Source organism: Pseudomonas sp. (genome assembly GCF_051660785.1).
Taxonomy (GTDB): Bacteria; Pseudomonadota; Gammaproteobacteria; order Pseudomonadales; family Pseudomonadaceae; genus Aquipseudomonas.
Genome location: NZ_JBOFQE010000073.1, coordinates 56,312 through 112,235, shown reverse-complemented (window position 1 = coordinate 112,235; position 55,924 = coordinate 56,312). Strand labels below are relative to the sequence as shown.

53 protein-coding genes, 4 tRNA genes and 1 pseudogene (2 of these 58 cut by a window edge) are annotated in these 55,924 nt (G+C 59.4%); 27 read left to right on the top strand and 31 right to left on the bottom strand.

All coding sequences use genetic code 11. The annotated features are described in order from the left end of the window. The 6 genes and pseudogenes from cobC to ACRC4F_RS19225 form a co-directional block, all read left to right on the top strand. Nucleotides 1-421, top strand: partial view of an alpha-ribazole phosphatase family protein gene (gene cobC, locus ACRC4F_RS19250; protein WP_438660762.1) — the 3' portion only. 155 nt of this gene lie to the left of the window's left edge; 421 of the gene's 576 nt are visible here — the last part of the coding sequence; the start codon falls outside the window, past its left edge; the stop codon is at nt 419-421. A gap of 2 nt (nt 422-423) precedes the next feature. Continuing rightward, nucleotides 424-1,155, top strand: a complete 732-nt coding sequence (locus ACRC4F_RS19245) for an adenosylcobinamide-GDP ribazoletransferase (protein ID WP_438660761.1) — start codon at nt 424-426, stop codon at nt 1,153-1,155. A 175-nt stretch (nt 1,156-1,330) separates the two neighbouring features. Continuing rightward, complete coding sequence (locus ACRC4F_RS19240) at nt 1,331-1,735, top strand: MarR family winged helix-turn-helix transcriptional regulator (protein ID WP_438660760.1); 405 nt, start codon at nt 1,331-1,333, stop codon at nt 1,733-1,735. A 52-nt stretch (nt 1,736-1,787) separates the two neighbouring features. Next, nucleotides 1,788-2,996, top strand: coding sequence for an MFS transporter (locus ACRC4F_RS19235; RefSeq protein WP_438660759.1), 1,209 nt, complete (start codon nt 1,788-1,790; stop codon nt 2,994-2,996). Next, the gene (locus ACRC4F_RS19230) at nt 2,993-3,115 is read left to right on the top strand and encodes a hypothetical protein (RefSeq protein WP_438660758.1); all 123 of its coding nucleotides are present in this window, start codon (nt 2,993-2,995) and stop codon (nt 3,113-3,115) included. Before ACRC4F_RS19235 ends, ACRC4F_RS19230 begins: the two co-directional genes overlap by 4 nt. Before the next feature lie 55 nt (nt 3,116-3,170). Further along, nucleotides 3,171-3,720, top strand: a pseudogene (locus tag ACRC4F_RS19225) (glutathione peroxidase). An 89-nt stretch (nt 3,721-3,809) separates the two neighbouring features. On the opposite strand, the gene ACRC4F_RS19220 reads toward ACRC4F_RS19225, so the two are convergent. The 3 genes from ACRC4F_RS19220 to ACRC4F_RS19210 form a co-directional block, all read right to left on the bottom strand. Further along, complete coding sequence (locus ACRC4F_RS19220) at nt 3,810-5,081, bottom strand: OmpP1/FadL family transporter (RefSeq protein WP_438660757.1); 1,272 nt, start codon at nt 5,079-5,081, stop codon at nt 3,810-3,812. 146 nt (nt 5,082-5,227) lie between these two features. Beyond that, nucleotides 5,228-5,710 (bottom strand): hypothetical protein, encoded by a 483-nt coding sequence (locus ACRC4F_RS19215; protein WP_438660756.1) that lies wholly within the window; start codon nt 5,708-5,710, stop codon nt 5,228-5,230. Nucleotides 5,711-5,987: 277 nt separating this feature from the next. Further along, complete coding sequence (locus ACRC4F_RS19210) at nt 5,988-6,212, bottom strand: hypothetical protein (protein ID WP_008031832.1); 225 nt, start codon at nt 6,210-6,212, stop codon at nt 5,988-5,990. Nucleotides 6,213-7,153: 941 nt separating this feature from the next. Here ACRC4F_RS19210 and ACRC4F_RS19205 point away from each other — a divergent pair. Both ACRC4F_RS19205 and rmuC read left to right on the top strand, forming a co-directional pair. Beyond that, complete coding sequence (locus tag ACRC4F_RS19205) at nt 7,154-7,477, top strand: sel1 repeat family protein (protein WP_438660755.1); 324 nt, start codon at nt 7,154-7,156, stop codon at nt 7,475-7,477. A gap of 175 nt (nt 7,478-7,652) precedes the next feature. Next, on the top strand, nt 7,653-9,017 hold the full coding sequence (gene rmuC / locus ACRC4F_RS19200; protein ID WP_438660795.1) for a DNA recombination protein RmuC: 1,365 nt from the start codon (nt 7,653-7,655) through the stop codon (nt 9,015-9,017). Between the two features lie 177 nt (nt 9,018-9,194). On the opposite strand, the gene ACRC4F_RS19195 is transcribed toward rmuC, so the two are convergent. Both ACRC4F_RS19195 and ACRC4F_RS19190 read right to left on the bottom strand, forming a co-directional pair. Then, nucleotides 9,195-12,665: a hybrid sensor histidine kinase/response regulator gene (locus ACRC4F_RS19195; RefSeq protein ID WP_438660754.1), complete on the bottom strand. Its 3,471-nt coding sequence runs from the start codon at nt 12,663-12,665 to the stop codon at nt 9,195-9,197. Between the two features lie 233 nt (nt 12,666-12,898). After that, nucleotides 12,899-13,438, bottom strand: a complete 540-nt coding sequence (locus tag ACRC4F_RS19190; protein WP_438660753.1) for a TetR/AcrR family transcriptional regulator — start codon at nt 13,436-13,438, stop codon at nt 12,899-12,901. Nucleotides 13,439-13,529: 91 nt separating this feature from the next. Between ACRC4F_RS19190 and ACRC4F_RS19185 the strand changes: the two genes are divergently transcribed. From ACRC4F_RS19185 to ACRC4F_RS19170, 4 genes are all read left to right on the top strand, one after another. Next, complete coding sequence (locus ACRC4F_RS19185; RefSeq protein WP_438660752.1) at nt 13,530-14,723, top strand: MFS transporter; 1,194 nt, start codon at nt 13,530-13,532, stop codon at nt 14,721-14,723. Between the two features lie 43 nt (nt 14,724-14,766). Further along, nucleotides 14,767-15,078 (top strand): cupin, encoded by a 312-nt coding sequence (locus ACRC4F_RS19180; RefSeq protein WP_438660751.1) that lies wholly within the window; start codon nt 14,767-14,769, stop codon nt 15,076-15,078. A 105-nt stretch (nt 15,079-15,183) separates the two neighbouring features. Beyond that, entirely contained in the window at nt 15,184-16,335 is a 1,152-nt protein-coding gene (locus ACRC4F_RS19175) for a TDT family transporter (protein ID WP_438660750.1), read from the top strand. A gap of 99 nt (nt 16,336-16,434) precedes the next feature. After that, nucleotides 16,435-18,309 (top strand): MFS transporter, encoded by a 1,875-nt coding sequence (locus tag ACRC4F_RS19170; RefSeq protein ID WP_438660749.1) that lies wholly within the window; start codon nt 16,435-16,437, stop codon nt 18,307-18,309. A gap of 120 nt (nt 18,310-18,429) precedes the next feature. On the opposite strand, the gene sugE is transcribed toward ACRC4F_RS19170, so the two are convergent. From sugE to rdgC, 3 genes are all read right to left on the bottom strand, one after another. Beyond that, nucleotides 18,430-18,744 (bottom strand): quaternary ammonium compound efflux SMR transporter SugE, encoded by a 315-nt coding sequence (gene sugE, locus ACRC4F_RS19165; protein WP_010456757.1) that lies wholly within the window; start codon nt 18,742-18,744, stop codon nt 18,430-18,432. Nucleotides 18,745-18,863: 119 nt separating this feature from the next. Next, the gene (locus ACRC4F_RS19160) at nt 18,864-19,829 is read right to left on the bottom strand and encodes a bile acid:sodium symporter family protein (RefSeq protein WP_438660748.1); all 966 of its coding nucleotides are present in this window, start codon (nt 19,827-19,829) and stop codon (nt 18,864-18,866) included. A 143-nt stretch (nt 19,830-19,972) separates the two neighbouring features. Then, on the bottom strand, nt 19,973-20,893 hold the full coding sequence (gene rdgC, locus ACRC4F_RS19155) for a recombination-associated protein RdgC (RefSeq protein ID WP_438660747.1): 921 nt from the start codon (nt 20,891-20,893) through the stop codon (nt 19,973-19,975). Nucleotides 20,894-21,053: 160 nt separating this feature from the next. Between rdgC and ACRC4F_RS19150 the strand changes: the two genes are divergently transcribed. From ACRC4F_RS19150 to ACRC4F_RS19130, 5 genes are all read left to right on the top strand, one after another. Then, a tRNA-Val gene (locus ACRC4F_RS19150) sits at nt 21,054-21,129 on the top strand. 18 nt (nt 21,130-21,147) lie between these two features. Continuing rightward, nucleotides 21,148-21,224, top strand: a tRNA-Asp gene (locus ACRC4F_RS19145). Nucleotides 21,225-21,423: 199 nt separating this feature from the next. After that, a tRNA-Val gene (locus tag ACRC4F_RS19140) sits at nt 21,424-21,499 on the top strand. A gap of 19 nt (nt 21,500-21,518) precedes the next feature. Next, nucleotides 21,519-21,595: transfer RNA gene (locus tag ACRC4F_RS19135), tRNA-Asp, on the top strand. A gap of 212 nt (nt 21,596-21,807) precedes the next feature. Next, entirely contained in the window at nt 21,808-23,190 is a 1,383-nt protein-coding gene (locus ACRC4F_RS19130) for a hypothetical protein (RefSeq protein ID WP_438660746.1), read from the top strand. Between the two features lie 3 nt (nt 23,191-23,193). On the opposite strand, the gene ACRC4F_RS19125 is transcribed toward ACRC4F_RS19130, so the two are convergent. Continuing rightward, the gene (locus ACRC4F_RS19125) at nt 23,194-24,324 is read right to left on the bottom strand and encodes a catalase family protein (protein ID WP_438660745.1); all 1,131 of its coding nucleotides are present in this window, start codon (nt 24,322-24,324) and stop codon (nt 23,194-23,196) included. Then, on the bottom strand, nt 24,321-26,132 hold the full coding sequence (locus ACRC4F_RS19120) for a di-heme-cytochrome C peroxidase (protein ID WP_438660744.1): 1,812 nt from the start codon (nt 26,130-26,132) through the stop codon (nt 24,321-24,323). The genes ACRC4F_RS19125 and ACRC4F_RS19120 overlap by 4 nt, the downstream gene beginning before the upstream one ends. Before the next feature lie 268 nt (nt 26,133-26,400). On the opposite strand from ACRC4F_RS19120, the gene ACRC4F_RS19115 reads away from it, so the two are divergent. The 6 genes from ACRC4F_RS19115 to ACRC4F_RS19090 all read left to right on the top strand — a co-directional run bounded on the left by ACRC4F_RS19115 (nt 26,401) and on the right by ACRC4F_RS19090 (nt 29,917). Beyond that, nucleotides 26,401-27,114: an FKBP-type peptidyl-prolyl cis-trans isomerase gene (locus ACRC4F_RS19115; RefSeq protein ID WP_438660743.1), complete on the top strand. Its 714-nt coding sequence runs from the start codon at nt 26,401-26,403 to the stop codon at nt 27,112-27,114. Between the two features lie 293 nt (nt 27,115-27,407). Continuing rightward, complete coding sequence (locus ACRC4F_RS19110) at nt 27,408-27,863, top strand: YkvA family protein (RefSeq protein ID WP_438660742.1); 456 nt, start codon at nt 27,408-27,410, stop codon at nt 27,861-27,863. Nucleotides 27,864-27,977: 114 nt separating this feature from the next. Continuing rightward, nucleotides 27,978-28,319, top strand: a complete 342-nt coding sequence (locus ACRC4F_RS19105) for a helix-turn-helix domain-containing protein (RefSeq protein WP_438660741.1) — start codon at nt 27,978-27,980, stop codon at nt 28,317-28,319. Then, nucleotides 28,316-28,687 carry a hypothetical protein gene (locus tag ACRC4F_RS19100; protein ID WP_003223109.1) on the top strand — a complete coding sequence of 124 codons (372 nt, stop codon included), beginning with the start codon at nt 28,316-28,318 and terminating at the stop codon, nt 28,685-28,687. Before ACRC4F_RS19105 ends, ACRC4F_RS19100 begins: the two co-directional genes overlap by 4 nt. Continuing rightward, complete coding sequence (locus tag ACRC4F_RS19095; RefSeq protein ID WP_438660740.1) at nt 28,688-29,095, top strand: sel1 repeat family protein; 408 nt, start codon at nt 28,688-28,690, stop codon at nt 29,093-29,095. It begins immediately after the preceding gene. A gap of 495 nt (nt 29,096-29,590) precedes the next feature. Further along, the gene (locus ACRC4F_RS19090; RefSeq protein WP_438660739.1) at nt 29,591-29,917 is read left to right on the top strand and encodes a hypothetical protein; all 327 of its coding nucleotides are present in this window, start codon (nt 29,591-29,593) and stop codon (nt 29,915-29,917) included. A gap of 138 nt (nt 29,918-30,055) precedes the next feature. Here the strand turns inward: ACRC4F_RS19090 and ACRC4F_RS19085 are convergent, their stop codons facing one another. Both ACRC4F_RS19085 and ACRC4F_RS19080 read right to left on the bottom strand, forming a co-directional pair. After that, on the bottom strand, nt 30,056-31,846 hold the full coding sequence (locus ACRC4F_RS19085) for a bifunctional diguanylate cyclase/phosphodiesterase (RefSeq protein ID WP_438660738.1): 1,791 nt from the start codon (nt 31,844-31,846) through the stop codon (nt 30,056-30,058). A gap of 147 nt (nt 31,847-31,993) precedes the next feature. Beyond that, on the bottom strand, nt 31,994-34,075 hold the full coding sequence (locus ACRC4F_RS19080; RefSeq protein WP_438660737.1) for a carboxy terminal-processing peptidase: 2,082 nt from the start codon (nt 34,073-34,075) through the stop codon (nt 31,994-31,996). Between the two features lie 139 nt (nt 34,076-34,214). On the opposite strand from ACRC4F_RS19080, the gene ACRC4F_RS19075 reads away from it, so the two are divergent. Continuing rightward, nucleotides 34,215-35,177 (top strand): zinc-binding dehydrogenase, encoded by a 963-nt coding sequence (locus ACRC4F_RS19075; RefSeq protein WP_438660736.1) that lies wholly within the window; start codon nt 34,215-34,217, stop codon nt 35,175-35,177. A gap of 119 nt (nt 35,178-35,296) precedes the next feature. Here ACRC4F_RS19075 and ACRC4F_RS19070 read toward each other — a convergent pair whose 3' ends face one another. The 6 genes from ACRC4F_RS19070 to ACRC4F_RS19045 all read right to left on the bottom strand — a co-directional run bounded on the left by ACRC4F_RS19070 (nt 35,297) and on the right by ACRC4F_RS19045 (nt 40,649). Then, nucleotides 35,297-35,950, bottom strand: a complete 654-nt coding sequence (locus ACRC4F_RS19070; RefSeq protein ID WP_438660735.1) for an HAD family hydrolase — start codon at nt 35,948-35,950, stop codon at nt 35,297-35,299. A gap of 34 nt (nt 35,951-35,984) precedes the next feature. Beyond that, complete coding sequence (locus ACRC4F_RS19065) at nt 35,985-36,974, bottom strand: ABC transporter ATP-binding protein (RefSeq protein WP_438660734.1); 990 nt, start codon at nt 36,972-36,974, stop codon at nt 35,985-35,987. Then, nucleotides 36,971-37,771 carry an ABC transporter permease gene (locus ACRC4F_RS19060; RefSeq protein ID WP_438660733.1) on the bottom strand — a complete coding sequence of 267 codons (801 nt, stop codon included), beginning with the start codon at nt 37,769-37,771 and terminating at the stop codon, nt 36,971-36,973. The genes ACRC4F_RS19065 and ACRC4F_RS19060 overlap by 4 nt, the downstream gene beginning before the upstream one ends. Further along, nucleotides 37,758-38,594, bottom strand: a complete 837-nt coding sequence (locus ACRC4F_RS19055) for an ABC transporter permease (protein WP_154501365.1) — start codon at nt 38,592-38,594, stop codon at nt 37,758-37,760. The genes ACRC4F_RS19060 and ACRC4F_RS19055 overlap by 14 nt, the downstream gene beginning before the upstream one ends. A gap of 5 nt (nt 38,595-38,599) precedes the next feature. Then, a complete protein-coding gene (locus tag ACRC4F_RS19050; RefSeq protein ID WP_438660732.1) occupies nt 38,600-39,406 on the bottom strand; it encodes an alkaline phosphatase family protein in 807 nt (268 codons plus the stop codon). A gap of 178 nt (nt 39,407-39,584) precedes the next feature. Beyond that, nucleotides 39,585-40,649, bottom strand: a complete 1,065-nt coding sequence (locus tag ACRC4F_RS19045; protein ID WP_438660731.1) for an ABC transporter substrate-binding protein — start codon at nt 40,647-40,649, stop codon at nt 39,585-39,587. A 349-nt stretch (nt 40,650-40,998) separates the two neighbouring features. On the opposite strand from ACRC4F_RS19045, the gene ACRC4F_RS19040 reads away from it, so the two are divergent. Beyond that, nucleotides 40,999-41,712: a UTRA domain-containing protein gene (locus ACRC4F_RS19040; protein WP_010456716.1), complete on the top strand. Its 714-nt coding sequence runs from the start codon at nt 40,999-41,001 to the stop codon at nt 41,710-41,712. Nucleotides 41,713-41,824: 112 nt separating this feature from the next. Here ACRC4F_RS19040 and ACRC4F_RS19035 read toward each other — a convergent pair whose 3' ends face one another. The 8 genes from ACRC4F_RS19035 to minC all read right to left on the bottom strand — a co-directional run bounded on the left by ACRC4F_RS19035 (nt 41,825) and on the right by minC (nt 49,779). After that, complete coding sequence (locus ACRC4F_RS19035; protein ID WP_438660730.1) at nt 41,825-43,993, bottom strand: mechanosensitive ion channel family protein; 2,169 nt, start codon at nt 43,991-43,993, stop codon at nt 41,825-41,827. 77 nt (nt 43,994-44,070) lie between these two features. Next, nucleotides 44,071-44,247: a hypothetical protein gene (locus ACRC4F_RS19030; protein WP_178082289.1), complete on the bottom strand. Its 177-nt coding sequence runs from the start codon at nt 44,245-44,247 to the stop codon at nt 44,071-44,073. Nucleotides 44,248-44,538: 291 nt separating this feature from the next. Next, entirely contained in the window at nt 44,539-45,828 is a 1,290-nt protein-coding gene (locus ACRC4F_RS19025) for a M18 family aminopeptidase (protein WP_438660729.1), read from the bottom strand. A gap of 76 nt (nt 45,829-45,904) precedes the next feature. Next, the gene (locus ACRC4F_RS19020; RefSeq protein ID WP_438660728.1) at nt 45,905-47,011 is read right to left on the bottom strand and encodes a hypothetical protein; all 1,107 of its coding nucleotides are present in this window, start codon (nt 47,009-47,011) and stop codon (nt 45,905-45,907) included. Between the two features lie 46 nt (nt 47,012-47,057). Further along, complete coding sequence (locus ACRC4F_RS19015) at nt 47,058-47,693, bottom strand: RluA family pseudouridine synthase (RefSeq protein WP_030131660.1); 636 nt, start codon at nt 47,691-47,693, stop codon at nt 47,058-47,060. A 90-nt stretch (nt 47,694-47,783) separates the two neighbouring features. After that, nucleotides 47,784-48,038 (bottom strand): cell division topological specificity factor MinE, encoded by a 255-nt coding sequence (minE, locus tag ACRC4F_RS19010; protein WP_007898843.1) that lies wholly within the window; start codon nt 48,036-48,038, stop codon nt 47,784-47,786. Continuing rightward, nucleotides 48,038-48,850, bottom strand: a complete 813-nt coding sequence (gene minD, locus ACRC4F_RS19005; RefSeq protein WP_438660727.1) for a septum site-determining protein MinD — start codon at nt 48,848-48,850, stop codon at nt 48,038-48,040. The genes minE and minD overlap by 1 nt, the downstream gene beginning before the upstream one ends. Before the next feature lie 191 nt (nt 48,851-49,041). Further along, nucleotides 49,042-49,779 (bottom strand): septum site-determining protein MinC, encoded by a 738-nt coding sequence (gene minC, locus ACRC4F_RS19000; protein WP_438660726.1) that lies wholly within the window; start codon nt 49,777-49,779, stop codon nt 49,042-49,044. Between the two features lie 118 nt (nt 49,780-49,897). On the opposite strand from minC, the gene ACRC4F_RS18995 reads away from it, so the two are divergent. Continuing rightward, nucleotides 49,898-50,830, top strand: a complete 933-nt coding sequence (locus ACRC4F_RS18995) for a lipid A biosynthesis lauroyl acyltransferase (RefSeq protein ID WP_438660725.1) — start codon at nt 49,898-49,900, stop codon at nt 50,828-50,830. Nucleotides 50,831-50,865: 35 nt separating this feature from the next. Next, nucleotides 50,866-52,038: a patatin-like phospholipase family protein gene (locus ACRC4F_RS18990; protein ID WP_438660724.1), complete on the top strand. Its 1,173-nt coding sequence runs from the start codon at nt 50,866-50,868 to the stop codon at nt 52,036-52,038. Between the two features lie 116 nt (nt 52,039-52,154). On the opposite strand, the gene ACRC4F_RS18985 is transcribed toward ACRC4F_RS18990, so the two are convergent. The 5 genes from ACRC4F_RS18985 to ACRC4F_RS18965 form a co-directional block, all read right to left on the bottom strand. Beyond that, entirely contained in the window at nt 52,155-52,940 is a 786-nt protein-coding gene (locus ACRC4F_RS18985; protein WP_438660723.1) for an outer membrane protein OmpK, read from the bottom strand. Then, nucleotides 52,937-53,314 carry a hypothetical protein gene (locus ACRC4F_RS18980; protein ID WP_438660722.1) on the bottom strand — a complete coding sequence of 126 codons (378 nt, stop codon included), beginning with the start codon at nt 53,312-53,314 and terminating at the stop codon, nt 52,937-52,939. Before ACRC4F_RS18980 ends, ACRC4F_RS18985 begins: the two co-directional genes overlap by 4 nt. A gap of 1 nt (nt 53,315) precedes the next feature. Beyond that, on the bottom strand, nt 53,316-54,101 hold the full coding sequence (locus tag ACRC4F_RS18975; protein WP_438660721.1) for an outer membrane protein OmpK: 786 nt from the start codon (nt 54,099-54,101) through the stop codon (nt 53,316-53,318). 156 nt (nt 54,102-54,257) lie between these two features. Next, nucleotides 54,258-55,616, bottom strand: coding sequence for a nucleobase:cation symporter-2 family protein (locus ACRC4F_RS18970; protein WP_438660720.1), 1,359 nt, complete (start codon nt 55,614-55,616; stop codon nt 54,258-54,260). A 161-nt stretch (nt 55,617-55,777) separates the two neighbouring features. Next, nucleotides 55,778-55,924, bottom strand: partial view of a urate hydroxylase PuuD gene (locus tag ACRC4F_RS18965; RefSeq protein ID WP_438660719.1) — the 3' end only. Its footprint extends 1,146 nt past the window's final position; only the last 147 of its 1,293 coding nucleotides appear in the window; its start codon lies beyond the right edge, outside the window; its stop codon occupies nt 55,778-55,780.

The window sequence follows — 55,924 nt, the reverse complement described above, 5'->3', positions numbered from 1 at the left end:
GCTGCAACGTTGTGCGCGGTTTGCCGATGAGCTGGGTGCGCAGTTGGGGCTGCCCGTGCACCTCGACAAAGATCTGCAAGAACTGCACTTCGGCGCCTGGGAAGGGCAGAGCGCGGCAGCGCTGATGGAAACTGATGCTGAAGGATTGGGCCTGTTCTGGGCCGATCCCTATTCGTTTACGCCACCTGAGGGTGAGCCGGTCGGGGATTTTTCGACGCGGGTGCTGGCGGCGGTGGAGCGTCTGCACGCGACGTATGCGGGCGAACGGATTTTGCTGATCAGCCATGGCGGCGTCATGCGTTTGTTGCTGGCTCAGGCACGGGGGTTGCCGCGAGAGCAGTTGCTGAATGTCGAAGTCGGCCATGGGGTGCTGTTTTCGATGAGCGTCGAGTCAGGCGTCATTCTCAAGGAAGCGATCTGATCATGTTGCCGTTCTGGATCGCCCTGCAATTTCTCAGCAGTTTGCCGATTCGTTTGCCTGGCATGCCGGCACCCCAGGAGCTGGGTCGGTCGCTGCTGTTTTATCCGCTGGTCGGGCTGCTGTTCGGCGCGCTTTTATGGGCGCTGAACTGGCTACTGCTCGGCACGCCGCTGCTGCTTCACGCTGCGCTATTGCTGACCGTTTGGGTACTGCTCAGCGGCGCGCTGCACCTGGACGGCCTGGCCGATAGCGCCGATGCGTGGCTCGGTGGTTTCGGCGACCGCGAACGCACGCTGACCATCATGAAAGACCCGCGCAGCGGGCCGATTGCGGTGGTGACGCTGGTGCTGGTGTTGCTGCTCAAATTCGCCGCGTTGCTGGCATTGATCGAGCAGCAGCACAGCGTGTTGCTGATCATCGTTCCGCTGATTGGCCGCAGCGCGCTGCTGGGATTGTTCCTGACCACGCCGTATGTGCGTGCCGGTGGTTTGGGGCAGGCGTTGGCCGATCATTTGCCGCGCGCTGCGGGCAAGCAGGTGTTGGCGGTCAGTGCGTTAGCATCTGTGCTGATCGCAGGGTTCAGCGGCGTTTGGGCGCTTGTGCTGGCGGCGGTGATGTTCGTTTGGTTGCGGCAGGTGATGCTGCGGCGATTGGGCGGAACGACGGGGGATACGGCCGGGGCGATGCTGGAGTTGATGGAGATGGCGGTGCTGGCAGGATTGGCGTTGGCCTGATGGTTTGTGGGCAGGATGTGCCGTCCTCATCGCGAGCAGGCTCGCTCCCACAATGGAATGCGGTCAACTGTGGGAGCGAGCCTGCTCGCGATTGCGGTCTGCCAGACACTTCGATATCCCTGAATGAACCCATCTGTAACTTGATTTAACACACTCGCGGGTATATACACGCACCATGCTCGACTCTCAATGTTTATGCATCAACCTGCGTCGCGCCGCCCGTGGCGTCAGCAGGCATTACGACGGCGCACTCGATGGCTTCGGGATCAACGTTGCCCAGTATTCTTTGCTGTGCAATCTGCAGCGCCTGAATGAACCGAGTATTTCCACCCTGGCCGAAGCCATGGGCCTGGACCGCAGCACCTTGGGGCGCAATCTTCGGGTGCTGGAAGGTGAGGGCCTGGTGATGCTGGTCGAGGGCGAGGACATGCGTAATCGCATCGTCCGGCTGACCGAGGCGGGCGCAGAGCGCCTGGCAGCGGCCTTGCCTGCGTGGGAAGCGGCGCAGCAGCGCCTGGTCGACCGTCTGGGTGCCGAAAAACGCGAAACCTTGTTGCGACTGCTGGACGAACTGGCGTAATGCCGGTTTTTCCGATCTTAAGCGGGTATATACCCGCTACCGGAGAATAAGAATGACCTCGATGTGGCGTACGTGTGGTTGGGTGTTGGTGGGGAGTGCGCTGATCCTGGCATTGTCGTTGGGCGTGCGACACGGCTTCGGCCTGTTTCTGGCACCCATGAGTGCCGAGTTCGGTTGGGGGCGTGAGACGTTTGCTTTTGCAATCGCTTTGCAGAACCTGATCTGGGGCCTGGCGCAGCCCTTCACCGGCGCCCTGGCTGACCGCTTTGGTGCGGCGAAAGTGGTGCTGATTGGCGGTGTGCTGTACGCGTTGGGCCTGGTGTTCATGGGCTTGTCCGACTCGGCCGTGACCTTGTCCCTGAGTGCCGGCCTGCTGATCGGCATCGGCCTCTCGGGCACGTCGTTCTCGGTGATCCTCGGCGTGGTCGGTCGTGCCGTGCCGCCGGAGAAACGCAGCATGGGCATGGGCATCGCCAGCGCTGCAGGTTCGTTTGGTCAATTCGCCATGTTGCCCGGTACGCTGGGGTTGATCGGCTGGCTGGGCTGGTCCGCGGCATTGCTGGTGCTGGGCCTGCTGGTGGCGCTGATCATTCCGCTGGTGAGCATGCTCAAGGACAAACCGCTGCCAGTCCTCGGTCATGAACAAACCCTCTCCGAAGCGCTGCGCGAAGCCTGCTCCCATTCGGGGTTCTGGCTGTTGGCCTTCGGCTTTTTTGTTTGCGGTTTCCAGGTGGTATTCATCGGTGTGCACTTGCCGGCGTATCTGGTGGATCAGCACCTTCCGGCTACGGTGGGCACCACGGTGCTGGCGCTGATCGGGCTGTTCAATATCTTCGGCACGTACACCGCGGGATGGCTCGGCGGTCGTATGTCCAAACCGCGCTTGCTCACCGGTTTATACCTGCTGCGGGCGGTGGTGATTGCGTGGTTTCTATGGGCGCCGGTCACCACGACCACCGCTTACGTGTTCGGCATGGCCATGGGTTTCCTTTGGCTGTCGACCGTGCCGTTGACCAACGGCACGGTAGCGACCTTGTTCGGTGTGCGAAATCTGTCCATGCTCGGTGGGATTGTTTTCCTCTTCCACCAGCTCGGTTCGTTCCTCGGCGGCTGGTTGGGTGGCGTGGTGTATGACCGAACCGGGAGCTATGACTTGATCTGGCAAGTGGCGATTCTCTTGAGCCTGTTGGCCGCCGCCCTGAACTGGCCGGTGCGTGAGCAGCCGGTTGCGCGCCTGCAAACCCGGATGAGTGCGATATGAACAGCCTCTTGCCGCGGATAGCAATCGCCGCTGTCGGCGCCTTGCTGCTGGCCCTGGCTTGGTGGGGTTGGCATCAGGGCGGACTGGCATTGATGCAGTTGGGCATGGGCGCTTGCTAGGAACCGGCGTGGGCGAGTAACTTCGTTTGTGACCATTGAACAAGGATGCACCGACATGCTGATGCGCTGGATTGCAGTCCCCGCGTTGCTGATGGCGTTTACCGGATTGGCACAAGCGGCCGAATGCCCTGAACTGTTGCAGGGCTCGTTGCCCAAGTTGCGCGCTAAGGAATCTATCGACCTGTGCCAACGGTTTGAGGGTAAACCGCTGGTGGTGGTCAATACCGCAAGCTTCTGCGGCTTTGCCCCGCAGTTCAAAAGCCTTGAGGCGCTGAATCAGCGTTACAAGGATCAGGGGCTGGAGGTAATCGGCGTTCCGTCCAATGACTTCAAGCAAGAGTCCAAGGACGGCGCTGAGACCGCCAAGGTCTGCTACGTGAACTACGGCGTGACGTTCACCATGACCGAGCCGCAGAAAGTCCGCGGCGACGACGCGACGCACCTGTTCAAGGTCCTGGCCAAACTCCAGTGCGCCGAAGTGGAATTTCTATAAATACGTGGTTGATCGCAAGGGCAAGGTGATTGCCAATTTCTCGAGCCTGACCAAGCCCGACGATCCTGATTTCATCGCGGCGGTGGAAAAGGCCCTGGCTTCGCAACCCTGATCGACGCCCATTAAAAAGCCCCGCCTCTGTACAAGAGAGCGGGGCTTTTTTGATTCAGGTGGCGAGTGGTTCAGGCTCGCTGTGAATCATCAGAAGCGGTAGGTCGCACCTACACCGAAACCGTTAGCATAGTTTTCATACTTGGCGTTGTAGTTCTGGCCACGGTTGTTGCTGTTGTCGACTTTGACCGACTCTTCACGCAGGTACGAGTACGCGACGTCGATGGTCAGGTCGTCGGTCGGGCTCCAGCCAGCGCCCAGGCTGAAAATCTTGCGATCGCCAGTCGGAATGCGCGGGGAGCGGTCGGTGTTGTTGGTCGGTGCCTGGTCGACGGACAGACCGGTACGCAATACCCACTGCTTGTTCAGCTGGTAGGACGCGCCAATGGCGTGAGCCCAGGTGTCGTGCCAGTTCTGTTCTTCGGTGATGGTGCCGAACTGACTGTTCAGGATCGCCGGAACTCCTTTGTTATCGACAGTAATTTCTTTCAGGCGGCTCCAGCGAGTCCAGGTGCTGCCTGCGTAGAGGGTCCACTTGTCGTCCAGCTGGTGAGTGACCGAGAAGTCCACCGATTCAGGGGTGGTCAGGTCCAGCGACGCGTCGTACTTCTGGCTTGGATTCTGACCCACAGCCCCGAGCACGTTGTAGTTGACCTTGGTGTTACCCTCGAGCTTGTACTTCACTTTCGAGTGGTAGGTCAGGCCGACGCGAGTGCTGTCGGTGGCTTGAACCAGCAAACCGATGTTGTAGCCCAGTGCGGTGTCGTCACCTTCGATCTTGACCTTGCCGTCTGGCGCGGCCTGGGTAATCGACAGGTTCGATTCCAGGGTGCCGTCGATGCGGTTGATGGTCGGGCCGAAACCGATGGACACCTTGTCGTTGAAGGCGTAGCTGACAGTCGGTTGCAGGGTGACGATCTTGACTTCGCTCTTGCTGCCAAAGTAACGGCCGGCAAAGCCGTTCTCGTAGTCGGTCACCAGGCCGAATGGAGCGTAGACGCCGAAACCGACTGCCCAGTGGTCATCGATTGGCTTGACGTAGTAACCCATCGGCACGCCCATGAAAGGGACCATGTCACCTTTGTTGCTACCGCCATTCGGGCTGGAGCTGGCGTCACTGATGTCAGTGTGCGCGTCGATGAATGCAACACCGCCGGTCACTTGTTCGCGCTTGAGGCGAGACATGCCTGCAGGGTTGCCAGCAATGGTGGATGCGTCGTCGGCAGAGGAAGATCGCCCGGCAAAACCTGTTCCCATCCCGCTGATGCTTTGTTCGTTGAGGGCAAAGCCACTTGCGAAGATCTGGGTGGATGCCATGGCAACGGCGAGGCTAATGGTGGTTTTGAGCATTACTTTTTTCATTATTAGAACTCCTGGTGATCACCGGGGCGAAAATTACCAACATTTTCGTCCCAGCGCTATAGGCTGTATGGCTTGAGTTAGAGCGGTTTTGTAGGACAATCCGACCAGAATCGCGACCCAATGCAGGATCTTTGGAAACCGGTGGGTCAGCAGGCGACCTGATTCAGGGGTGAAACACAGGATTGCCAAGCGTCGGTGAAGTCGCGCAGGCGTCCTTGAGGTTGAAAAGTCTGGCGCCAGATTCGGGCCATTCCCAACAAGTCATCCGCGGCGGGGAGGGGGGTGTTCTGTTCTTCCACCAGCAGCCAGGCGATGGCAGTGGCGTAACGCAGGTTGACGGTCAATTCCAGGTGCGGCCCGCTGAGAAAGGCGTGCTGGCTGGCCAGGCCGCGCACGAGGCTTGCGCGTTCCGGGTCCAGTGCCAGGTAGTGATCCCAGAGTGCCTGGTGGCGGGGTTCGGCGATTCGGTACAGGCCGTGTCCACGGCGGTCATGCAGGGCGGAACCAAGGGCTGACTGGCTGGCGGCAATGCCCAGCAGCAGGGATTCGGCAGTTGCGCTATGGCGTCCCAGGTAAATCAATGTCGGACGGATCACATAACGGCACAGTTCGCTGGCAGCGATACCCATAAAGCCCTCGAAACATTAAATGGGCGGCGATGCCTGAAGGTAGCGTTGGCAGCGGGTGAATCGAATCAGGCTCGCCGGAAGCGGATCAAGCCGCTTGAGTTGAAGTGTAGTGTCATATTCGCGCCGTAAAGGACTGTTTTTAAAATATTTCTGGCTTCCTGTTATAACCGTTATATCGGTTAGTGCTTAGCCGCAGGGGTTGCGATGGCAAATCGCGGGCAATAAAAAGCCCCGCTTTTCGAGCAGGGCTTTTGAGGTTTTCAGCCTTTCTGGCGTATCAGGCAACCAGTGCCTGACGGGTACGCTCGATCACGGCCTGCAGCGGCTCAGCGCTGGAGTATTGATCGGGGTAAAGGCGTTCGCTGTGACGAGCGATGCCGTGTTCGTTAACCAGAGTGAAACTGAAGCAGCCTTTGCGAGCGGCCATGATCAGGCAGTTCATTGGTGCAAAAGCGTTGGTTAGGGTGCGAATGGCATCCTGGGTGTGGATTTGAGTAGTCATTGAATGGGTGTTCCTACAAGCGACACGGATAAGAGCCGTGCAAAATTAAAACGTTCCAGTGACGACGACCACCATTGGTCGAACGAAGAACCCGACTGGAACAAAGCAGCCAGTTTGAAGCGCTGATAATTGGCGCGCTTGGGCTGGCAGGTAGGTACTTAGGAGTGCAGGCAACACATCAAGGGCAAAGGTTCTGGGCCCGGGGTGAAGATCCTGATCAATTTGCAGGCTGGTTCGGTCAGAGTAAGTGAGCTTCGCAACACCCTTTGCATTCGATTCAAAGGCTGTGTTGGCGCAAGGTTTACCTGGAAACCATCGAGGTGGTCGATCCCGCTTGTTCGGTAGAGGCTTCCTTTGGGAAGGCTGACCGGGAGGATTTGTTCGACCAGAATTGACTTTCAGCTTGGTACTAACGCCGCGGATACTAACGGAACAAGCTAGCGAAGGGAAGAGTGGAAGCAAAATAAATCCCGTGCCTCGCTATTGCGCTCCGTATTGGGCCATTTTCCGACCACTGGTCAGCGAACCGGCATGAGCCTGGAACAAGGGTTCGCCGGGGTTATCCCCAGAAACGTCCGACAAAACGATACGAAAAAGCGCGTAGATATAACTGCCAAGAAGGTACTTGTGCACATAAGTTGCGCAGTCTGTAACCGGACTGTCATCCACGCGCCGACCACAGTGGGTGCCTGTAATGAAAATTTAAGTCAATGAAAAACATCGCTTTTTTTTACTGGTGAAAAAATCGTCAGTTTGACTGCGAGCCCCATTCCACAGGGCTTTGCGCGAGTTCAAGGGCGGTTGTCCACTGAGTTATCCACAGCTTCTGTGGATTGTCCCGAGCGCTTGCTCTAGGACGGGCGTGCCGGGATTTTTTAGGCTTTACCTGTAAGAAAAAAAGAGTAGAGTGGCGCGCCTTCCGAACTGCCCCACAGTGCTTTATGAAGTTTCGCTCCGTATCAGTTGCTGCCACCTCCACACCTCCCGTTGTTACCCCTCCAAAACGCTTTTCGATGCGCGTGGCGGAATGGTTGCTGGATAGTCCGCGCCTGGGTGAAAACACCAACGTCAAGCACTTCGCCGGACGTTTGCTCAAACAGCCTGCCCGTGAAGGTGTGGTGGCCGCGCAAAGTCGTCTCGGCCAGCTGATGTGCCGCGAATGCGGCAATGCCCGCGATCGCCGCATTGGCCAGGACCTGTTGCGCCAGGCCGCGCGAGCAGGCGATCGACGCGCCCAGCAGGAACTGGGCCTGATCGAAGACTGAGCTGTCCAAGTTCCGACGCCTTGGTTAACCTTCAAGCTTTATCTCATTGGCAGGAGTCGCTATGGCTATGGACTTGACCAGCATCTTGCTGGGTCTGGCGGGCGCTGCACTGCCATTGCTGGTACTGGCCTGGCAAATCCAGCGCCGTGCGAGCGCGGGGCAAGCCGAGCTGGCCATGCTGGAAGAGCGATTGGCCATGTCGCAACTGGCGCAGGACGGCTTGAATGCCCAGCTCGAAACCTGTCGCGATGAAATCGGTGATCTGGGCCAGGCCAACGCCGCCAAGCAGGCAGAAATGGCCGCCATGCGCCGTGAAATTGAACTGCTGCAAATCGAGCGCGATGACGCCCGCGACGCGTCCCACGCCTGGAACATCGAGCGCGCCGGCAAAGAAGCCGAGCTGCGGCGCCTGGACGCCCAGGCGGCCTCGCTCAACGCCGAGCTGCGCGAGCAGCAGGACAGCCATCAGAAACGCCTGAACGACCTGCAAGGCTCGCGAGACGAGCTGCGAGCCCAGTTCGCCGAATTGGCGGGCAAGATCTTCGACGAGCGTGAGCAGCGTTTCGCCGAAACCAGCCAGCAGCGTCTGGGCCAGTTGCTCGATCCGTTGAAGGAACGCATCCAATCGTTCGAAAAACGCGTCGAGGAAAGCTATCAGGCGGAAGCCCGCGAACGGTTTTCCCTGGCCAAAGAGTTGGAGCGCCTGCAGCAACTGAACCTGCGGCTAAGCGACGAAGCCACCAACCTCACCCGCGCGTTGAAAGGGCAGAAAACCCAGGGCAACTGGGGCGAGCTGATTCTTGAGCGCGTGCTCGAACACGCCGGGCTGGAGAAGGGTCGCGAGTACCAGACCCAGGTCAACCTCAAGGGCCCGGACGGTGAGCGTTTCCAGCCGGACGTGATCATTTATCTGCCGGGCGACAAGCAGGTGGTGGTCGACTCCAAAGTCAGCCTCACGGCCTATCAGCAATACGTGGCGGCCGAGGACGATGCCATCGGCCAGATCGCCATCAAGCAGCACGTGCTGTCGCTGCGCAATCACGTCAAAGGCCTGTCGGGCAAGGATTACAAGCGACTCGACGGCTTGCATAGCCTGGATTTCGTCTTGCTCTTCGTGCCGATCGAAGCGGCATTTTCCGCAGCCTTGCAGGCTGAGCCTACCCTGTTCCAGGAAGCCTTCGACCGCAACATCGTCATCGTCAGCCCGACCACGTTGCTGGCGACTCTGCGAGTCATCGACAGTCTGTGGAAGCAAGAGCGCCAGAGCCAGAACGCCCGGGAAATTGCCGAGCGCGCCGGATGGCTGTACGACAAGTTCGTGTTGTTCATCCAGGACCTGGACGAAGTCGGCAATCGCCTGCAGCAACTGGACAAGGCCTACAGCTCAGCGCGCAACAAGCTGACAGAAGGGCGCGGCAACCTGGTCAGCCGCAGTGAGCAGTTGAAATTGCTGGGCGCGCGAGCCAGCAAGAGCTTGCCGGCGGATCTGCTGGAGCGGGCGATGACCGATGTCGATGGGTTGGCTGAACTGCCCGAGTAAGCAAGTCACCACCTGACCTTTGTGGCGAGGGAGCTTGCGCCCGTTGGGCTGCAGAGCAGCCCCAAGTGCTGGCACGATGACTATCAGGTATACCGAGCTGTCTGATTGACGACTGCTGCGCAGCCGAGCGGGAGCAAGCTCCCTCGCCACAGGTTTTGTGTGGTCAGAAGGACCGCATCACAACGGCAAATGCCGACTCAACAACGCCCGCAACGCCGCCGGCTTCACCGGTTTGGCCAGGTAATCCAGGCCCGCCGCATGCACCTGGGCCACCGTCTCCGGCCGGCCATCGGCACTGATCACCACGCCAGGCACCGGCTCCCCAAGTTGGGTGCGCAACCACGCCATCAACTCGGTCCCGGTCTCGCCATGGTCCAGGTGGTAATCCACCAGCGCCAATTGCGGACGTACCCCGTCGTTCAACAGCGCCGCGCATTCATCACGATTGCGCGCGGTCCAGACCTGGCAACCCCAGCGTGTCAGCAGACTGTTCATGCCGATCAGGATGCTGTCTTCGTTATCGATACACAGCACCTGCGCGCCGTTCAACACATGACCGTTGAGTTCGGCGACCTTGGCCGGCGCGACGGTTTGTGCCCGTGCCAGCGGCACGCTGACACTGAACACGCTACCGCGTCCCGGCCAGGACCGTACGCGCAAGGTATGGCCCAGCACGCGACACAGCCCATCGGCAATTGCCAGCCCCAGGCCCAGGCCTTTTTCGGCGCGCGTCTGGTGGCTGTCGAGGCGTTTGAATTCTTCGAAAATCACCTGTTGTTTGTCTTCAGGAATACCCGGCCCACGGTCCCAGACCTCCAGGCACAACTCGCCCTTGCGTCGCCGCACACCGAGCAGCACCGGCCCCTTGGCGTAGCGGAACGCGTTGGTCAGGAAGTTCTGCAGGATCCGTCGCAGCAGTTTGATGTCGCTGTCGACCCGCAAGGTGCTGCCCCGCACACGGAATGTCAGCCCTTGCTCCTGCGCCAGTGCCTTGAATTCGGCGCCGAGCGCATTGAACAACTCATTAAGCACAAAGGGTTTGGGATCCGGGTTGATCTTGCCGTTTTCCAGACGGGAAATGTCCAGCAGGTCACTGATCAGATCCTCGGCCGAGCGCAGCGAACTGTCCAGGTGATGCACCAGTTTCTGCGCTTCGCTGGACAGGCCATCGTCTTGATGAGAGAGGGCGGCGGAGAACAGGCGTGCGGCATTCAACGGCTGCATCAAATCATGGCTGACCGCTGCCAGAAAACGGGTTTTCGACTGGTTGGCCGACTCGGCGGTGCCCTTGGCTTCGGTCAGGGCCACGTTGAGTTGGGACAGTTCGTGAGTCCGTGCGGTGACGCGCTGCTCAAGGCCTTCATTGGCTTCAGTCAGCGCCTGCTCGGCCTCGCGGAACGCGGTGATGTCGGTGAAACTCATGACGAAACCACCGCCGGGCATCGGGTTGCCGATCAGTTCGATCACACGCCCGTTGGGGAAAAGTCTTTCAGAGGTGTGGGCGCGCCCCTGACGCATCCAGTGCAAGCGGCGGGCGACGTGCACTTCGGCTTCGCCGGGCCCGCACAGTCCGCGCTCGGCGTTGTAGCGAATGATGTCGGCAATCGGTCGGCCGAGCCGGATCAGCCCATCCGGGTAATTGAATAACTCCAGATAGCGCCGGTTCCAGGCCACCAGTTTCAGCGACTGGTCGACCACACTGATGCCTTGGGTAATGTTTTCGATAGCGCCTTGCAACAGGGCGCGGTTGAACTGCAACACTTCCGAGGCTTCGTCGGCGATGCGCACGACATCCTCTAGCTGCATTTCCCGACCTTCGATGGCGGCTTTTACCACGGCGCGTGTCGAGGACGCGCCCAGTACGCCGGCCAGCAAGCGTTCGGTATGGGCGATCCATTCGCTGTCAGCGTTCTGATTCGGGTTGAAGCCTTTGCCTTGGCGGTAGGCAAAACGGATGAAGCTCTGCCGCGATCGTTCTTCACCGACGAAACGGGCGGCCAGTTGCAGCAAATCTTCAATCTGCACCGCCAGCATCGAACGGGCGCTGGGGCGAGCGCTGATTTCCTGGCCGATGAAACGCCCGGCCTGCCAGTGCTCCGACACCCTCGTGCGTGACAGCACCGACACCCAGGCGAACAGCGTGAAGTTGGCCGCCAGCGACAACACCACGCCTTGTGTGAGTGGGGTGAGTGGCAGGTTCAGCGGGTTGCTGTGCAACCACGCCAGCCCCGGGAAACTGCTCAGGGACAGGCCGAGGCTGTGCGCCGCAATCGGCAGAATCAGGGTGTAGAACCAGAGGAATGTGCCGGCGGCGAGGCCCGCGAATACGCCCCGGCGGTTGGCTTGTTTCCAGTACAGCGCGCCCAGCATGGCGGGGGCCAGTTGGGTCACGGCGGCGAAGGCGATCTGGCCGATGGTCGCCAGGCTCGCGGTGGAGCCGAGCAGGCGATAACTGACGTAAGCCAGCAACAGAATCACCACGATGCTGACCCGGCGCACCGAGAGCATCCATTGGCGGAACACTTCGAATGGTCGCTCAGCGTTGTTTCGGCGCAGCAGCCACGGCAGCAACATGTCGTTGGAGACCATGGTCGACAGCGCCACGCTGGCAACGATCACCATGCCGGTCGCCGCCGAAGCACCGCCGATAAAGGCCAGCATTGCCAAGGCCGGGTGGGCTTGAGCCAGCGGCAGGCTGATGACAAAAGAGTCCGGCAGGACCGAGCTGGGCAGCAGCATCTGGCCCGCGAGGGCGATCGGTACGACAAACAACGCCGCCAGCGCCAGGTAAGCCGGGAACACCCATTTCGCCAGGCGCAAATCCTGAGGGTCGATATTTTCCACCACCGTCACGTGGAACTGCCGCGGCAGGCAGATGATCGCCATCATCGCTACGCCGGTCTGCACCACCATCGACGGCCAGTTGATGGTTTCCTTCCAGTACGCCTCCAGGCGCGGGGCGAGCATGGCCTGATCGAACAGGTCGTCAAACCCGTCGTACAGGCCGTAGGTCACGAACGCGCCGACCGCGAGAAACGCGAACAGCTTGACCAGTGATTCGAAGGCAATCGCGAGCACCATGCCGCGGTGGTGTTCCGTGGCATCGAGGTTGCGAGTACCGAAGACAATGGTGAACAGCGCCAACGCCAGCGACACGATCAGTGCCGTGTCCTGAGCGCGGGTGCCCATGGCGTCGGCACCGGCGCCGATCAGCAGGTTGACCCCGAGGACGATGCCCTTGAGCTGCAAGGCGATGTAAGGCAGCACGCCCACCAGACAGATCAGCGCCACCACCACGGCCAGCGACTGGGATTTGCCGTAACGGGCGGCGATGAAGTCGGCGATGGAGGTGATGTTCTCCTGCTTGCTGATCATCACCATTTTTTGCAGGACCCACGGCGCGCAAACCAGCAGCAGGATCGGCCCGAGGTAGATCGGCAGGAAAGACCAGAGTTGTTCGGCGGCCTGGCCCACGGCGCCAAAGAAGGTCCAGCTGGTGCAGTAGACCGCCAGCGACAGGCTGTACACCCACGCGCGCACTCGCGGCGGCAACGGTGTGCTGCGACGGTCGCCGTAAAAGGCGATGGCGAACATGATGGCCATATAGGCCAGGGCGACGGCGGCGATCAGCCCGCTGGACAGCGACATGGGAACTCCAGACAAAAGACACCCGGGACTCCCGCCCGGACAGACAGTCTCGCACGATGGCCGGGGTTCGTCAGTGTCGACCAAGGTCGTGGCGTGGCGGGGTGTCGCAGGGGGGTTGTCTGTGGGGTCTTTGTCGTCATTGCGGGCCTCATCGCGAGCAGGCTCGCTCCCACATTGGATCTGTGTCGTTCACAAATTCCCTGTGGGAGCGAGCCTGCTCGCGATTGGCGGCGTTACTGGTTCAACGCAATCTCGATCAACCAATGCAACTCCTCTACCTCCAGCGGCGCCGCTGAAAACAGGATACGAAACACCGTTGGCGCCGCCACCAGGTTGATCAATCGATCAACGCTCGGCTTCGGCTGATCCGGGTAGCGATCCAGAATCGTCTGCAACTGCCCACCAATGATCGTCGCGCAATAGACCGGTGTGGTGCTGCATTGCACGTCGCGCAGCATGTTGCGGCCGGGCTCGGAACTCATCTCGTCCAGATACTGCTCCGCCCAGGCCCGCACATCACTGCTCAGGCTGCCGGTGTTCACCGGTTCGCTTTCCGGGCGCAGGCGGGCGAGGGCGACGTCGGCCAGCAGCGTCGACAAATCGCCCCAACGCCGATATATCGTCGACGGCGTCACCCCCGCGCGCGCAGCGATTTGCGGCACGGTTACGGTCGAGCGCTCCTGCTCTTCAAGCAGATCGCGGACAGCCGAATGAATCGACTCTTGCACCCGGGCACTTCGGCCACCGGGCCGTAAACCTTCTTTAATAGCCATACGGCGGACCTTAACACAAAGAATTTGCTTTAAGCGCTGGCCAGGAGCACACTCCGCAAAAGCAACAAATTAGCTTTTGCGGAGTGTGCGCATGTCCAGCTCTACATCAAACCGTTCCAGCCTGTGGTTTCTGGCGATCACTTTACTGAGTTTCCTCGCCGCTTCCACTGCGCCGACGCCTCTGTATCACTTGTACCAGGAACACCTGCAATTTTCGGCAGCGACCCTGACCCTGATCTTCGGCGTGTACGCCATCAGCTTGCTCGCGGCACTGCTCACCGTCGGTTCGCTTTCGGATTACCTGGGGCGTAAACCGGTGATTTTCACCGCTGTACTGCTGAACATGCTGGCGATGCTGCTGTTCATCAATGCGGACAGCGTCGCCTGGTTGATCAGTGCTCGAGTGCTTCAAGGCTTTGCTACCGGGATGGCGACGGCTGTATTGGGCGCCGCGCTGCTCGATACCGATCGTCAGCAAGGCCCGCTGGTCAATAGCGTCGCGCCGCTGCTGGGCATGGCGGCCGGCGCCATGGGCTGCGGCTTGTTGGCCGAGTTTGCGCCGCTGCCGCTGCAATTGACCTTTTGGGTGCTGCTCGCGTTGTTCGGGTTGCAGGCGCTGTACGTCTGGCGTCTGCCGGAAAGCGTCAGCCCACAACCGGGGGCGCTGGCTTCGCTGCGTCCGACCTTGCATGTGCCCGTCCAGGCGCGGCGTGCGTTGTGGCTGGTGCTGCAGCTTAACACCGCGGCGTGGGCGCTCGGCGGTTTCTACGCCTCCCTCGCTCCGTCCCTTGTGCGGACGGCCACCGGCTCGACTTCGAATCTGATTGGCGGTGCGACAGTGGCGGCGCTGACCGTCACCGGCGCCTTGATGATCTACTCCTTGCGCAGTCGCCCGGCGGACAAAGTCCTGCGGATCGGCGCGAGCATTCTGCCCGTGGGCGTGGCGCTGATTCTGCTGGCGGTCCACAGCGCCAGCCTGCCGCTGTTTTTCATCGGGACGCTGGTGGCCGGTTGCGGTTTCGGCGCCAGTTTCCTCGGCGCGTTGCGCAGTGTCGTGCCGCTGGCCTTACCTCACGAACGCGCCGGGTTGATGTCGGCGTTTTATGTGCTCAGCTATCTGGCGTTCTGCCTGCCGTCGTTGCTGGCGGGGAACCTGACGCGGGCCTTTGGTCTGGTGGCGACGACCGATGGCTATGGCGCCGTGCTGATTGTCCTGTCGATCGGCGCTCTGCTCGCGTTGATGCGTCAGCAGCCTGTCAAAGTCTCTGGCGTCGATGTTCGATGACCGCTAGCCTTGGCGTCGTCATTCCTTTCGACGGACCGCCCCGATGAAGATCATCCGCAGCAAATCCTTCACCGCTGACCGTGCCTGGGGCGCCCTGGATATCGCCAACATGAACGGCATCACCACCCGGTTGCACTGGACCGATCAGCCGTATAAATGGCACGTCAACGATGGGCAGGAAGTGTTCGTCGTGCTCGATGGACAGGTGCAGATGCGCTATCGCGAACAGGGCGTCGAAAAACAAACGCTGCTCGACGTCGGCGATATCTTTTATGCGTCGGTCGGCACTGAACACGTCGCCCATCCGCAAGGTGCGGCGAGAATTCTGGTGATCGAAACTGAAGGCAGCGTCTGACCGTGTATCTACAAAACAGATAACAGTTAGAGATATTACCCGTTATATAGATATTCGATTCGGATCTACCATGAATTCCACCTCAAAAGAGGAGAGGAATTCGCCATGCCATGCCCCAACACCACCACGCTCGGTTTCAAACCGCTCAGCCATTTGCAGCACCCGCTGGAAGCCATTCGCCAATTCACGCCCAACTGGTTCGCCGCGACCATGGGCACTGGCGTGCTGGCATTGGCGCTGGCGCAATTGCCCTTTGCCATGCCCGGTCTGCACGCGGTAGCTGAAGGCCTGTGGCTGCTCAATATCTGCCTGTTTGCGGTGTTCACCGCCGCGTACGCAGCGCGCTGGGTGTTGTTCTTCGATGAAGCGCGACGGATTTTCGGCCACTCCACAGTCTCGATGTTTTTCGGCACCATCCCCATGGGTTTGGCGACCATCATCAACGGCTTCCTGGTGTTCGGCTTGCCGCGTTGGGGCGAGGGTGTGATTCATGTCGCCGAAGTGCTGTGGTGGCTCGATGTGGCCATGTCTGTGGCCTGCGGTGTGCTGATTCCGTACATGATGTTCACGCGTCAGGAACACAGCATCGACCAGATGACAGCGGTGTGGCTGTTGCCGGTGGTCGCGGCGGAAGTGGCCGCCGCCAGCGGTGGTCTGCTGGCACCGCACTTGGTCGATGCTCATTCGCAGCTGGTGGTGCTGACGACCAGCTACGTGCTGTGGGCCTTTTCCTTGCCGGTCGCATTCAGCATTCTGACGATTCTGTTGCTGCGCATGGCGCTGCATAAACTGCCTCACGAGAACATGGCCGCCTCCAGCTGGCTGGCGCTGGGGCCGATCGGCACAGGGGCGTTGGGCATGTTGCTGCTGGGCGCCGACGCGCCGGCCATTTTCACGGCCAACGGCCTGCCGGGTATCGGTGAAATTGCCGCCGGACTGGGGCTGGTGGCCGGGATCACACTGTGGGGTTTCGGCTTCTGGTGGATGCTGATGGCCTTGCTGATCACCGTGCGTTACCTGCGCGACGGTATCCCGTTCAACCTGGGTTGGTGGGGCTTCACCTTCCCGCTGGGCGTCTATTCTCTGACAACGTTGAAACTGGGCAGCACCTTGAACCTGACGTTTTTCAGTGTCTTCGGCTGCGTGCTGGTGGCGATGCTGGCGGTGATGTGGCTGATCGTCTCCAAACGCACGGTGCAAGGCGCATGGCGGGGCGAGTTATTTGTCTCGCCGTGCATTGCAGGATTAAAGAAATAAGCGGCAAAGATTAGGTAATGTGTGGCCTGAATCGACGTTCGATATTCCAATAACAAATCGCCACGCCACTCACTACCCAACATCAGGGACACATGGAAGATGAGCCACCCCTCACAGTTCACCTTGCTTCGCACACGGCGCTTCCTGCCGTTCTTCGTCACGCAGTCCCTCGGGGCATTCAACGACAACATCTTCAAGCAGTCGTTGATCCTCGCCATTCTGTACAAGCTGACGATCGAGGGTGACCGTTCGATCTGGGTCAACCTGTGCGCGCTGCTGTTTATCCTGCCGTTCTTTCTGTTCTCGGCGCTGGCCGGCCAGTTCGGGGAAAAGTTCGCCAAGGACGCGCTGATTCGTCTGATCAAGCTCGGGGAAATCGCCATCATGGCGGTCGGTGCGGTCGGTTTCATGTTCGATCACCTGTCGCTGATGCTGGTCGCGCTGTTCGCCATGGGCACGCACTCGGCGCTGTTCGGGCCGGTGAAATACTCGATCCTGCCCCAGGCCCTGCGTGAAGAAGAGCTGGTGGGTGGCAACGGGCTGGTGGAAATGGGCACGTTTCTGGCGATCCTCGCGGGGACCATTGGCGCCGGGATCATGATGTCGTCCAGTCATTACGCGGCCATCGTTTCCACCGCGATCCTCGGTGTTGCGGTGCTCGGTTACCTGGCCAGTCGCAGCATTCCCCGGGCGGCGGCCTCATCGCCGCAAATGCGCCTGAACTGGAACATCTTCAGTCAATCCTGGGCCACCTTGAAACTGGGTCTGGGGCAGACGCCTGCGGTGTCGCGATCCATCGTCGGCAACTCGTGGTTCTGGTTTGTCGGGGCGATTTACCTGACGCAGATCCCGGCGTATGCCAAGGAATGGATGCACGGCGACGAGACCGTGGTGACGCTGATTCTGACGGTGTTTTCGGTGGGTATCGCACTCGGCTCGATGCTCTGCGAGAAACTCTCCGGGCGCAAAGTCGAAATCGGCCTGGTGCCGTTCGGCTCGTTTGGCCTGACGGTGTTTGGCTTGCTGCTGTGGTGGCATTCCGGCGGTATTCCAGACAGCGTCGACGGCCATGGCTGGATCGACATCCTTGGTTTTGGCCACACCTGGTTGGTGCTGATCGACATTCTGGGGCTGGGGATTTTCGGCGGTTTCTACATTGTGCCGCTGTACGCGCTGATTCAGTCGCGCACCCCTGAAAACGAGCGGGCGCGGGTGATTGCCGCCAACAACATTCTCAACGCCCTGTTCATGGTGGTGTCGGCGATTGTCTCGATCGTTTTGCTGAGCATGGTCAAGCTGTCGATCCCGCAGCTGTTTCTGGTGGTGTCGCTGCTGAACATCGGCGTCAACGCCTACATCTTCAGCATCGTCCCGGAATTCACCATGCGCTTCATGATCTGGCTGCTCAGCCATTCCATGTCCCGCGTGGAGCATCGCAACCTTGATCTGATCCCCGATGAAGGCGCGGCATTGCTGGTCTGCAACCATGTGTCGTTCGTCGACGCGTTGCTGATTGGCGGCGCGGTGCGGCGGCCGATTCGCTTTGTCATGTACTACAAGATCTACAACCTGCCGGTGCTGAACTTTATCTTTCGCACGGCGGGGACGATTCCGATCGCGGGGCGCCAGGAAGACATTCAAATCTACGAAAAAGCCTTCAAGCGGATCGCCCAATATCTGAAGGACGGCGAGCTGGTGTGCATCTTCCCGGAAGGCAAGTTGACCGCTGACGGGGAGATGAGCGAGTTCAAGGGCGGGCTGGTGCGGATTCTCGAAGAGACACCGGTGCCGGTGATTCCGCTGGCGTTGCAAGGGTTGTGGGGGAGTTTCTTCAGCCGCGATCCGGGCAAGGGGTTGTTTCGGCGGTTGTGGTCGCGGGTGACGTTGGTGGCGGGGCCGGCGGTGGCGGTTGAGGCGGCGGAGCCGGCGACATTGCAGGCGATGGTTGGGGATTTGCGCGGCACAGTTAGATAGTGGGTGTATTTGCGGGCCTCATCGTCGGAACGCCGCCCGGAGCCGGCTCGCTCCCACATTGGATCTGTGTGATTCACAAATCCCTGTGGGAGCGAGCCTGCTCGCGATGGCGGTCTAAAGCTAAGCGCTAACCTTCAGGCCAATCAGCCCGGCAATAATCAACGCCACACTGGCCAGCCTGAACAGCGCCATGGATTCACCAAACAGAATGATCCCGGCGATGACCGTGCCCACCGCGCCGACACCCGTCCAGATCGCATAGGCCGTGCCCAGCGGCAACTCCTTCATGGCAAGGCCCAGCAAACCAAGGCTGATGGCCATGGCGGCAACGGTCAAAGCGGTGGGGAGAGGGCGGCTGAAACCGTCGGTGTATTTCAGGCCGACGGCCCAGCCCACTTCGAACAGGCCAGCAAAAAACAGAATGATCCAGGACATGAGAGACCTCCATCGATTGACGGGGTCGTCCCCAGATTAATGACTCGATCGAGCCGCGAGGTCGTCCTCGCGTTGCGCCATAGAGTGCCCATCATTAACCCGGGGATCAAGTTTTCGGGTTATTCGACCGCTTGTTGAGCCGCGGTTTCCCGGTCTTGTTTCTCGCTCATGCGGCGAAAATACGTTGAGAGCAATGCCCCCGAAATGTTGTGCCAGACGCTGAACAACGCGCTAGGCACCGCCGCCAATGGCGAAAAGTGAGCACTGGCCAGCGCCGCACCCAATCCGGAGTTCTGCATGCCGACTTCCAGTGCCAGTGATTTGCGCTGGGCCAGCGGCAACTTGAACAGGCGCCCGGTGAAGTAGCCCAGCAAGTAACCGAAACTGTTGTGCAGCATCACCACGGCCATGATCAACAGGCCGGACTCGGCAATCTTGGCCTGGCTGGCGGCGACGACAGCGGTGACGATGATCACGATGCTCACCACCGAAATCAGCGGCAACACTTCCACCGCATGGCGCACCCGATCGCCCAACAGGCGCTGGGCAACCACGCCGAGCACGATCGGCAACAGCACCACTTGCAGAATCGACCAGAACAACTCCATGAAGGACACCGGCAGCCACGCCGAGGCCAGCAGCCAGATCAGCGCGGGTGTCAGCAACGGAGCGAGGAGGGTGGTGACAGCGGCGATGGCCACCGACAGCGCCAGGTCGCCGCGCGCCAGCCAGGTCATCACGTTTGACGAGGTGCCACTTGGGCAGCAGCCGACCAGAATCACGCCGACGGCGATTTCCGGTGGCAGGTGAAACGCCTGGCAGAGCAACCACGCCACACCGGGCATGATCACGAAATGTGCAACCACGCCCAGCGCCACGCGCCACGGATGGCGAGCGACTTCGGCGAAGTCTTCGAGTTTGAGGGTCAGGCCCATGCCGAACATCACCAGGCCCAGCAGCGGCACGATTGCGCCTTTCAGGCCGATGAACCATGTCGGCTGCAAGAACGCCACGACCGCGAAAATCAGTACCCAGTAAGCGAAGGTGTTGCCGACAAAACGACTCAATGCAGCGAGGGCGCGCATGGCCTGATCCTTTTTATTAAGTAACGCTGAAAACCCCTGTAGGAGTGAGCCTGCTCGCGATGGCGGAGTGTCAGTCAACTCAATGTTGAATGTCAGGCCCTCATCGCGAGCAGGCTCGCTCCTACATTAGATATCACCAGGCTTTAGATCCCTTGCGGAAGCTCTTCACCGCCCAACGCTTCAACCAGTGCCGGCAAGTAGTCGCCGAAGGTCAGCATCATCAGGGTGAAGCTGGCGTCCAGCTGGCCGAGGGCTTCTTCGCCGCCGTCCTGTTCCGCCTGGTCTTGCAGCAGGTCTTCGAATTTCAGGCGCTTGACCACCATCTTGTCGTCGAGGACGAAAGACAGCTTGTCTTGCCAGGCCAGCGACAGCTGAGTCACCACTTTGCCGGTGCTCAAGTGCAGCTGAATCTCTTCGCTGGTCAGGTCCTGACGCTTGCAGCGCACGATGCCGCCGTCTTCGTGGGTGTCGCGCAGTTCGCACTCGTCCAGTACAAAGAAGTCGTCCGCGGCTTTCTGGGTGGTGACCCACTCAGTCATGGTCGCGGTCGGCGACATTTTCACGGTCAGTGGACGTACCGGCAGGGTGCCGATCACTTCACGCAAGGTCGACAGCAGGTCTTCGGCACGTTTCGGGCTGGCCGAGTTGACCAGGATCAGGCCCTGTTTCGGCGCAATCGCAGCGAAGGTCGAGGAACGACGGATAAAGGCACGCGGCAGGAACGCCTGGATGATTTCATCCTTGATCTGGTCGCGTTCCTTTTTGTAGACCTTGCGCATTTGTTCGGCTTCGATCTCTTCGACCTTTTCCTTCACGGCGTCACGCACGACGCTGCCCGGCAGGATGCGCTCTTCTTTACGCGCGGAGATCAGCAGGAAGTCGCCGCTGACGTGCACCAGGGGTGCATCTTCGCCTTTGCCGAAGGGCGCGACGAAACCGTAGGTGGTCAACTCCTGGCTTGCACATGGACGCGCCAGTTTGGTGGCCAGTGCAGTTTCCAACGCCTCGGCATCAAAAGGCAGATCTTGGGTCAGGCGATAGATAAGCAGGTTTTTGAACCACATGGGGCGAGTCTCTCCTTTATACAAAGGGGGGCATTATTCTCTTAGCGAAGCCATAGGCCAACCCTTCTCTAAGCCTTTGGAAGGCCTGCAAAAATTATTTAAAAAAGTGCTTGCCAGAGGTGGGGTCGCTCCGTAGAATGCGCGCCACACCGAAAGTGAAGGGTGATTAGCTCAGCTGGGAGAGCGTCTGCCTTACAAGCAGAATGTCGGCGGTTCGATCCCGTCATCACCCACCATTCGCTTTAGTGTTACGCGCAGCGGTAGTTCAGTCGGTTAGAATACCGGCCTGTCACGCCGGGGGTCGCGGGTTCGAGTCCCGTCCGCTGCGCCATATTCGGTAACCTGGAACGCTGAACGCCAGGTCACCACGGAAAAGCCCGCTAACGCGGGTTTTTTTCTGCCCGAAGTTTGTACGTTGTTCCTGCAGGTCGTGTCGTTTTACCGGTTTTCAGATTTTTTTGAAAAATTATTCAATTAAATCAACACTTTATGAAAATCTGTGGCACAATGCGCCCCGCAACGAAGGTAAAGGGTGATTAGCTCAGCTGGGAGAGCGTCTGCCTTACAAGCAGAATGTCGGCGGTTCGATCCCGTCATCACCCACCACTTACTTTCAACGCTACGCGCAGCGGTAGTTCAGTCGGTTAGAATACCGGCCTGTCACGCCGGGGGTCGCGGGTTCGAGTCCCGTCCGCTGCGCCATATTCGGTAACCTGGAACGCTGAACGCCAGGTCACCACGGAAAAAGCCCGCATTTTTTTAATGCGGGCTTTTTGCTGTCTGGGGTTTGGTAATTTTTCACTGGGTATAACTATGTAGTGCCTCAAAGGCACGCAGCTTTCGGATGATGGGCAACGTTCTGCGTGATTAAAACGTCACGGAGTAAATTGATTGCCAGCCGAGAGACTGAAACCATGGCTTCCAGCCCTCCTGAAGTTGTTCTTCCGCCCACCACTCCCGATTCGAATGCCGAGCCGATCCTTGCTTTGAATCCGGCCTTCATCACCTGCGATGACGCTGCTGCTTTTTTTCATGACATGTTAAAAGGTCAGCGAGGAACGGAGTTTGCCGGGTTTATCCTCAAAAATGAGCAAGGTCACTTCGTTTGCGCTACTCAGACGATGCCTTCTGACGCCAACGCCGATGCATTACAAGCGCCGAATTTCCTGCTAAGCGTATCCGTGAATCAAATGGCCGAGAGGGTTATTCCAGGCGGATATACCATCGAAGCGCGCTTGTCCTCCCATGCCGAAAAAATCAAAGGCAACGATGAAGGCGCCGTCGAATGGGGCCAGCGAAAACTGTTCTTTTCGGTTTCCGACTTGTTTGAAGTGATGACCTGGCGCCGAAAATTTTCCAGGTGTTATCTGTCGGCAAGTGATGGCTCACTCATCTCCTACACCTCAAGGAATTCAGCGTTCGAACAGGAACTGTCACCCCGCTTCGGGAGAAAACCCGACGGCCGGCTTCAAACGTTCGAGAGCCACTATGACGCCGGTGCAGTGCCAAGCAGCATTCTGATCTTGTTGGCTGTGGCCGCGGGTGCAGTGACCACCGTGGTATCCGGCAGTCTCTGGAGGCGAAGGGGTGATATCAAGGCCAGTTGGAGGGAGGACATACTGCAGCAAGATCCGCCGGTCGAACGGATGCCGGTCTATGGGCCCATCCTCAAGGATGCCAGCGAAGTGGCCCGCTATCTTCATCAGCAAATGCTCGAGTTATCCTCCACGCAGCAGCATGTCGGCATGATCCTCAAGCATCGAACCCAAGAGTTTTTTATTGCCACCGTACCGGTAGCAAGCGATTACGCGTTGTTCAGTGCCGAGGTTCTCTTTCCAAAGGATCTGCGCGGTAATCCACTCTTGCCGGAAGATTTTCGAGTGCATGGTTTCTATCACTCGATAAGCCCGATCAGTGATGACCGACTCCCCTCCGAAGAGGTCGAACTCCATAGAAATTTCTTTTCTGTCAATGACCTGCGAGTCGGCTTGAGCCGAGTCAGCAGCGCGCCACATCATCGATTGTTTCTGTGCACGCCTGATGGGGCGGTATTGCGGTTCGCCAAGCCGGAGTCCGATAAAGTCGAGGAGCTGATGGCGAGGCTGGATCCCCTGAGTGATGAATATCAGGACTTTGAGCAGAAACTGATTTCCGATGAAACGAGCCCGCAATCATTGGTTGATCTGGTGGCGGCTGCCGGGGTGCTGGGTGTCCTGTTTACAAGCAAGGCCTGGCCGAAGGCGGGCAGGGTTACTCCTTCTGTTGCAGACGGAATTGTCGACACTCAGAAAACGTAATGATCATTCACCATTACGGCTATGTCGGTAGTCGCTCACCGCTTCATACACGGCTTTGCGCAACCTGTTGATGCCACCGATGGGGCGATGAGCCTCAAGGCCAAACCAAGGGTTAAACGACTGGTTGTCGCATTGCAGGTTCAGCGCTGGCGTATCGAAGTCCTGGGCGGGCAGCTTGATTCGCGCCACAGTCTCGAATGGGGCATCGCTTTCGCCCCATTCGATGCTGGTGTCTTCGATGGGCATGTATTTATCTGGATTCTGGCGTTGGATCTGCAGGGCAAAACAGGCCGGTACCCGGTCGGTCGACAATTGCTGGTTCAGCGCATTGCGCAGGAAGTTGGGCAACCTCTGGTTTTGAGCGGGCAGTGTGTAAGTCGGGCAGCGGTCAGGATCCGGCGCCACGCGGAACTTGGCATTGGCTTCACCGAACTTGTAAGGCGAAACCGAAAAATAAGTGGTCTTCGTCGGGCTTTCCGGGGGCGGAGACAGTGTCGCCAAGGCAATAAACAGATGCCGAACCTGCCAGGTGCGCGGATCCCAGCCAGGGAAGAATGCCATCAGCTTTTTGCCGTCAGCCTGAGCGGCCACGTTCTGACGGTATTCGGCGACATCGCTGACAAAGAAATTAGGGTGACTGAACATCACGAAGTCCTGTTCGGCGCGACGTTGCTGATCGTCCAGCAGTTGTTTGCCGGGCACATCGAGCAACTTGATCGCCATGCCCCGGGCATCGCGGATGCTGTCGAACTGCGGATAGGCATTGCCGTTGGACAGCCGCATCGTCGCTTGCCAGGTTTTGCCAGGTTCGCTGAACACACCTTTACGCAGCTCCTGCGCCAGATCCGGCAGCACCTGAACCTCGGCCTTCACACAGCCGTGCGCCTTGGCATGCGCATCGCGCAGGTAGCGGGTGCTTTCACGGTGCTGGTCGACGATGCGCACGGCCGTCTGGATGATGGCCTGAGTCATCGCCGCTTCGCCGTCCGGGATCAGTTCTTCAGCCGAGACCGGCCCCCGGTATTGCCAGGCGAACCACGCCGTGGTCAGCGCCCAGACGAGCACTCCCAGACCGAGCAACCACAACAGGGTTTTGCCGAGAAAGGCGCCAAACCACATCCAGAGTCTGCTCATGGCAATTGTGCCTCCAACGGGCCGCCCAACACTTTCAGGTATTCCAGCAGCGCCCAGCGCTCCTCCGGTTGCAGCAGGCGACCGATCACGCCATTGCCACGCTTGCCGGCGCGGAATTCATGGCCGCTGTTGTGATTGCCGGTGATGCGCGTGTCGAATTTGAAGCCATTGGTAAAAGCCTCGGTGCGATAACCCAAGTGTCCGGGGTCGTACTCGAACGTGCCTTTGTAGAAGGTCGTTGCACGTTCATCCTGGGGCGAGAGCAGTTGATAAATGCTTGGCACGGAGCCGTTGTGCAGAAACGGCGCCGTCGCCCAGACGCCGGCCAATGGACGGGCCTTGTAGGCGCGCAATTCACGCACGCCAATCGGCAGGCCGAAGCCATCCATGTCCGGGCGCTCGGCCTCGGGAATTTTCGCCTCGCGGTAAGCGCGGTTTCCTACGAACGCTGTGACATAAGCCAGGCCCTTGGCGGACGAGAGTTTGCTCAGGTCTAGCGGTTCGGTGGGCGGTGGCTGCAACTGCACATCCAGTTTCGCCAGTTCTGCCGGGTCCCATTGCAACGCGCTGAGGTCGAAGCGATGGTCGGCGATGTTATTGGTCGCGCCCGGGTCTGTGCCGATGTATTCCACTGGCAGCATTTTCAGCTGTTGCACCGAGCGTCCGTTGGTCTGGACCGATCGAGGCACGTGGCAACCGGCGCAGTTTTCGCTGAACAGTTCGCGACCTTTGGCGGCCATGGGCTTGTCGACAGCGCCCAGCACGTCTTCCGGCCAGGCCGGTGGTTTGAGCCGTTGCAGGGTCTGTTCGATGTGGTGCAAATCGCGCAAGCGGACACTCGACGGATAGCGCTCGTCACCTTTAAGCGGTTGGCCGTTGGCGTCGAAGAAATTCAGGGTGGCGCCGACGCCTAGCGCTTCGCCGATGTTGCGGGCCATCGGTTGCTGCGCCGAACCGTTCCATTGCACCCAGTCAAAGGTCCACATGTCCCACAGTTGCGGGTAGTCCACCGGGGCATTCGCGACGCGGTAGTTATCGGCTGAAATCGCGTCGCCGAAGCTGGCGTTGGCGATGCGCCCGAAGGCGTCGGTGCGGCCGGGGCCTTCCTCGGTCGGATAAAGCCCGCGATGGGTATCGTTCCAGGCAATCTTCACGAAGGTATTCAGCGAGGTTTTGAAGTCCTTGCGCAGTTGTTGGTGCCGGGCGTCATAGTTCTCTTTAAGCACGTTGCGGGCGAAGCGTTCGAATTTCCACGGGTTGTAATAAGTCGAGATCAGACTCGCGACCAGCGCCTGTCCGAAACTGCCACCGCGCAATGTAGGAACGCTGGAAGGCAGGACGTGCTGGGCCGAGCCTCCGTCGATACGCACGGCCTGGCCGTTGAAACGCAATTCGCCGGTGTGACAGGCGGCGCAGGTAATGTCGAGGTATTCGTCCTGGCTGCCAGGGTTTTGATGGCGGGCAAAACCCACGGGCAAGTTGCCAGGGTTGTTGTTTGGCGTGTCCTTCTGGTCGCGGTCGATCAGAAAACCAAAACGCGCGAGGTGCTCGGGGGCGGCGAATCGTTGTTCCGAGAAGGGCAGTTCGAGTTCCTTGAACCAGTCGTAACGCAAGCCTTTGACTTGAGTGCCTTGGGGGGTGAAGTAGTAAGCCTGCCGATCGGCGGCGCTCCACTGCTCCAGATAACGCACCTTCTGCGCGGGTGACCAGGTCGGCAGATTCGGATTGGCGACGTAGTACAGAACCACGGCCAGAGCGAGCCCCAATAGCACAGCGAACAGCACCAGCAGGCGGAATAAGAGGCGCAAGATAAACATCCTTGTCGATTTGTAGCTCTCTTATGCCTCAGTGCCCAAGGTGCGGCAAGTGGCCATTACGCCAGATGCTGGGGATCCGTCTCCCGTCCCTGTGAGCCCAAGATGACAGAAGCTTCATCATTCCAATCCCGAAATGCGTTAAAACACCTGAACTTATCAGAAGTTTCCTGCTCTCATGCCGGTAGCCATTGGTCGTGGCCGCCTGATAAGCTCGCGGCTTTACTCGATTGCCCTTTAGGCGCATGAACAAGGAAATAGCATGAAACAGCATCGGTTGGCGGCGGCGGTGGCCCTGGTTAGCCTGGTACTTGCGGGTTGTGATTCGCAGACCAGCGTAGAGCTGAAAACCCCGGCGCAAAAAGCTTCCTACGGGATTGGCCTGAACATGGGCAAGAGCCTGGCTCAGGAAGGCATGGATGACCTGGACTCCAAAGCCGTAGCCCAAGGCATCGAAGATGCCGTCGGCAAGAAAGAACAGAAGCTGAAGGATGACGAACTGGTCGAGGCTTTTGCAGCACTGCAGAAGCGTGCTGAAGAGCGCATGGCCAAAATGAGCGAAGAGTCGGCAGCCGCCGGCAAGAAATTCCTCGAAGACAACGCCAAGAAAGCGGGTGTCACCACCACTGCTTCGGGCCTGCAATACGAAGTGGTCAAGAAAGCCGATGGCGCACAGCCTAAGCCGACTGACGTAGTGACTGTTCACTACACCGGTAAACTGACCAACGGCACTACCTTCGACAGCTCCGTCGAGCGTGGCAGCCCGATCGATCTGCCGGTCAGCGGCGTGATTCCGGGTTGGGTCGAAGGCCTGCAACTGATGCACGTTGGCGAGAAGTACAAACTGTACATTCCTAGCGAGCTGGCCTACGGCGCGCAAAGCCCAAGCCCGGCGATTCCAGCCAATTCGGTGCTGGTATTCGACCTGGAACTGCTGGCGATCAAGGATCCAGCAAAAGAAGACGCCGCCAAGTAATCAGCGTCTGCTCTACAAACAACGCCTCGCTTTATGCGGGGCGTTGTTGCATCTGGCGTTCAGCGGGGGTAAACAAAGCGAACGGATGCGGTATGTTGCAGTCATAGCCATTGAGGACGCCGTGCTAGCCGCGCCGGCGCGCCAAGTCAATGAAATCTTGGGTTTTTTTATGTGAGTAAAAAACGCCCGATCTGAGTTAAGCCCTTATGAAACGGGGCTTTCAGCCGTGAAAAATAGCTCTGTTCACAAGGTTATCCACAATTTGTGTGGATAACATTTCAGAGGGAGGAATGATGAAAGCACCCTGGAATTTCGCTCGTTTCCTGCCGCTCGCCGGACGCCTGCTCGCCCGTGGACGCCTGCCGACCCTATTGTTCGCCGTCGCCAGCAAAGGTGCCGTTCAAGGCAACCGCCTGGGCAAGCTCAAGGACGATTTTCGCCTGTTGCAGGCCCTGTGCCTGGCCTACTGGCGTGGCGAGTACCGCGCCATCAGTCCGAAAGCGCTGATCTCTGTGGTGGCCGGCCTGATGTACTTCCTCAGCCCGGTGGATGCGATTCCCGACTTCATCCCGATGTTCGGCATGCTCGATGACATCGCCGTGCTGGCTTGGTTGATGAAAGTCCTCGACGACGAACTCAATGCCTTCCGCGCCTGGCGCAAGCGCCAGTTGCCGGAGAAGCTGGCGGTGGTCGAGCGTCTTCCCGATACCCCCGAACAACTTCAGGTGCAGGGACCGAAAAAAACCTGATTTGATTGAGGATCGTCCTTATATTCATACCCCCCGCGACCGTGGCCGCTGTTAGGATTACACTTCTAGGGAAAAGTGCCGACTCGCTAAGTGTCGTTGTCCTACGGGGAAGTCATGGATATTCAGATAATCACACGCGAAGGCGAGCCCGAATACGCGGTTTTGCCGTGGGCTCAGTACCAGGCTCTACTGAAAGCAGCAGGCATCAACGAACAACCGGCGCCCGACACGCCGGCGCGTCAAGCAACATCACCAGACCAGATTCTTCCAGGTCTGGATCAACTACGCAGTTTGCGCGAAGGGAAGGGCATCGCCATTGAGGCGCTCGCCCGCACGGTAGGCATCAGCCCGTCTTATCTGGCCTTGATCGAAAGTGGCGAGCGTCAACCCGACGCTGCGATTCGCCGCAGCCTGGCCTGGGAACTGACGGTGCCAGGGTGGAGGGAGGAATCGTGAGCGTACGCATCAGTCGTCAACATTGGGACGGTTTGCTGGGTGAGCTGGATCAGGCCCGCCGTCAGCGCCATCTGCTGACGTATCGAGCCTTGCTGGAACGTTTGCAGTTGCCCACGCCGGCCATGCAAACCCTCACCGCTGCGCTTGAACATCTGGCTGCGCTGGACGCCAAGGCCGAGCAGCCGCTGCGCAGTTCGCTAGTGATCAGCCAAGGCGCGAGTCGCCTGCCACGCACCGGTTTCTTCGAGTGCGTCGAACGTCTGGGGCGCTTCTCCGGCCCGTCCGACGGCGTTGCTGCCGCTTCGTGGCACGCCTCGGAAGTGGTTCGCGTGTTCGAATACGAGTACCCGGAATCGGCGGAGGCCTGAGTGTTTCTGAAACTCAAGGCGCGGGCCGGTTACTGGCTGGCCCGCCGGTTGTTTCACTGGTCGTGGTTCGTGCGCCATCCGCGCGGCTGGAACTGGCTCGAAGGCCAGTTCGCGCGCATGGCCAACCTGGGTGACGTCGGTGCGCAAAGCTTCTATGGCCACATCCTGACCTTCCGCGGCGTTGGCCTTGGGGCTCGTGAGGAAGGCGTCCGATTGCTGCGCCTGGCGGCGCTGGCGGGGGATGGCAAAGCGGCGTATCAGGTGGGCGTGATCAGTTTGGCGGGGACGCCGAGCAAGGCGCCGGATGCGGATGAAGCGGCGAGATTCTGGGAGATAGCGGCGAAGGCCGGGCATCCGTTGGCTGAGATGAAGCTTAAAGAGTTGGCGTCTCGCGATTCGGCGAAATAGGTACGTAGCAGTTCGACAAATGAACGTGGCGAGAGGGAAACCTCCCGCCACGTTTGCGTTTTTGGCAGTTCGTTTATTAGTCGCGACGTATTAGAGAATTGCCCTACGCCAACATCGTCCTCTGCTGGCTTCTTTTCTGATTGATCACCTGCAAAGTGCTGCGCGTTGAATGGCGTGTAAATCCATCGGAGATTTCCTTCGAGTTGTGGCGGCTTTCATGAACTGGTGCGAACTGAGTTCACCCGATAGCCTTCGATGGTCACTGAAAATTCAGTGGTGGGGTGTAGGAACCCTTTCAGCATCGGTATTGCGTCAGCGTCGAAACCGGGTTTGCGGTCGTCTATGTGCGTCCGTAAGATCTGTTACGGCGGCTGTGCGCGGGCACGCTTCGGCGTGGTCGAGTCTCCGATGCTCGGTATTCCTACCCCGCGTATAGCTGCCACCCAAACCTGTAGGAAGGCTTTTGGCAGCTCCCATTGTCATCGGAAGGTCTAAATGCCAACACTTCATCCTGATCCACCTTACGAAAAACCGGTTTCCCATCCAAAAAACCGCTTCATGGCGCTCACCAGCAATTGCAGCGACATGCCCACCTTGTTCGTCGACACCCACGCACCGCTCGATATTCTGACCGACGCTGCCCGCTACCGAATCCGGGCGGTTACCCAAGTGCTGGAGAACCTCTCCATGCGCGGTTCGATTGAGTGCGATTCCATGATTCTCAGCGACTTTGCGTTGCTCTGTGCGATTCCGTTGCGCGATGGCTGTGATGTGCTGGATGTGGTTGGGCGGCGGTTGGGGGCGCGGTCAGAAGCGGATTGATTCCTGAGATTTTGATTGTCTGGTCTGGCCACATCGCGAGCAGGCTCGCTCCCACAGGGGTTTTGTGTCGTTACCAATTATTGTGAACGACACAAAAAAACTGTGGGAGCGAGCCTGCTCGCGATAGCGTCAGTTCAATCAGCGATGCCCTGACAGCAACTCATCCTCTCGCACCGGCACCGCCAGACTATCAATCACATGCACGCTATACCCCGGCACATGCTTCGCGTGATGTTTGGCCTGCGATGCCATCTCCGCCAACTGGCTCGCATCGAGTTGTCCACAGGCCTGTGGATGCAAATGCACCACGCCGATCGACAATGACAGCAGCGGAAATTCCTGGCGCACGCCCTGGCGATTCGGCGCGATGAAGCAGCCGGCTTCCAGGTGTTCGCTGCGGTAGAAGCGCCGGCACTGGCTCTGGAAATCGTCCAGCAACTGGTTCAAACGTTTGCGCCAGTCTTCCGGGCCGAGCACCAGCAGGAAGTCATCACCGCCGATATGGCCGACGAAGTCGCGGGACGGGTCGACGCGATCGTTCAGGCATTGCGCCAGGCACAGCAGGACTTCATCCCCACGGCCATAGCCGTAGATGTCGTTGAAGGGTTTGAAACTGTCGATGTCGACGTAGCAGATCACCGATTCCCGTTCCTGTTGCAGCAACCGTGTCAGGCATTGCTGGATCGGCACGTTGCCCGGCAACAGGGTCAGCGGGTTGGCGTAGCGGGCCTGCTGGATTTTCAGTTCGGTTATCAACTTGAGTACATCGATCACTCGACCCAATCCCAGATAACCGCCGTTGAGGGTGATGATGAAATCTTCCTCGATGCGTTGCCGCGCGCGACTGGTGATCAAGCGGCTGACCTGTTGCAACGACTGGCTCATCTCCACGGCGAGAAAGTCATCGCTCATCAAGCGGCTGATCGGCTTGCGCGCGAACAGGTCGGTCGCGAAGGGCTTGAGTAGTGCGTCCGAGAGCGAATGCCGATGAACGATGCCGCACGGATGGCCTTGCTCGTCGAGCACTGCCAGTGAGTTCAGGTTGGCCTGACGGCGGAAGGCTTCCAGCACCGTGGCTGTCGGTGTGTCCCGGTGCACGGCCGGTTGGTCGTTGAGCAAGGCGCTGAGATCGCTGCCTTCGTCATTCAGCGCTACGGCGGTGCTGTCTTGCTTGGGCATCAAGGATCGCGCCTCGCGCGGTGGATGCTCTTGAGGCCGACACAGCAAATAGCCTTGCACCAGATCGACGCCCATCTCGGTCAACACCGCGAGTTCTTCCGGTAGCTCGATACCTTCGGCAATCACCTTCGCCCTCGACGCCTTGGCGATTTGCAGGATTGAGCCGACGAACTCACGCTTGAGCGCGTCCTGATGAATGCCGTCGATGAAATGCCGGTCGATCTTCACGTAATCCGGACGCAGCTCGGACCACAGCCGCAAGCTTGAATAACCTGCGCCCAGATCATCCAGCGCAATGGAAAACCCCATCGCCCGATAGTGATGCAGGGCGTTTTGCAGTAACTGGAAATCGTCGGTCGGGGTCTGTTCGGTGAGTTCGATCACCACCTGGTTCGGCGGGATGCCGAAATCCTGCAGCAGTTGAAGGGTGCGACCGGGTTGGTGGGCGGCTTCGAGCAGGGATTCCGGAGAGACGTTAAGAAACAGTTTGCCCGGCAGCTGCTGTTCATTGAAGCGTCGGCAGGCACTTTCACGGCAGGCGATTTCCAGCTCGTTCAAGCGACCGGCCTGGCGGGCGACCGCGAACAATGCGATGGGGGAGTGCAGCGGGCTGTTAGAGGGGCCGCGGGTCAGGGCTTCGTAGCCGACAATGCGTCGCTCGGAGAGGGAAATGATCGGCTGGAACAGGCTGTGCAAGCCGCTTTGAGCCAATATGGAACTCAAGGCACTCAGCTGTTCTGTCGTGGTCATGGCAATCTCTGGCGATAAAAAAAGGACTGGGAGCACACTCTTGGCAAAGAGGGCTCCCAGTCCTGTATTTCACGACAGAATGATGACTGTATGATGACGCTCCGGAGAGCATCAGCATTAAATTGCCATCATCTTGCTTGTAACGCCTTAGTGCTTGGCTACCGTGGTGTTGAGTTTCAAGTAATCCAGCAGAATCCGCCCGGTCTCGCTCAAATAGGCGTCGTCTTCTGGCTTGGTCTTGTCCGGCTCGGCCGCGATCGCGTCTTCGTCTTCTTTCTTCAGCTCTTTGAGCGGCTCTTCGCCCTTGGCCTTGCGCCGGATGTTTTCCATCACCAGTTGCTTGGCTTCGATATCGGCGTGTTGTGCACGGCGATCGGCTTCATTGAGGCTGACGGTTTTTTCTGCCATCAGTTTCTGCGCCAGGGCCAGTTTGTCGCGGATGAACACGAACTCCGCGTCCTTGGCCGAACGCACGTCATGCTCGGATTTGAGCTGAGTGATGTACGGTTTGAACGGATCGGTCGCCGGCTTGATCGCCGCGCGGATGGTGTCCCACGGCATGGCTTCCGGCAGGGCACTTTCGCCGATTTCCTTGGTGTCGATGATCGACGGGTAATCGATGTCCGGCAGTACGCCCTGATGCTGGGTGCTCTGGCCGGAAACCCGGTAGAACTTGGCCAGGGTCAGTTTCAGTTCGCCATGGTTCAGCGGCTGAATGGTCTGCACGGTGCCTTTGCCGAAGGTCTGGCCGCCGATGATCAGTGCGCGATGGTAGTCCTGCATGGCGCCGGCAAAAATCTCCGACGCCGAGGCGGACAAGCGGTTGACCAGCAATGCCATCGGGCCTTTGTAGAACGCGCCCGGGTTTTCATCTTCCAGCACATCGACCCGGCCGTCGGCGTTACGCACCAGCACGGTCGGACCTTTGTCGATGAACAGACTGGTCAGCTCGGTAGCTTCCTGCAAGGAACCGCCGCCGTTGTTGCGCAAATCGATGACCACGCCGTCGACTTTCTCTTTCTGCAACTCGGTCAGCAGTTTCTTGACGTCGCGAGTGGTGCTTTTGTAGTCCGGATCGCCGGCACGGAACGCCTTGAAGTCGAGGTAGAAGGCCGGAATCTCGATGACGCCGAGCTTGTAGTCCTTGCCATCCTGTTTCAGGTTGAGGACCGACTTTTTCACGGCCTGGTCTTCAAGCTTCACGGCTTCACGGGTGATTGGCACGATCTTGGAAGTCTGGTCGTTCGGCGCATTGCTGGCCGGAATCACTTCCAGGCGCACCACGGTGCCTTTCGGACCACGGATCAGCTTGACCACTTCATCCAGACGCCAGCCGACCACGTCGACCATCTCTTTGTTGCCCTGGGCAACGCCGATGATCTTGTCCGCCGGTGCAACCTGCTTGGTCTTGTCGGCCGGGCCGGCAGGCACCAGGCGCACGACTTTTACCTGATCGTTGTCGCTCTGCAATACGGCGCCGATGCCCTCGAGGGACAGGCTCATGTTGATGTCGAAGTTCTCCGCGTTATCTGGCGACAGATAATTGGTGTGCGGGTCGTAGGACATGGCGAAGGTGTTGATGTACGCCTGGAAGATGTCTTCCGCACGGGTCTGGTCCAGGCGCGCCAACTGGTTCTTGTAGCGCTTGGTCAGGGTTTCCTGAATCTGCTTGGAATCCTTGCCCGCAATCTTCTGCCGCAAGACTTCGTCCTTGACGCGTTTACGCCACAGGTCGTCGAGTTCAGCGGTGGATTTCAGCCAAGGGGCGTCCTTGCGATCAATCAGCAAGGTTTCCTTGGCGGTGAAGTCGATTTTGTCGACGCCCTTGTTCAGCTCTGCAAGGGCGAAGTCCAGACGCGCTTTGACGCGGTCCAGGTAGCGCTTGTAGATAGTGAACCCGGCGTTCAGGTCGCCGCTTTTGAGGAAATCGTCAAACTGGGTTTTCCACTTGTCGAATTCGGCAATGTCGCTGGCCATGAAATAGCTGCGCGACGGATCCAGAAGCTTGAGATAGCTGTCATAGATGATCACGGAGCGTGCGTCATCGAGCGGCGGCTTGCTGTAGTGATGGCGCTTGAGCAATTCGACGACGTTCAGGCTGGCGATCACTTCGTCACGATCAGGCTGAAGCTTGTCCCAGCTATTGGCTGCGAATGTATTGCTCGACATCGGCAACAGGCCGATACCAATGAATAGGGCTAGGGCGGTGCTGGGTAAAAAATGCTTCATGCTGATTCGACGCGGGGACAATTGATCACGCATATTAGGCCGTCTTTGAAGTCGCCGGTTCCACAGGGGCCGGTCGCATAATGCAAGAAAGCCCGGCGCTACAGCTACGGGCTCAGTCCAGACTCACTATGGAGGCACTGTGAAGGCATTGCAAGGCGTGGAAGGTCAAGTGGAGTGGGTTGAAGAGCCCAGTCCTACATGCGATGTAGGACAAGTTCGGATCCGAGTGGCGGCTGCGGGCCTCAATCGCGCCGATTTGTTACAGAAAGCAGGGCTTTATCCGCCACCGCCGGGAGCCAGTCAGGTACTGGGTCTTGAGTGTTCGGGGGTGATCAGCGAGGTCGGCCCGGGCTCGTCCTGGCAGGTCGGCGATCGGGTCTGCGCCTTGCTGGCCGGGGGCGGGATGGCCGAGGAGGTAGTTGTCGACGGACGGCACGTGCTGCCGGTCCCCGAAGGTTTGTCCCTGGCCGAGGCGGCGGCGTTGCCGGAAGTGTATGCGACCGTTTGGCTGAATTTGTTTCAACTGGCTGCGCTCAAACCGGGTGAGAAAGTTCTTCTGCACGCCGGAGCAAGTGGAATCGGTTCAGCTGCCATTCAGCTGTGCAAGGCCTTTGGCAACCCGTGCTGGGTCAGCGTCGGTTCCGCCGAACGTCTGGCTTACTGCGAAGCACTGGGTGCGCAGGGGGGTGTTGTGCGCACTGGCGACCTGGAGAGCTTGCGTGATCTGGGGCCGTTCGATGTGATTCTCGATCCGGTCGGTGGCAACTACGCCGCGCTGAACCTGAAAATGCTGGTGCTCGATGGTCGTTGGGTGCTGATCGGTTTGATGGGCGGTCGTGAAGCGAAGCTGGATCTGGCCCAGGTCCTGGCCAAACGCGTGCAACTGCTGGGATCGACCTTGCGCAGTCGCGATGAGCAGTTCAAGGCGGATTTGTTCAGTGATCTGAGCCAGCATGTGTGGCCGCTTTTTGCCGAAGGGCGGTTGAGTCCGCAGTTGGCGAAGTCATTCCCGATCAAGGACGCCGAAGCGGCGTTTGCGGAGTTGGCGAGTAATAAGGTGGCGGGGAAGTTGGTGCTGATAATCGACTCAAGCCTGGTTTAATCAATGTAGGAGCGAGCCTGCTCGCGATGGCGGAGTGTCAGTCGGCACAAATGTTGGCTGTTACACCGCCATCGTCGGAACGCCGCCCGGAGCAGGCTCGCTCCCACAGGGTTTTTGCGTTACTTCCAGAGATGGATTGGCCAGCCGGCTTTTTCGGCGTGTTCGAGCAGCACCGGATCCGGGTTCACCACGTGTGGGAAATCCACCTTCAACAGCAGCGGCAAATCGTTGCGCGAGTCGGAATAAAAACTCGCCCCTTCCAGGTTTTCCTCTTCCGCATCCAGCCACTCCAGCAAGCGGGTGATCTTGCCTTCGCGATAGGTCAGGGTGCCGACGGTGTGGCCGCTGTAAACCCCGTGCAACACTTCCAGCTCGATGCCGAGAATTTCGTCGATGCCCAAACGGTCGGCGATCGGCCTGACGAGGTGCGTGCCCGACGCCGAGATCACCAGAATCCGGTCACCGGCCTTGCGATGAGCGGCGATGGCTTTTGTCGCGTCACTGAAAATGATCGGCTCGATAAAGTCTTCCACCCACGGCCCGACCAGATGGTCGACCTCTTCGGGTGTGCGCCCGATCATCGGCTCCAGGCTGAAGGTCATGTAGTCCTCCATCCGCAGCTTGCCGTGGCTGTAGGCATCCATCAGTTCGTTGTTCTGACGCATGAACGACTCGGGATCGACCCAGCCCAGGCGGCCCATTTGCTCGCTCCAGAGGGTGGCGCAGTCGCCGTGGATCAGGGTTTCATCCAGATCAAAAATTGCCAGGGCCATCAGTGCAGTTCTCTCTTCGACATCAACAAAGGCATCAGGCTACCTCACGCAGGGCAGTCGGATCGATGGAAAGTGCCAGGCGCTGACCATCGGGGTGCAGATCAGCCGCCGAGCGGTTCAACACATCCACCACCAATTCCACGCCCCGGGCTTCGACCCGATAACGAATCACGTTGCCCAACAAACTGTGGCTGCGCACTTGCGCATCAAGCTCGCCGTTCAGGCTCAGCTCGATGGCTTCCGGGCGAATCGCGATGCGATGGCTGATCGGCCGCTGCAGCAGTTTCGAGGCGCTGTCGGGGTCCAGCAGGTTGTAGTTGCCGATGAAGCCTGCGGCAAACACATCCACTGGCGCGGTGTAGAGGGTTTCGGCGTCGCCGCTCTGTACGATCTTTCCCTGATTCATCAGGAAAATCCGGTCAGACATCGTCAGCGCTTCTTCCTGATCGTGTGTGACGAAGATCGTGGTCAGGCCGAGCTCGCGCTGGATCTGACGGATCTGTTCGCGCAGGTGCTTGCGAATCCGCGCATCGAGGGCCGACAGCGGTTCATCCAGCAACAACAGCCGTGGCCGCGTGACCAAGGAGCGGGCGAGGGCCACACGCTGGCACTGGCCGCCCGACAGTTGATGCGGGTAACGCGCGGCGAAGTCCTTCAACTCCACCAGTCCCAGCACTTCGGCGACGCGCTTCTGGCTGTCGTCGGCGTTGACCTTCTGCATGCGCAAGCCGAAGGCGACGTTTTGCTCCACGGTCATGTTCGGAAACAGCGCGTAGCTCTGGAAGACCATGCCGATCCCGCGTTTTTGCGGGCTCAACGGCACGATGTCGACGCCATCGAGCAGAATCTTGCCGCCATCCACCGAGGTCAGGCCGGCGATGCAACGCAACAGCGTGGATTTGCCGCAACCGGACGGGCCGAGGAGGGTGACGAATTCACCTTTCTGGATCTCGCAGTTGATGTCGCTGAATACCGTGGTGCCGGCATAGCTTTTTTGCAGGTGTTGGACGCTGACATAGCTCATTCGCTTTTGTCCTTGTTCAAGATATTGGCCGCCCAGGTCAGAACCAGCACAAAGAAGAAGTAGGAAATCACCAACGCACTGGTGAAGTGGCCGCTGCTGTTACGCATGTTGTTGAGGTAGACCTGCAGGGTTTCGTAGCGGGTGCCAACGAGGATGTTGGCGAACACGAATTCGCCGAACAGGAACGAGAACGACAGCAGCAACGCCACCATCAAACCCTTGCGCAGATTCGGCAGCACCACCAGGAACGCCGCTTGCCAGGTGTTGGCGCCCAGCAACTGAGCGGAGTCCATCAGGTCGCGCAGGTTGATCGCTTGCAGGTTGTTGGTGATCGCCCGGTACATGAACGGCAACGCGATGGTGAAGTAGCAGCCGATCAGAATCCACGGCGTACCGACCATCGCAAACGGACCCGAACCATAGAGCTGCAACAGCCCCACCGAGGACACCACCGGCGGCACCGCGAAGGGCAGCAGGATCAGGATGTTCATCAGCGCATCAAGTTTGGGGAAGTGGTAATGCACCACGAACAGCAGCGGCAGAATCAGCACCACCGACAGAATCAATGCGCCGACGCACACCAGCAGCGACTGCCCGAAGGCATGCAGAAAGCGCGGATCGCTCCACAGCTGGATGTACCACTTGAAGGTAAAGCCGCTGGGCAGAATGGTCGCCGACCAACTGCTGGAGATCGAGTAAATCAACGTCCCGGCCAGCGGCAGCAACAGAATGGCGAACAGCAAATACACCACCACCCGGTGATAGACACCGACGGGGCCCAGTTCAGCGCGAGACATGGTAGCTCCTCTTCAACAGCAGCTGATGCACGATGGTCACCAGGGTCATCAACGCCACGAGCACCACGGCCAGGGCGCTGGCCAGGTTCGGATCAAGGGAAATGTCGCCGGAGACCATCGCCGCGATGCGGATCGGCAGCACGTTGAAGTTGCCGGTGGTCAGCGCGTAGACGGTGGCGTAGGCGCCAAGCGCGTTGGCCAGCAGGATCACGAAGGTGCCGAGCAGCGCCGGCGTCAGCACCGGCAAACCGATGTGCCGCCAGAACTGCCAGCCGTTGGCGCCGAGCAGTTCGGCGGACTCACGCCAGTCTTCACGCAAGGCGTCGAAGGCCGGGTAGAGCAGCAGCACACCCAACGGAATCTGGAAGTAGGTGTAGAGAATGATCAGCCCGGTTTTCGAGTACAGGTTGAAGTCCTGAATGATCCCGGCCTGCTTGAGCATGATGGTGAAGCTGCCGTTGAAGCCCAGCAAAATGATGAACGCAAAGGCCAGGGGCACACCGGCGAAGTTGCTGGTCATGTTGGCGAAAGCATTCACGAAGTTACGCAGTTTCGAGTCGACCCGACGCAGGGAATAGGCGCCGAGCACCGCGATGATGATGCCGAATACGCTGGACCAGAAACTGATCTCGAGGCTGTACTGGATTGCCTGCAAATAGAACTTCGAATTGAAGATCTTGGTGAAGTTGGCCAGGCCCCAGCCGAACTCTTCCGATTGCAGGCTGTTGATCATCACCCACACCAGCGGGGCGATCTCGAACACGATAAAGAACAAGGCGAAAGGCACCAGGCACAAGGCTGCCAGCCATTTACCACGGGTCATGGCGTTCACTTGAGCAGCTCCCGACAGACAGGTTTGTCGTGGGCCACGCCCAGCAGTTCGCAGACGGTGCCGCAGATTTCAGTCTGTTTCGGTGCGGCGCTGGTGTTGAGGCTGAAAGCATCACCGAGGACGAACAGCGGCACTTCGCGTTCTTCCGGCAGCAGGCCGTTGTGCGAGCGGTCGTTGTTCATGCCGTGGTCGGCGGTCACCAGCACCTGATAGCCGCTGTCGAGCCAGCCTTGCAGATAATCCGCGAGGTAGATGTCGGCGAAGCGCGCACTGTTGCGGTATTGCGCAGTGTCGAGGCCGTGCTTGTGCCCGGCGTCGTCGATGTTCATGGGGTGGATCAACAAGAAGTTCGGCGCGTGGCGCAGGCGCAGGTTTTCGGCGTCGGCGAACAGGTGCGCATCCGGGTAGTGATCGCTCCAGTAGAAGTGCCCGTGCTGGATCGGCAGTTTCGGGTCGTCGGTGTGACGATCCCGGGCGGCCACGAACGGCGAGCGGTTATACAACTCGCTGACCCAGTGATAGGCCGCGGCGGCGGTGGTCAGGCCGGCATCCGTGGCGTAGTGATAAATGCTGCGCTGGTTGGACAGGCGCGAGACGTTGTTGTGGACGATTCCGCTCTCGATCGGCGGGACGCCGGTGAGGATGCATTCGTAAAGCGGTCGGGACAGGGCCGGCAGTTCGCACTCCAGTTTGTAGAGTGCCGCGCGTCCTGCGCCGACGTAAGCCTGCAGGTGCCCCATGGCGTGGCGCGCGACCTCGTAATTGAGGCCGTCGAGCACGACAAGGATGACGTTGTGCTTCATAGGGCAAAACTCCGCGAAACAGATGATTCGGGTACGCAACTAATCCCCCTGTGGGAGCGAGCCTGCTCGCGATGGCGGCGTGTCAGTCAACATATGTGCTGAATGTAAGTCCGCTATCGCGAGCAGGCTCGCTCCCACATTGGATCTCCAGTGGATCTCCAATGTGGGGATTACAGGATTACTTCATCTCGACGAGGACTTCTTCGTTCCACTTCTGCGGCAAAGCCTTGGAAGTCTTTTCCCACGCATCCGCGTCCTTGATCGGCGTGACCTTTTTGTACTGCTCGTTAGGCAGCAGCTTGGCCTGCACGTCAGCCGGCAGGGTGATGTGCTCGGCGCGGATCGGACGGGCGTTGCCTTTCGCCAGGTTGATCTGACCGGCATCGCTGAAGATGTATTCGCGGGTCAGCTTGGCGGCGTTCGGGTTCTTCGCGTATTTGTTGATGATGGTGGTGTAGCCGGAAATCACCGAGCCGTCGGACGGGATCAGCACCACGTAATCATCCGGGTTGGCCATCTTGGCTTTGTAGCTCAGGCCGTTGAAGTCCCAGACCACGCCGACTTCGATTTCACCCTTTTCCATCGTGGCGATGGTCGGGTTGGCCATGGACAGGCGGCCCTGTTTGGCGATGTCTGCAAACAACAACAGCGCTGGCTGCAGGTTCTTCTCGTCGCCACCGTTGGCCAGTGCCGCGGCCAGTACACCGTTGGCGGCCTGGGCGGCGGTGCTCACGTCGCCGATCGAGACCTTGTATTTGCCGGTTTTCAGGTCAGCCCACTTGGTTGGCGCTTCGGAGCCGTGCAGCAGCTTCTTGTTGACGATGAACGCGATGGTGCCGGTGTACGCCAGCGCCCAGTTGCCGTCCTTGTCTTTGGCCCAGTCCGGGATCTGGTCCCAAGTGCTTGGCTTGTAGGGTTGCACCACGCCTTGCTTGACCGCGATCGGGCCGAAAGCTGCGCCGACGTCGCCGATGTCGGCGCTGGCGTTGTCTTTCTCGGCGGCGAACTTGGCGATTTCCTGCGCCGAGCTCATGTCGGTGTCGATGTGTTTCAAACCGTATTTCGTGGCCAGGTCTGCCCAGGTGCCTTTCCAGTTGGCCCAGTCATCGGGCATGCCGACGCTATTGACCGCGCCTTCCGCTTTCGCAGCGGCTTCCAGGGTTTTCAAATCATCAGCGGCCATGGCGGCGGTGCACATGGCAATGGTCGAGCCTAACAGTGATGCCAGGAAAAGCTTTTTCATCCGAAGCTCCTTTGGGCGTTTTCAACGCTGCGATTGCGGTTGTGTTGGTCTAGGTCAGCAATACCTGAGCCAATTTAGGCGCCGCTGATGACATTTTGATGTCGACGATCGGTCGGCCTACATTTCTTACACGGTAAAGCTCAGGCTTGCGGGTAAGCGTAGACCATGGCTAAAGGGCTGATACGAAAGGACTTGGCCGTGATTTTGCAGGCGTCTGGCGTAACCGTTCGGCAACTTTGTCATCTGCCAGTCACAAGCAGTGCCTAGGCTTGCAGGGAGTTGATGGAGCCGGTTTGAATCACGGTTCTGCCCCGAAACAGTGCTGGTCTAGTCCAGATAGGTAACGTTGATGCGCATCGAGACCACCAAAGCAGTGACAGCCATCGGGCAGGTTCTGCAAGAACAGCTCGACCATGGCCTGTTGGCGCCGGGGAGCAAACTGCCGGCCGAGCGCAAGCTCAGTGAGTTGTTCGGTACCACGCGCATTACCGTGCGCGAAGCATTGTTGCAACTGGAAGCCCAAGGGCAGATTTATCGGGAGGAGCGTCGTGGCTGGTTCGTGTCGCCACCGCGCCTGGCGTACAACCTGATGCAGCGCAGTCACTTTCACGCGATGGTCAGTGCGCAGGGGCGGGTGCCGTCGACCGAGGTTATCTCGGCGCGGTTGCAACCGGCGTCGGCTGCGGTGTGTGCGTGGTTGCAGTTACCGGCGTTGTCCAGCGTGATCCAGATTTGCCGGGCGCGGCGCATTGATGAGCGGCTGGTGTTGTACGTGGAGCACTACCTGAATCCGCAGTATTTTCCGGGGATTCTGGATTTCGATCTGAATCAGTCGATCACCGAGCTGTACGCCAGGCATTACGACTTGCACTACGGTCGGGTGCGTTTCGAGATCGTGCCGACGGCGTTGTCGGTGGATGCGGCGGCGGCGTTACGGGTGTCGGTGGGGAGCCCGGGGTTGCGGATTGCCCGGGTCAATTACGATCAGCATGAACGGTTGATCGACTGTGACCTGGAGTTTTGGCGGCATGATGCGATTCATGTGGGTGTTGATGTGGTTTAGTCAGATAAACCGCGTCGTGGCCATCGCGAGCAGGCTCGCTCCCACATTTGAAATGCATTCCAAAGTGGGAGCGAGCCTGCTCGCGATGAGGCCCTGACAGCCACCCTATCAATCAAGTAGCAGACACATCCTTCTGCGGCCCACCACCCGCCGTAATCACCTGCACACTCATCCGTGGCGTCGCCAGATCCATCCCGGCCTCATCCAGATGCCGCTTCAGCGACAGATTGAACGCCCGTGAAACCTCCCACTGCTTGATCGGCGCGGTCTTGAACCGAGCCCGAAGAATCGCGTTGCCCGACTCGAAACTTTCCACCCCCTGAATCTCCAGCGGCGACCAGATATTGCGCCGTTGCAGCGGGTCGGTGCGCATCTTCTGGCCAACGTCGCGCATCAGTTTGATCGCCTCGTCGATGTCCATGCTGGAGGGCACCGCTACCCGGAAGATCGCGTAGCCGAATTCCCGGGAGTAGTTCTTGATGCTTTTGATTTCGCTGAACGGAATGGTGTGCACGATGCCATCGATGTCCCGCAGTCGAACGGTGCGGATGGTCAGGCCTTCGACAGTGCCGAGGTGGCCGCCGACGTCCACGTAGTCGTCGATGGCCAGGGAGTCCTCGATGATGATGAACAGGCCGGTGATCAAGTCTGCCACCAGCGACTGCGCACCGAAACCGATGGCCAGGCCGATCACACCGGCACCGGCCAGCAGGGGCGTGACGTTCATGCCCATGTTTGCCAGCGCAACGATCAGCGCAATGATGAAAATCGCCACGAACAGCACGTTGCGGATCAGCGGCATCATCGTCTGCGCGCGAGCATTGGCCAGGCCTTTGCGCGAGCGGGTGAGGGCGTGATGCACGGCGGTGTCGCTGAGGATCCAGATCAGCCAGGCAAAGATCAGCGTGCCGGCGAGGCTGAACAGTTTGACGCTGACTTCGTGGCCTTCGCCTTCAGTGAACGAGATCAAGGACATGCCCCAGACGCGCAGGCCCAGTTCGATGAAGAACAGCCACACCAACAGATGGGCGAGGGTGTAGAAGAAGCTTTTCAGGCGCTCCGAATACAGCGCATGACGCTTCACGCCGCGTTGTGGTTTGAGCGCATGTCGGCGCACCAGACCGTTGATGACCATGCACAACACCAGCAACACGGTGCAGATCAGCGCCTGGCGCAGTGCGGTGCTGGTGTCGCCGGCCGAGACGAAGGTGGCGAACAGCGAGATGCCCACCAGCACCAGGGCCGGTACGTACCAGAAGGTGCCCAGAATCTCGATAGTGTCGCTGAGCGCGCGGCGGGTCAGGCGCCGGGACAACGGCTGGTTGCGGATCAGGTGGGCGATGGGCCGGCGGAAGCGCAGGATGAACAACCCGGTGGACAGCGCGGCCAACACGTTGGCGACGGTGGCAGCGGTGTGAGCCAGGTGGCTGCCTAGGCTGGCGACCAGGCGCGGATCACTCAGTGCTTCACCGAACGCGGCGAAACTGCCGATCAGCCACAACGGCCTGAAGGCTTGATGCCGCAGGATGTACAAGGCGCGGTGGCGATGCGGGCCGTCGAGCAAGGAAAACGCGATCACGCAGATCGCCGAGAAGCACGTGCCGACCACCAGCGCATAGGCCAGCACCATGGCCAGGCTTTTGCCCAGTGAAGAGGGCAGGGCGTAACTCATGTAGACCGTAATGACCAAGGCAATCAGCCACGGCCCGAGTTTGCGCAGGGCGAAGCGCAACATGTCGAGGGCCTTGGGGTGTTGCGGCAGTTCTTCGGTCAAGCCGAAACGCATGCGCACCCGGTGACCGACCCAGATCAGCGCCGCGGCCAACAGACTCCAGACCATCAGAATCATGGCGAAGGCAAAGATGATCGGCAGCCACTCGTTGGCCGGCAGCATCAGCGCCACCAGTTCGTCCTTGGCCTGCTCAAACTCCTGCGACCAGCGCGTGAGCGGACTGCCGGCCCCGGAGAACTGTTTTTCGAAGTTGGCCAGCGTGCCGCCAATCAGGCCGAGTACGCCTTCTTCGGCGGCCGGTTGGGCCTTTTTGGTGACGTCGCGCAGCTTCTTCAGATCCGCCAGCAATTTGGTGCGCTGCTGATCGTTCTCCAGCGACTTGATGACTTCGTCCAGCGACTGCCCCAGCGGCTCTTGCGCCTCTGGCTGGGTTTTTGCCGAGTTGTTGAGCAGGCCCGGCAAACCGACTGCCTGGGCGGGCGCTATCGGCAGCAGCGTCATCAGGCAGACAAGGAAGAAGCATGGCAGGGCGAAAAGACGAGCGAACACTAGGCGGTCAACCTCGGGATGTACGGATCGACCGAGTGTACGAGCCCGTCAAAACCAATGCGAGCCAAGGGGAGGATTTATTCGTTGAGTTTGGCGAGGATCTTGAACACCACGGTGGCGAGGATCGTCAGCATGCCGATCCACATGGCGAACACGCCGGCGTTTTTGTCGCGAAAATTGAAACCGATTGCCAGCATGATCATCCCGGCAAGAATGGGGATCAGCATGGCGTGGAACGAGGACATCGAAATCATGGGTGACTGCCTTGTCGGAGGGTATGGATTAAGTCTAGGTGGCTTTTGGGCGACCGGTGGTGATGTGGGGCATAGATAAACCACACATAAAATTCAGGATGTGTGGCGAGAAAGCTTTTTGTGGCGAGGGGATTTATCCCCGTTGGGCTGCGCAGCGGCCCCAAAACCAGCACCGCGATCTTTCAGACAGACCGCATTCGCTGGCTTTGCGACCGCTGCGCGGTCGAACGGGGATAAATCCCCTCGCCACAGATAAATCCCCTCGCCAAAGGTTGGTCGTTGGGTCCGGGATTACGGCAATTCCTGGCAGGCGTAGAACGCGCTCAACACTTTGACCAGGTGGGCCAGGTCATGGCTGCCGCACAGTTCACGGATCGAGTGCATGGCGAACGTCGGCAGGCCGATGTCCACGGTGCGTACGCCCAGGTGGCTGGCGGTGATCGGGCCGATGGTCGAGCCGCAGCCCATGTCGCTGCGCACCACGAAGCTTTGCACCGGCACTTCTTCGGCCATGCACAGGTGGCGGAAGAACCCGGCGGTTTCGCTGTTGGTGGCGTAGCGCTGGTTGCTGTTGACCTTGATCACCGGGCCGGCGTTGAGTTTCGGGCCGTGGTTGGCGTCGTGTTTTTCCGCATAGTTGGGGTGCACGCCGTGGGCGTTGTCGGCCGAGACCAGCAAAGACTTCTGAATGGTACGGACGAACTCGTCACCTTCAGGCAGCAGACGACGCAAGGTTTGCTCAAGCATCGGACCGTCAGCCCCACAGGCCGAGCAGGAACCGACTTCTTCGTGGTCATTGCAGACCAGCACGCAGGTTTCGTCGGTTTCAGCGGTCAGCAAGGCTTGCAGGCCGGCATAGCACGACAGCAAGTTGTCCAGGCGGGCGCCGGCGATGAAGTCGCCGTGCAGACCGATGATCGCAGCGCTTTGGGTGTCGTAGAAGCTCAGCTCGTAATCGAGCACCACGTCGGCATTCAAGCCATGTTCCAGCGCCAACTGATTGGTGAGCACGGCGCGGAAGTCCACGCGCTCGTCACCGGCAAATTGCGCGAGGATCGGCGGCAGTTCGGTCTGCGCGTTGATGGCCCAGCCCATGTTGGCTTCACGATTGAGGTGAATGGCCAGGTTCGGGATGGTGGCGATCGGCGCCTTGAAGTCGATCAACTGGCTCTCGACCTTGCCGTCACGGCGGAACGTCACGCGGCCGGCCAGGGACAAATCGCGGTCAAACCACGGCGCCAGCAGCGCACCGCCGTAGACTTCGACGCCCAGTTGCCAGAAACCCTGGCGCTGCAGTTCCGGCTGGGGTTTGACCCGCAGGCACGGGCTGTCGGTGTGAGCGCCGACCAAACGGATACCGCCATGCAGGGGCGAATGACGTCCCATCTTGACCGCGACAATGGAGGAGTCGTTACGGGTGACGTAGTAACGACCATTGGCTTCGGTGTTCCAGGGCTCGCGCTCGTCAAGGCGCACAAAACCCGCCGCTTCCAGGCGCTGAACGAGGCTGGCAGTGGCATGGAACGGGGTAGGGGAGGCCTTGAGGAAGTCGATCAGGCCTTGGTTCAACTCTTCGCGCATAAGAAGCTCCAGACAGCAGTGGGCGGGAGTTTAACGTATTGGCCGGGGCCTTTGGGCATGACGTGAACAGGTCACGTCAGCTTGCAGCCGCTACCCGCTGTTTCAGGTACTTCATGATAATCCGCTCATCTTCAGGCTTTTCGGGCTTGGGCAGCTGCCGGGGCCAGGCGTTCTGATGAGTTTCCAGCAGCTTTTTCTGACGAGAGCGGTCCCAACGCAGGATCTCCCGTGAGGCACATTCCCACCATTCGTGTCGGCATGCCGTGTAGTACGGGTGATCGGGCGCAGCGCTGCCATAAAGCAGGTCGCGACCGACCTTTCTCATGGCACCACTCTGATTGCGCAGCTTCCATTTGATTTTCAGGCGCTGCCAAGCCGAAGGAAAGGGTTTGACCCGCGGCACGTCACGGCACAGTTGGACCAGCTCGAGGCTGAATCGCTCGCCATGCCGAGCGAAGAAATACGCCTGCATCGCATGGAAAAAACGTTTTTCCGCGAAGTAGTGATAGATGTATTTTTTTGCTTCATGAACCGGTTTGTCGCGCATCGCGAACGACAGGGCGATCTGTTCGATGGTGTGGATATCGAAGCCGTCCCGGGTGCATTCGTCGATGAGTTTGATCGACTCTTCGAACAGCGCGGCATCGCCGTCGGTCACGCCACACAATCCGCTGTTGTACAGCTTGAAGCCGTTTTCCGCAGTGACGCCATGAGCGCGCAGGCAACCGCCGAGCTTCACATAGTCGTCGCGTTCACACACGTCCTGCCAGTCGTACTCGAAGCGATCCATCAGGTAGTGCTGTGGCTGGATCTGTTTGAAGATCAGGTTCGGGTCGCTGGTGAACAGCGTGTCGGTATCGACGAACAGGGTTTTTTCCGCGAGCTGCAAGCCTGCGGCAATCGCGCAGGCCTTGCGGCGGTGGTGATAGCCGTTTTCGCCTTGCCACAGGGTCAGGGTTTCCTGGGGCAGCGTGACCGTTTCCACCGGCCAGCCGGCGTAGTCCTGAGGGCGATCCGTAAGGATCCTGATGCTGGGGAGTTTGCCGTTCCTGGCATGGGACAGTGCGGTCAAGATACTGAATTTGGCTTCGCGCCGGTAAACGTCCTGATTGCCATAGATCAGGTACAGCAGTTGGTTTCGGGTTTTCTTGACGGGTGTTGCCAAAGAAGCGGTACAACTCATCCGGATGGGTATCCTTTTAAAACGGGCACTGCCTGTCAGGCAGTGCTTAAAACGGCGCCGGGCATTCGAAACGCAAGCGTTCGCCGGTCTGGGGATGGGTGAAGCTGAGCATGCTGGCGTGCAGGCACAACCGTGGCCAAGCGGCCAGTGCCTGTTCGTGGGCGTAGAGCCCGTCACCCAATAGCGGGTGGCCGATGGAAAGCATGTGAACGCGTAACTGGTGGGACCGACCGGTGATCGGCGTCAGTTCGACGCGGCACCAGTCGCCACAACGCTCCAGCACTCGCCAGAAGGTCAGGGCGTGTTTGCCGAACTCGTGGTCCACTACGTGGCGTGGCTTGGTGGGCGGATCGTAGCGCAAGGGCAGGTCGATGCTGCCGCTGTCCAGCTCCGGTTGTCCCCAGCACAGGGCGGTGTAGGCTTTTTCGGTTTCGCGGTCATGAAATTGCCGAGACAACTCCCGATGAGTGTCCGGGTCACGGGCCAGCAAAATGATGCCGGACGTTTCCCAGTCCAGGCGATGGACGATTCGCGCTTCCGGGTAGCCGTTTTCTTGCAGGCGGGTGATCAGGCAGTCCTTGTTGTCATCGGCCCGGCCAGGGACAGAGAGCAGCAGGGTCGGTTTATCCACCACCAGTACGGCGGCGTCCTGATGGATGATACGGATGTTGGACAACGGCATTAAAACAGCCTCGTAACAAACGCCAACGGCGACTCAGGCCCCTTCCAGTGACAGAAGGGTCCTGCGCCGCCGTGGCTCCCGCTGGATCGACTAGCGATCCGGCAGGGTGATATTGAGTTCCAGAATCGAGCAGCTGCCCTGGTTTTCCAGTGCGACGTGCACATCGTCGGACCCGATATTGACGTACTTGCGGATCACTTCCACCAGTTCCTTCTGCAAGGCTGGCAGGTAGTCCGGCGTGCTGCGCTGGCCGCGTTCATGCGCCACGATGATCTGTAGACGCTCTTTCGCTACCGACGCGGTGCTGACCTTTTTGCTGGCACGAAAGAAGTCAAAAAGATTCATTATCTACCTCCAAACAGGCGCTCGAAGAAGCCCTTCTTCGTCACATCGAGAAAACGATGTTCCACGGTTTTGCCCAGCATACGATCGACCGCATCGCTGTACGCCTGACCGGCGTCGCTCTGGTCGTCGAGAATCACGGGCACGCCCGAGTTGGAAGCCTTGAGTACTGCCTGGGATTCAGGAATGACACCCAGCAGGGCAACCGCCAGGATTTCCTTGACGTCTTCAACGCCCAGCATCTCGCCATCACTCACGCGCTGCGGGTTGTAGCGGGTCAGCAACAGGTGTTCCTTGATCGGGTCTTCGCCGTTTTCGGCGCGACGGGATTTGCTCGCCAGCAGGCCCAGCATGCGGTCCGAGTCACGTACCGAGGACACTTCCGGGTTGGTCACGATAATCGCTTCATCAGCGAAGTACATGGCCAGGTGGGCGCCTTTCTCGATGCCGGCAGGGGAGTCGCAGACCACGTATTCGAAGTCTTCTTTCAACGCCATCAGGACTTTTTCAACGCCTTCCACGGTCAGCGCGTCTTTGTCGCGGGTCTGACTGGCGGCCAGGACGTAGAGGTTTTCCAGGCGTTTGTCTTTGATCAGGGCTTGTTGCAGGTTGGCTTCGCCGTTCACAACGTTGACGAAGTCATACACCACGCGGCGCTCGCAACCCATGATCAGGTCGAGGTTACGCAAACCGACGTCGAAGTCGACGATGACTGTTTTGTGGCCGCGCAGAGCGAGGCCGGTACCGATAGCGGCGCTGGTGGTGGTCTTACCCACACCACCCTTGCCGGATGTAACCACTAGAATCTTGGCCAAGGTGTTTCACCCCTAAGGAAAAAGGACTTTTAGCCCCTGAAAAACATCTCTTGAAAAACTACTGCAGTCGGACAGCCTTGGCTGGAATCCGGTCCAGAACAGCGATAAACACTGCGTTTGGCCTTTTTCCTACTTCGTTTGAGCCGTTTTCGCTACGTTTTAGAGATGCTTGGAAAATGCGGCAGTATCCGTTAAAGCCGAATGATGTTCAACACGTCGCCTGACAGGCTGACTTGCACACCCGCACCCCACAAAGGGTCGCGACGCAAATCCTCGGAAACCTTGTAGTGACCGGCGATGGAGACCAGTTCAGCGCTCATTTGCTGACAGAAAATCCTGGCTTTCGTGTCGCCTTTGACCCCGGCCAACACGCGACCGCGCATCGGGCCGTATACATGGATGTTCCCATCGGCGAGAAGTTCCGCACCCGGGCTGACCGACGAGATCACCACCAGATCGCAGCCCTGGGCATAAATCTGCTGGCCACCGCGTACTGGCGACGTGATGATTTTGGTCGGTTTGATGGTGGGCTCGGGCGGCTTTTCCGGCTTTTTCTTGACGACGCCTTCAAGCGGGTCAAGAGGGCGCTCACGGGCGCCAGACGGCGGCAGCACCGGCAAATCCACCGCGATGGCGGCGGCGATGTCTTCGATTCGGCTGGCACGGATCGCCAGGGTGCGCAGGCCATGCTGGCGGCACACGCGCATCAGGCCCGGCAGATCAACGGCGCCTTCACTGGCCGGGAGTTTGTCCAGGGCCAGCACCAGCGGCGCGTTGCTGAAGAAATTAGGCGCCTGGGCGACCTTGGCGGCCAGTTGCCGATCAAGGTTCTCGAGGTCGTTGCGGGCCAGCTCCAGCACCGTAATGGCGAGCATGCTGCCCTTCAACTGGAACACGGGATCCTGGTCTTGCGGTTCGGTTTGGCTCATGGTCGGCATACAACGGCTTGTCACTAAAAGTGCCGAGACTTATAACGAGAACGCCCGCAAGCCGCAAGCCGGGTCGAACGATGTAGAATGCGCGGCCATTGTCTTTCCGGAACCTTTAATGGATCGCCCGCGTTTTCGAAAAACATTTCTTATGCCGCGTTTCTGGCCGCTGTGGTGTGGCTTGGGACTGTTGTGGCTGATTGTTCAGTTGCCGTATCCGGCGCTGCTGTTGATCGGCCGCCTGCTCGGTGCCTTGATGTATCGGCTGGCCGGCGACCGACGGCGCATTGCCAAGCGCAATCTGGAGCTGTGTTTCCCTGAAAAGTCCGCCGACGAACGCAAGCGCCTGCTCAAGGCAAACTTCGCCTCCACCGGCATCGCCTTCTTTGAAATGGCCATGAGCTGGTGGTGGTCGCGTCAACGTCTGGCGAAGCTGGCCCATGTCGAAGGCCTGGAGCATCTGAAAAAGGCCCAGCGCGAAGGCAAGGGCGTGATTCTGATGGCGGTGCATTTCACCACGCTGGAAATCGGCGCGGCGCTATTGGGGCAACAGCACACCATCGACGGCATGTATCGCGAACACAAAAACCCGCTGTTCGACTACATCCAGCGCCGGGGCCGCGAGCGGCACAACCTCGATTCGCTGGCGGTTGAGCGCGATGACGTGCGCGGCATGCTCAAACTGCTGCGGGCCGGTCGCGCAATCTGGTACGCACCGGATCAGGACTACGGCGCCAAGCAAAGCATTTTCGTGCCGCTGTTCGGCATTCAGGCTGCGACGGTCACGGCCACCAGCAAGTTTGCCCGGCTGGGCAAGGCGCTGGTGGTGCCGTTCACCCAGGAGCGTCTGGCGGACGGCAGCGGCTATCGGTTGATGATTCACCCGCCGCTCGAAGGTTTCCCCGGCGAGACCGAGGAGGCCGATTGCCTGCGGATCAATCAGTGGGTCGAAGGCGCCTTGCGCGAATGTCCGGAGCAATACCTCTGGGCCCATCGGCGCTTCAAGAGCCGTCCACCGGGCGAGCCGAAGTTGTACAAGAAACGCGCCTGAATCACCCATCCGTTTAAGCACCATGGAGTGTTGCGATGAGTCCTGCTGAACCGGTTACAGGGTTGATTCTTTCCGGCGGCGGGGCTCGGGCGGCGTATCAGGTGGGTGTGCTGGCGGCGATTGCCGAGTTGCTGCCGCTGGGTGCAGACAATCCGTTTCCGGTGATCGTCGGCACCTCGGCCGGGGCGATCAACGCGGTCAGCCTGGCCAGCGGGGCGATGGATTTTCGCGGAGCGATCGAGCGCTTGACCGCGTTCTGGCAGGGCTTTCGCAGTCATCTGGTGTTGCGCAGCGACTGGCCCGGCGTGATCAGCCAGGCCAGCCGTTTTGTCAGCCACAGTTTGCTGGGCATCGGCGCGCAGGTTCCGGTGGCCTTGCTCAACAGTTCGCCGCTTCGCGGATTGCTCAACGACAAACTGCACATGAACGGCATTGCCGAGTCCATCGCCCAGAAGCAGTTGCAGGCGGTGGCGGTCACGGCGTTCGGTTACGAATCCGGGCAGGCCGTCACGTTCTACCAGGGCGGTGGCACCATCGATGCCTGGTTGCGCCATCGACGGATCGGCGTCCCTACGCAATTGACCGTCGATCATTTGTTGGCCAGCTCGGCGATTCCGCTGTTGTTCGCGCCGGTGAAGATCGGCGAAGAGTATTTCGGCGACGGCGCGGTACGCCAATCAGCACCGATCAGCCCGGCCCTGCACCTGGGCGCCAGCCGAGTGCTGGTGGTGGGCGTCAGCGGCAACCCGCGCGGGGTCGACCCGGAGCAGCCGCTGCAACGGGCCTATACCGGTCAGCAGCCGACGCTGGCGCAGATCGGCGGGCACATGCTCAACAGTACGTTCATTGACAGCCTGGAAAGTGACATCGAGTTGTTGCAGCGTCTGAATCAGTTCAGCCACTTGCTGCCCGATGGCACGCCATCGCGCGCGTTGGGTGTGGCGCCGGTGGAGGTGCTGGTGATTTCGCCGAGTCAGCCGATCGATGAAATTGCAGCGCGGCATCGGCAAGAGTTGCCGGCAGCGTTACGCCTGTTTCTGCGCGGGCCGGGGGCGACCAAGACGAGCGGGGCGGGAGTGCTGAGTTATCTGCTGTTCGAGGCGGGGTATTGCAGCGAGTTGATTGATCTGGGGCGTCGGGATGCGTTGGCCAAACGCGGGGAGTTGTGCCGGTTTCTTGGATTGTCGGAGCCGGTGGTTTCTGTCTGAGGTCGGCGGTGTTGCTATCGCTAGCAGGCTAGCTCCCACAGGGGATCTTCAGCGCGACGAAGATCAACTGTGGGAGCTAGCCTGCTAGCGATGGCGTCCTTACAGACGCCGCCGAATCAGAAGTGAACCTTGACCAGGAAGCTGGTCACGCTCTGATCAGTCTTGAAACCCTGGCTGTCTTCGATGCCGTACTTGTTTTTCCAGTAGTCATACTCGACGCCGACGTACAACTGCTTTTCGCCCAGGTTCAGTGCCTTGCCCAGGTCGTATTTGACCTGCGGATTGAAGTGCAGGTTGGCGTGATATTCGCCTTTTTTGTTGACGTCGTTGTCGACTACCCAGTCCATGAAACCGTCGATCAGGATGTTCGAATCGCCCACGGGAATGGTGTAGGACCATACCGGGGTGATCTGCCAGATATCGTCACCCGGACGGTCGCCTTCGGTGTGACGGTTGTAGAAGTTCAGCTGGAAGTAGTCGAAGCCCGGAATTGCCAGGTCGAAACCAGGACCGATCAGGTAGGACTCGGTATCGTCTTCACCGAACTCATACGTCATGGCCAGCAGCACGTCTTTGACCGGGCCGAATTCGAATTTCTGGTCGAAGATCTTGTTGAACGACAAGCGCGGGCTGAATTCGCCGTAGTAGGTGTTCTCACCGGCGAAGGCGTCTTCCTTGCCGTTGTAGAAGATCTTGTCGATGAAGAAGAAGTTGTCGCCGTATTTCCAGCCATCGGCGTGTTCGAAGGTCACCGTCTGCTGAATGCGCGGGTTGACCTGGAAGTCCTTGCCATACAAGTAAGTCAGGCTGTTGTTCTGCCATTGCAGCAAGTCGCCGGCCATGGCCTGGCCCCCGGCCAGTAACGATCCCGCCAGCATCAGGCTAGTGCACATACGTTTCATTCGGTTGCTCCCAAAAAGTAGGTGTTCCACGTTATTTTTTTAAGGTCGACGCTCTGGTGTGGCGCCTTTTTCTGTAGCTGTAAAAAATCATCCATTCGGTCAGCTTTAGTGCTGTTAGCAAGAGCTGGGCCAAGGCTTTCAAAAAGCAAAAAAACTCCCGCTCGACTGCTCAAGAGCAGTCGATTGAGAGGGGGGTTGGAGTGCCTTGGTACCGTCCAGAGCCGGGATAAGTTGGCTTTCTGGTCAGGAATTAAATCCGGGCTTTTTTTTAAAGCGGATTCAGGCGGGCGCGGAGAATACTGACTCCAAGGCCCGTTCTCAAGTGCCCCGCAACAGCGCACCGACGACAGGTGTGGAGCACGGTTGCGGGCCATCTTAAAAGTGCACCTTCACCAGCAGGCTGGTGGTGTTTTCATTGGTGTCGAAGTTGCCGTTGTTTTCGATGCCGTACTTGTCTTTCCAATAGCTGTACTCGACGCCGACGTACACTTGTTTCTCACGCCAGCCCATGGCTTTGCCCAGGTCGTACTTGATCTGCGGGTTGAAGTGCAGGTTGGCGTGATAGGTGCCCTTTTTGTTGACGTCGTTATCGACGACCCAGTCGATGTAGCCGTCGATCAACAGGCTCGAATTGCCCAGCGGGACTGTGTAGGACCAGGCCGGTGTGATCTGCCAGACGTCATCGCCGGGGCGCGAGCCTTCGGTCTGGCGGTAGTAGAAGTTCAAGGTGAAAAAGTTGAAGCCCGGAACTTTGAGGTCGAAACCGGGGCCGATCAGATAGGCCTCGGTGTCGTCTTCGCCATTCTCGTAGGTCATGGCCAGCAACACGTCCTTGATCGGGCCGAACTCGAAACGGCGGTCGAGGATTTTGCCGAAGGAGAGGCGCGGGCTGAACTCGCCGTAATAGGCGTGGACGCCTTTGTTCCGATCCTTCTCGCCGTTGTAGTAAGTGCTGTCGACGAACAGGAAGTTGTCGCCGTACTTCCAGCGGTCGGCGTGCTCGAACGTCACCGTTTGCTGGATCGACGGATTGACCGCGAAATCCTTGCCGTACAGATAGCTCAGGCTGTTGGTCTGCCACAGCAATAAATCGCCGGCCATGGCCTGGCTCGCAGCCAGAAGACCGCCACCCAACAGCATGTTTTTCTGTGTCCGAATCATCTGTTGCTCCCTCTTGTTTTTATTTTTCAAGGCGCAGGTGTTCCCTGTGGGAGCGAGCCTGCTCGCGATAGCGTCAGTTCAGTCAACACAGATGTTGAATGTCATACCGTCATCGCGAGCAGGCTCGCTCCCACAGGGGGCTTGTGGCGTTAGTGGTTAGTGCGGGTGTGCGTGGCAGTCGTTGATCGCCGCGCGTTCGCGGCCGCCAAGAATGTTGAACAGCAGGTTCAGCGACAGCGCACTCAACGTCGCCATCGCAATGCCGCTGTGGGTGATCGGACTCATCCACAACGGCAAGTGCGCGAAGAACTCCGGACGCACCACCGGGATCAGCCCCATGCCGATGCTCACCGCCACCAGCAACTGGTTGCGACGGTCACCGATGTCGGCTTCCTGAAGAATCTTTATCCCGGTCGCGGCCACCATGCCGAACATCGCAATCGCCGCGCCGCCCAGTACCGCTGGCGGAATGGACGCTACCAGGAACGCCGCTTTCGGCAGCAGGCTCAGCACCACCAGCAAACCACCGGCCACGATGGTTACCGAGCGACAACGCACGCCGGTCATCTGCACCAGGCCGATGTTCTGCGCGAAAGAGGAGTGAGTGAAGGTGTTGAAGAAGCCGGCAAAAAACGAGGCGCCGGCATCGCACAACAAGCCGCGACGCAGCATCCGAGGGCAGACTTCCTGGCCGGTGATTTTGCCGAGCGCGAGGAACATCCCGGTGGACTCGACGAAGATAATCACCACCACCAGGCACATGGACAGGATCGGTGCGAGTTCAAACTTGGGCATGCCGAAGTGCAGCGGGGTGACGATCTGCAGCCAGGGCGCATCTGCCATGCCGCTGAGGTCGACCATGCCGATCAGCCCGCAAATCACGTAGCCCAGGCACATGCCGATCAGCACTGAAATATTGACCCAGAACCCGCGCATGAAGCGGTGGACCAACAGAATGGTAGCCAGCACCAGCGCGGCGATGGCCAGGTAAATCGGGGAGCCGAATTGAGTCGCGCCAGCACCGCCGCCTGCCCAGTTGACGGCCACGGGGAACAGCGACAAACCGATCGAGGTGATGACCGTGCCGGTCACCAGCGGTGGGAAGAAGCGGACGACTTTGGACATGAACGGGGCGATGATCATGCCGAAGAAACCGGCGGCGATGGTTGCGCCGAAGATCCCTTGCAGACCGATGCCCGGCATGCCGGCCATGGCGACCATGCTGCCGACGGCGGCGAAACTGGCGCCCATCATCACCGGCATGCGGATGCCCATCGGGCCTATCCCTAAGGATTGCACGATGGTGGCGATGCCGGCGACCAGCAGGTCGGCGTTGATCAGGAAGGCGATTTCTTCACGACTCAGGCCAGCGGCCTGTCCGATGATCAGCGGCACCGCGATGGCTCCGCCGTACATCAGCAAAACATGTTGCAGACCGACCAGGATCAGTTGCAAAAGGGGCAAACGCTGAATGGCGGGTGCGTCGGGTATGCGCGCTTCGGATAGCTCGGACATGCAACACCTCGGATCTTTTTTATTCTTGTGATTTTTGCATCAGGGGGCCGCGGCGCGGCCAATCGCCAGCAAGCCGGCTCCTACAGGTTTTGGGTCGGTCGCATCATTTGTGAACGACATCGATCCGTAGGAGCCGGCTTGCTGGCGATGCTTTTCAACGGTTAGTTGGTCGGGGCTCCCTGAACAATCCACGCACCGATCAGGTCACGTTCCTGCTGGGTCATCTGGGTGATGTTGCCCAGTGGCATGATCTGGCTGGTGACGGCTTGCGCCTGGATCCGCGCCGCGTTCTGGCGGATCTGCTCGGG

Bases quoted from the DNA above. Each gene is read 5' to 3' on its own strand.
- ACRC4F_RS19245 (WP_438660761.1), top strand. From the start codon at position 424: ATGTTGCCGTTCTGGATCGCCCTGCAATTTCTCAGCAGTTTGCCGATT.
- ACRC4F_RS19240 (WP_438660760.1), top strand. From the start codon at position 1,331: ATGCTCGACTCTCAATGTTTATGCATCAACCTGCGTCGCGCCGCCCGT.
- ACRC4F_RS19235 (WP_438660759.1), top strand. From the start codon at position 1,788: ATGACCTCGATGTGGCGTACGTGTGGTTGGGTGTTGGTGGGGAGTGCG.
- ACRC4F_RS19230 (WP_438660758.1), top strand. From the start codon at position 2,993: ATGAACAGCCTCTTGCCGCGGATAGCAATCGCCGCTGTCGGCGCCTTG.
- ACRC4F_RS19220 (WP_438660757.1), bottom strand. From the start codon at position 5,081: ATGAAAAAAGTAATGCTCAAAACCACCATTAGCCTCGCCGTTGCCATG.
- ACRC4F_RS19215 (WP_438660756.1), bottom strand. From the start codon at position 5,710: ATGGGTATCGCTGCCAGCGAACTGTGCCGTTATGTGATCCGTCCGACA.
- ACRC4F_RS19210 (WP_008031832.1), bottom strand. From the start codon at position 6,212: ATGACTACTCAAATCCACACCCAGGATGCCATTCGCACCCTAACCAAC.
- ACRC4F_RS19205 (WP_438660755.1), top strand. From the start codon at position 7,154: ATGAAGTTTCGCTCCGTATCAGTTGCTGCCACCTCCACACCTCCCGTT.
- rmuC (WP_438660795.1), top strand. From the start codon at position 7,653: ATGCTGGAAGAGCGATTGGCCATGTCGCAACTGGCGCAGGACGGCTTG.
- ACRC4F_RS19195 (WP_438660754.1), bottom strand. From the start codon at position 12,665: ATGTCGCTGTCCAGCGGGCTGATCGCCGCCGTCGCCCTGGCCTATATG.
- ACRC4F_RS19190 (WP_438660753.1), bottom strand. From the start codon at position 13,438: ATGGCTATTAAAGAAGGTTTACGGCCCGGTGGCCGAAGTGCCCGGGTG.
- ACRC4F_RS19185 (WP_438660752.1), top strand. From the start codon at position 13,530: ATGTCCAGCTCTACATCAAACCGTTCCAGCCTGTGGTTTCTGGCGATC.
- ACRC4F_RS19180 (WP_438660751.1), top strand. From the start codon at position 14,767: ATGAAGATCATCCGCAGCAAATCCTTCACCGCTGACCGTGCCTGGGGC.
- ACRC4F_RS19175 (WP_438660750.1), top strand. From the start codon at position 15,184: ATGCCATGCCCCAACACCACCACGCTCGGTTTCAAACCGCTCAGCCAT.
- ACRC4F_RS19170 (WP_438660749.1), top strand. From the start codon at position 16,435: ATGAGCCACCCCTCACAGTTCACCTTGCTTCGCACACGGCGCTTCCTG.
- sugE (WP_010456757.1), bottom strand. From the start codon at position 18,744: ATGTCCTGGATCATTCTGTTTTTTGCTGGCCTGTTCGAAGTGGGCTGG.
- ACRC4F_RS19160 (WP_438660748.1), bottom strand. From the start codon at position 19,829: ATGCGCGCCCTCGCTGCATTGAGTCGTTTTGTCGGCAACACCTTCGCT.
- rdgC (WP_438660747.1), bottom strand. From the start codon at position 20,893: ATGTGGTTCAAAAACCTGCTTATCTATCGCCTGACCCAAGATCTGCCT.
- ACRC4F_RS19130 (WP_438660746.1), top strand. From the start codon at position 21,808: ATGGCTTCCAGCCCTCCTGAAGTTGTTCTTCCGCCCACCACTCCCGAT.
- ACRC4F_RS19125 (WP_438660745.1), bottom strand. From the start codon at position 24,324: ATGAGCAGACTCTGGATGTGGTTTGGCGCCTTTCTCGGCAAAACCCTG.
- ACRC4F_RS19115 (WP_438660743.1), top strand. From the start codon at position 26,401: ATGAAACAGCATCGGTTGGCGGCGGCGGTGGCCCTGGTTAGCCTGGTA.
- ACRC4F_RS19110 (WP_438660742.1), top strand. From the start codon at position 27,408: ATGAAAGCACCCTGGAATTTCGCTCGTTTCCTGCCGCTCGCCGGACGC.
- ACRC4F_RS19105 (WP_438660741.1), top strand. From the start codon at position 27,978: ATGGATATTCAGATAATCACACGCGAAGGCGAGCCCGAATACGCGGTT.
- ACRC4F_RS19090 (WP_438660739.1), top strand. From the start codon at position 29,591: ATGCCAACACTTCATCCTGATCCACCTTACGAAAAACCGGTTTCCCAT.
- ACRC4F_RS19085 (WP_438660738.1), bottom strand. From the start codon at position 31,846: ATGACCACGACAGAACAGCTGAGTGCCTTGAGTTCCATATTGGCTCAA.
- ACRC4F_RS19080 (WP_438660737.1), bottom strand. From the start codon at position 34,075: ATGAAGCATTTTTTACCCAGCACCGCCCTAGCCCTATTCATTGGTATC.
- ACRC4F_RS19070 (WP_438660735.1), bottom strand. From the start codon at position 35,950: ATGGCCCTGGCAATTTTTGATCTGGATGAAACCCTGATCCACGGCGAC.
- ACRC4F_RS19065 (WP_438660734.1), bottom strand. From the start codon at position 36,974: ATGAGCTATGTCAGCGTCCAACACCTGCAAAAAAGCTATGCCGGCACC.
- ACRC4F_RS19060 (WP_438660733.1), bottom strand. From the start codon at position 37,771: ATGTCTCGCGCTGAACTGGGCCCCGTCGGTGTCTATCACCGGGTGGTG.
- ACRC4F_RS19055 (WP_154501365.1), bottom strand. From the start codon at position 38,594: ATGACCCGTGGTAAATGGCTGGCAGCCTTGTGCCTGGTGCCTTTCGCC.
- ACRC4F_RS19050 (WP_438660732.1), bottom strand. From the start codon at position 39,406: ATGAAGCACAACGTCATCCTTGTCGTGCTCGACGGCCTCAATTACGAG.
- ACRC4F_RS19045 (WP_438660731.1), bottom strand. From the start codon at position 40,649: ATGAAAAAGCTTTTCCTGGCATCACTGTTAGGCTCGACCATTGCCATG.
- ACRC4F_RS19040 (WP_010456716.1), top strand. From the start codon at position 40,999: ATGCGCATCGAGACCACCAAAGCAGTGACAGCCATCGGGCAGGTTCTG.
- ACRC4F_RS19030 (WP_178082289.1), bottom strand. From the start codon at position 44,247: ATGATTTCGATGTCCTCGTTCCACGCCATGCTGATCCCCATTCTTGCC.
- ACRC4F_RS19025 (WP_438660729.1), bottom strand. From the start codon at position 45,828: ATGCGCGAAGAGTTGAACCAAGGCCTGATCGACTTCCTCAAGGCCTCC.
- ACRC4F_RS19020 (WP_438660728.1), bottom strand. From the start codon at position 47,011: ATGAGTTGTACCGCTTCTTTGGCAACACCCGTCAAGAAAACCCGAAAC.
- ACRC4F_RS19015 (WP_030131660.1), bottom strand. From the start codon at position 47,693: ATGCCGTTGTCCAACATCCGTATCATCCATCAGGACGCCGCCGTACTG.
- minE (WP_007898843.1), bottom strand. From the start codon at position 48,038: ATGAATCTTTTTGACTTCTTTCGTGCCAGCAAAAAGGTCAGCACCGCG.
- minC (WP_438660726.1), bottom strand. From the start codon at position 49,779: ATGAGCCAAACCGAACCGCAAGACCAGGATCCCGTGTTCCAGTTGAAG.
- ACRC4F_RS18995 (WP_438660725.1), top strand. From the start codon at position 49,898: ATGGATCGCCCGCGTTTTCGAAAAACATTTCTTATGCCGCGTTTCTGG.
- ACRC4F_RS18990 (WP_438660724.1), top strand. From the start codon at position 50,866: ATGAGTCCTGCTGAACCGGTTACAGGGTTGATTCTTTCCGGCGGCGGG.
- ACRC4F_RS18985 (WP_438660723.1), bottom strand. From the start codon at position 52,940: ATGAAACGTATGTGCACTAGCCTGATGCTGGCGGGATCGTTACTGGCC.
- ACRC4F_RS18980 (WP_438660722.1), bottom strand. From the start codon at position 53,314: ATGGCCCGCAACCGTGCTCCACACCTGTCGTCGGTGCGCTGTTGCGGG.
- ACRC4F_RS18975 (WP_438660721.1), bottom strand. From the start codon at position 54,101: ATGATTCGGACACAGAAAAACATGCTGTTGGGTGGCGGTCTTCTGGCT.
- ACRC4F_RS18970 (WP_438660720.1), bottom strand. From the start codon at position 55,616: ATGTCCGAGCTATCCGAAGCGCGCATACCCGACGCACCCGCCATTCAG.